This is a genomic window from Variovorax ginsengisoli (genome assembly GCF_030811835.1).
In the GTDB taxonomy this organism is placed as follows: domain Bacteria; phylum Pseudomonadota; class Gammaproteobacteria; order Burkholderiales; family Burkholderiaceae_C; genus Variovorax; species Variovorax ginsengisoli_C.
On sequence record NZ_JAUSRO010000002.1, the window covers coordinates 392,495 to 435,903 of the forward strand.

The following is a 43,409-nucleotide window of genomic DNA, read 5'->3' on the forward strand; positions in this document are numbered from 1 at the left end:
GTACGAGGCGGCCATCCAGGACATCCGCGAATGCTACGAGCGCGGCCAGCCCGTGCTGGTGGGGACCTCGTCGATCGAGAACTCGGAGATCATCGACGCGCTGCTCACCAAGGCCGATCTGCCGCACCAGGTGCTCAACGCCAAGCAGCATGCCCGCGAAGCCGACATCGTGGCGCAGGCAGGTCGCGCCAAGATGATCACCATCGCCACCAACATGGCCGGTCGTGGTACCGACATCGTGCTGGGCGGCAACATCGAGAAGCTGATCGAAGCCGTCGAGCAGGACGAGACGCGCGACGAAGCGTCCAAGCAGGCCGAGGTCGCCCGCATCCGCTCCGAATGGATGAAGGACCACGAGGCCATCAAGGCGCTCGGCGGCCTGCGCATCATCGCCACCGAACGGCATGAATCGCGCCGCATCGACAACCAGTTGCGCGGGCGTTCGGGCCGCCAGGGCGATCCGGGTTCATCGCGCTTCTACCTGAGCCTGGACGATCCGCTGATGCGCATCTTCGCGGGCGACCGCGTCAAGGCGATCATGGACCGCCTGAAGATGCCCGACGGCGAAGCCATCGAAGCCGGCATCGTGACCCGCAGCATCGAGAGCGCGCAGCGCAAGGTCGAGGCGCGCAACTTCGACGTGCGCAAGCAGCTGCTCGAATACGACGACGTGTCCAACGATCAGCGCAAGGTGATCTACCAGCAGCGCAACGACATCCTCGATGCCAGCGAGCTCGAGCCGCAGATCGAGGCGCTGCGCGAAGGCTGTTTCACCGACCTGTCGCGCCAGTTCGTGCCGGCCGAATCGGTCGAAGAGCAGTGGGACCTGGCCGGCCTGGAGCGTACGCTGGGCAACGAGTGGGGTCTGGAGATTCCGCTGCGCAAGGACGTCGAGGCTGCCACCGCCATTTCAGACGAGGACGTGGTCGACAAAGTGGTGCAGGCGGCGCATGCGGCCTTCAACGCCAAGGTCGCGCAGATTGGTCGTGAAAACTTCATGCAGTTCGAACGCATGGTGCTGCTGCAGAGCATCGACACGCACTGGCGCGAACATCTGGCCTCGCTCGACTATCTGCGCCAGGGCATCCATCTGCGTGGCTATGCGCAAAAGCAACCCAAGCAGGAGTACAAGCGCGAAGCGTTCGAGCTCTTCGGCCAGCTGCTCGACTCGGTCAAGAACGAAGTCACCCGCCAGCTGATGACCGTGCGCGTGCAGTCGACCGAGCAGCTCGAGGAAGCGGCCGAAACGCTGGAGAGCCGCGCAGAGGCGATTGCCAACATCACCTACACCGCGCCGACCGAAACCGGCGATGTCGAAGTGCGCGTCGACGAAGAAAGCCAGCGCCGTGTCGCTGCCGGTGCGTTGAATGCCGAAGCTGCTGCGTTCGCCCGCGTCGGCCGCAACGACCCCTGCCCGTGCGGCAGCGGCAAGAAGTTCAAGCAGTGTCACGGTAAGTTGTCATGATCCGCTACCGGCCAGCGCGCATGTCGTGTCGCTGGGCCAAGCCCCTGCCAGGGGACAACGCCTGCGGCACGGCAAAGCCGGCCCGTGGTACTTCTGATGAAGAGAATGGAAGGGAAGCTCCGATGCCCGTGAACCTGTCTGCCCCTGATCCTGCCGCGCTGCACCCAGTGCCCGGCGTCCGCATTGGCGTCGCCGAAGCCGGCGTGCGCAAGGCCAACCGCAAGGACCTGACGGTGGTGCTGATCGACGAAGGCGCTGCCGTGGGCGGCGTGTTCACGCTCAACCGTTTCTGTGCCGCGCCGGTGCAGGTCTGCCGCGAACACCTGGCCAAGAACTACGGTATCCGGGCGATGCTGATCAACACCGGCAATGCCAACGCCGGCACCGGCCAGGACGGTCTGGCGCGGACGCACCAGAGTTGCGTGGCGCTGGCGCGCGAGCTGGACATCGCGCCCGAGCAGATCCTGCCGTTCTCCACCGGCGTGATCATGGAGCCGCTGCCCGTCGATCGCATCGAGGCTGGACTGCCGGCTGCGCTGGCTGATGCGGCGCCCGACCATTGGGCGCGTGCTGCCGAGGGCATCATGACCACCGACACAGTGCCCAAGGCCTTCAGCCAGCAGGTTCGGATTGGCGGCGCAACCGTGACCATCACCGGCATCAGCAAGGGCGCCGGCATGATCCGTCCGAACATGGCCACCATGCTCGGCTTCATGGCAACCGACGCGAAGATCGATCCGGCGCTGGTCCAGCCGCTGGCGCTGCAGCTGGCCGACGCCTCGTTCAACCGCGTGACGATCGACGGCGACACATCGACCAACGATTCATTCGTGGTCATCGCCACGCAGAAGGCCGACCACGCGACCATCACCGCGCTGGATTCGCCCGACGGCCGCGCGTTGGTCGATGCGATGCAGAACGTCGCGCGCCAGCTGGCGCAGGCCATCGTGCGCGACGGGGAAGGCGCGACCAAGTTCATCACGGTCCGCGTCGAGGGCGGCCGTGACACCGCCGAATGCCGGCAGGTGGCCTATGCCGTGGCCCATTCGCCGCTGGTCAAGACGGCGTTCTTCGCCAGCGATCCGAACCTGGGTCGCATCCTGGCGGCGGTCGGCTATGCGGGCATCGGCGACCTCGACCAGACCGGCATCGACCTGTACCTCGACGAGGTGCACGTGGCCGTCAAGGGCGGCCGCAACCCCGACTACCGCGAGGAAGACGGGCAACGCGTCATGAAGCAGAGCGAGATCACCGTGCGCATCGGCCTGGGTCGTGGCGACGCGGTCGACACGGTCTGGACCTGTGACCTGAGCCACGACTACGTGTCGATCAACGCCGATTACAGGTCCTGAGCCGCTGACGATGAATGAGAAGTTCGAGCACCTGATCGAGCGCGCCGAGCAGCTCATCGCCCGCATCGAGTCGATCCTGCCGCAGCCGTTGCAGGCGCCTGCCGACTGGAATGCCGCCATCGCGTGGCGCTACCGGCGGCGCAGCACGGGCTATGGGACACTGGAGCCGGTGCGCCACATGGGCGCGATGCCGCTGGACGCGCTCAAGGAAATCGACGTCCAGAAGGACAAGATCGAGCGCAACACGCGTCAGTTCGTCGAGGGCAAGCCGGCCAACAATGTGCTGCTGACCGGTGCGCGGGGCACCGGCAAGTCCTCCCTCATCCGCGCCTGCCTTCAGGCCTATGCGCCGCAGGGCCTGCGCCTGATCGAGGTCGACAAGTCCGACCTGACCGACCTTCCGGACATCATCGACGTGGTGTCCGCGCGCCCGGAGAAGTTCATCGTTTTCAGCGACGACCTGAGTTTTGACGAGGGCGAGCCCGGCTACAAGGCGCTCAAGTCGATCCTCGACGGTTCGGTGTCGGCGGCTTCGCCCAACGTGCTGATCTACGCGACCAGCAACCGGCGCCACCTGCTGCCCGAGTACATGAAGGATAACCTCAGCTACACGCATACCGACGATGGCGAAGTCCATCCGGGCGAGGTGATCGAGGAGAAGATTTCTCTGTCGGAACGCTTCGGCCTGTGGGTCAGCTTCTACCCGTTCGGGCAGAACGAATACCTGGCGATCGTCGCGCAGTGGCTCTCGTCGTTCGGTGTCGATGCGCCCGCGATCGAGGCCGCGCGTCCCGAAGCGCTGGTGTGGGCGCTGGAACGCGGTTCGCGCAGCGGCCGGGTGGCCTACCAGTTCGCCCGAGACTATGCAGGACGTGCGGCATGAACACCTCCCCCACCGGCACGCGCAAGCACACCGAGGTGGCCGTCGGTATCCTGATCCGCGCGCAGGACGACGCGCTGCTGCTTTCCACCCGACCGGAGGGCAAGCCTTACGCAGGCTACTGGGAGTTCCCGGGCGGCAAGCTCGAGGCCGGCGAGACGGTCGAGGCGGCGTTGCGGCGCGAACTTCACGAGGAACTGGGCATCACCATTGCGGATGCCGAGGTCTGGAAGGTCACCGAGCACGATTACCCGCATGCCCTGGTGCGTTTGCACTGGTGCCGCGTGCGCCAATGGGACGGCGAGTTCGAAATGCGTGAAGGCCAGGCGATGCGCTGGCAGCAACTGCCGCTGGACGTGCGCCCCGTGCTGCCGGGTGCACAACCGGTGCTGGTCTGGCTGGCCGAAGAACGCGGCCTTGCCGCCAGCGCGGCGTCCATCGACTGAGCCGGCATGCCTCAGCGCATGCTGGGGTCGCCAAAGGGCGTGTCGTCGGGCGGCGTCTCTGCGGGCATGCGGAAATCTTCATTGGCCCATGCGCCGAAGTCGACGCCCTTGCAGCGCGCGCTACAGAACGGCCGGTAGGGATTGCGCGTGGCATAAATGCAGTCATGCCTGCAGGCAGGGCAGCGCACGATGCGCTCACCGATGTCGGGTACGTCCTGGCTCATGCGCAGAGTGTCAGTTCAAACGGTGCGTCTTCCGCGCTCGCATGCAGGCGGTCGTCCGCGGCATGGCGCATCAGCCGCACCGACACCATCAGACGGTTGCCGCTGATTTCGGGTATCAGTCCGAGCGCCGGGTCGATGCGCAGGCGCAGCAGCTGGAAGCTGCGGCCCTGGGGCAGGTTCTGCAGGAACTGGCCGCCGGCGGCCATGACCTTGTAGGGCACGTCGGCATCGCGAAGAAGCTTCAGCAGCAGAAAGATGGCTGCCGCGAGCGGAGAAAGCGTGGACGACCAACGTTCGAGGTCGTTGCGGCGTACGCTGGAGGGGAGATGCTGCCAGGCGTGATAGGCCGGCAGGTCGAATTCACAGGTACCGCCCGGAATGCCCGCGCGGCTGCGGATGCTCATGAGCCACTCGTTGTCGGTCAGCGACTGCCCGGCCTTGCCCGACAGTGCATTGAGTGTGGCGAAGTGCCGCTCCAACTGCGTCACGATCTGGTCGAGGGCGACCTCCGAAATCGCGGGATTGCCGCGATAGCTGTTGAAGGCGCTCTTGTGTTTTTCAAGGTCGCGCAGCACGTCCGACTTGAGGTCTGCCCTTGCCGCCACGTCCATGATTTCGAAAATCGTCACGAGCGCGTAGTGGTGCGACAGGGCAGAGTCGGCCGGCACCAGCTCGCCGAGCCGGCGAAAGAGGTGCTCGAGTCGCAAATAGGTGCGAATGCGCTCGTTGAATGGGTACTCGTAAAGAATCACGCGTGTGGATTTCCTGTCGCGAAGATCATAGCCGCCGCAACGGTGCATGGGTGGGGCCGCACTACCTCAGGTAACGCCTGCAACATGTCGGTGCGACGTTTCGAGGGGCGGCGAGGCCAAAAAACCGGATGGGGCGTCAGGGTACGCCGCGTGCAGGCGAAGTCAGCCAGGTTGCACGTGCGAGCCCCAATGGTGCCAGAGACTGTCGACCTCGGTTGACAGTTCGTCAAGGGACAGATTCTCGTTGAAGATCACCGCATCGGCGGCGGCTCGGCGTGCATTTCTCGGTGCCTGCTGTGCCATCACGGCGCGCACGGCGTCGGCCGACCAGCCCGAGCGGGCCATCACGCGCCGTAGCTGCGTGGCCTCGGTGGCATCGACCACCAGCACACGGTCGACGATCGCGCGCCAGCGTTGCGACTCGACCAACAGCGGCACGTCGAACACGAGGGTGGCGGTGGGCTCGGCCGCCGCAGCCTGCTGCTCGCAGATTGCGCCGATCAGCGGATGCAGGATCGCTTCGAGGCGGCGCTTGGCACCGGTGTCGGCGAATACGATCTCGCGCATGCGGGCCCGGTCGAGGCCGCCGTCTGTGGCAATGACATCTGCCCCGAACGCGGCAGCAAGGGCCGGCATGGCCGCACCACCTGGCTGGGCGATGGCACGTGCGATGGCGTCGGTGTCGACCAGCACGGCGCCGCGTGCCACCAAGAGGGCGGCGACGGTGCTTTTGCCGCTGCCGATACCGCCAGTCAGTCCGATGCGCATGATGCCAATTCTCCTCAAAGCCCGGCAACGCGCAGGATCGCGTGCGGACCGAAGAGCATGGCCGCGAAGCCAGCGCCTGCCAGGAAAGGCCCGAACGGAATGTAGCCGCCTTCGCGCAGCCCGCCCACGGCCTTCATGCCCAGCCCGACCACGACACCGATGACTGATGCCATCAGGACCATCGGAATCAGCGCCTGCCAGCCGAACCAGGCGCCGAGCGCAGCGAAGAGCTTGAAGTCGCCGTAGCCCATGCCTTCCTTGCCGGTGACGAGTTTGAACAGCCAGTAGACGCTCCACAGCGACAGGTAGCCGGCGGCTGCGCCAAGCACGGCCTGCGCAATGTCGACCCCTGTGAAGCCTGCAAGGGCGCAAAGCAACCCCGCCCACAGCAGCGGCAGCGTGAGGTCGTCGGGCAGCAGCGTGGTGTCCCAGTCGATCAGTGCCAGCACCAGCAGGACCGCCGCGAAACCACACCAGGCCAGCGCGGCCCACTGGCCGGGCATGCGCCAGACGCACCATGCAAAAAGGGCCGCTGTCGTCAGCTCGACCAGCGGATGGCGAACGCCGATCGGCGCCCGGCAGGCCGCGCAGCGCCCGCGCAGCGCCACGTAGCTGAGCACCGGCAGGTTTTCGTACCAGCGGATGGCGTGCCCGCATGCCGCGCAGTGCGAAGGCGGCGTCATCAGGTTGTACGAGGGCAGGGCGGGCGCGTCACCAGCGGCCGTGTCGGCCGCCCACTGGTGTTCGAGCATCTTCGGCAGGCGATGCACGACCACGTTGAGAAAGCTGCCGATGAGCAGGCCGATGAGGCCGGCGAGTGCGGCATCGATGCTTGGGGACATCAGCATCAGACCACCTGGCCGATCTGGAAAATGGGAAGGTACATGGCCACGACGATAGCGCCGATCAGCACGCCAAGGAAAGCGATGATCGCCGGTTCCATCAGGCTCGAAAGACCGGCCAACCGGTTGTTGACCTCCGCTTCGTGGAAGTCCGCTGCCTTGTCCAGCAGGTGGTCCAGGGCACCCGAGGCTTCGCCGATGGCTGTCATCTGCAGCACCATCGGCGGGAAGAGCCCGGATGCCGTCATGGCCGAAGCCAGGCTCGCGCCGGTGGCGATGTCCTGCCGGATGCGCCGCGTACCGTCGACGAAGGCGGCGTTGCCCGTTGCACCACCGACAGGGTCCAGCGCTTCGAGCAGCGGCACGCCGGCCGCGAACAGCGTGGCGAGGGTGCGTGTCCAGCGCGCCACGCAGGCCTGGCGCACCAGCGTGCCGACCAGCGGCAGTCGCAGCAGCAGGTGGTCGGTGCCTTGCTGCAGGCGTTCGCTGCGCCGCCAGAAGTGCAGGATGAGCAGCGTGGCCGCGACCAGGCCGGCCAGCAGCAGCAAGCCGTGGTCGACGAGAAAGGCGCTCGCGGCCATGACGGCCAGCGTGGGTGCGGGCAGCGTGCTGCCGAAGGATCGGAAGACTTCGGCAAAGCTGGGAATGACGAAGACCATCACCAGCGTCAGCACCGCGGTGGCGAGTGCCAGCACCGCAGTCGGATAGACCAGCGCGGCACGCAGCCGGGACTTGAGCGCTTCGCGCTGCTCCATCCATGTGGCGAGACGGTCGAGCATTTCCTGCTGCTTGCCTGCCGTCTCACCGGCGGCGATCAGATTGCAGGCGAGCCGGTCGAACTGCAGCGGATGCTTGCGCAAGGCGGTCGACAGCGCGGTGCCGCTTTCGATGTCCAGCCGCAGCCCGGTGAGGAGCCGGGCGAGGCGCGGGTTGGCGTTGCTGCGCGCCAGGATGTCGAAGGCCTGCAGCAACGCGATGCCGGCTTGCAGCATCGTGGCAAGCTGACGAACGAACAGCGCGATGTCGCCCGCGCGGATGCTGCGCCCCGACGCCAGCCGGCGGCGTCGCAGCGTCAGCGCTTGCAGGCCCTGGCGGCGCAGGGCGGCCTGGGCCTGATGCGCGCCGGCTGCGTACAACTCGCCCTGCGCGGGCTTGCCGGTGCGGTCACGCCCTTGCCAGGCATAGAGGTGTTCCCTGGGCATTGCGTTCGCGTCCGGCCCCTCAGGCGTTGGTCAAGGCCATCACTTCTTCAAGTGAGGTCAGGCCTTGCCGCACCTTGCGCAGCCCCGATTGGCGCAGGGAGCGGACACCCTCCGCCTCGGCCTGCCGGGCGATATCGGTGGCACTGCGTTCAGCGAGGATGAGCGCCCGGATCGCGTCGCTGACAGGCATCACCTGATGGATGCCGATGCGTCCCCGATAGCCTTCGTGACAGGCATTGCAGCCGACCGGGCGGTAGGGTTGCCAGCTCCCGTCCAGCATGTCGTCGTCGAATCCGGCATCGTGCAGCGACTGGCGCGGCAGCGCACGCGGCGCGCGGCAGGCCGCACAGAGCCGACGGGCCAGCCGCTGCGCAGCGATCAGGATCACGCTCGACGCGATGTTGAACGGCGCCATGCCCATGTGCCGCAGCCGGGTGAGCGTGGACGGCGCGTCGTTTGTATGCAGTGTGGACAGCACGAGGTGGCCGGTCTGCGCGGCCTTGGTGGCGATGTCTGCCGTCTCCAGGTCGCGGATTTCGCCCACCATCAGCACGTCCGGGTCCTGCCGCAAGAAGGCGCGCAGCGCGGCTGCGAAGCTCAGTCCCGCCTTGTCGTTCACATTCACCTGATTCACGCCCGGCAGATGAATTTCGGCCGGATCCTCGGCGGTTGCGATGTTGACCCCTGGCGTATTGAGCCGGTGCAGGCAGGCGTAGAGCGATACGGTCTTGCCCGAGCCTGTCGGACCCGTGACCAGCACCATGCCATGGGGTCGGGAGATCGCGTCCAGCAGGCGCTGCTTCTCTTCGTCTTCGTAGCCGAGCGCGTCGACGTCCAGGCGGGCCGTGCCGGCATCAAGCAGCCGGATCACGATCTTTTCGCCGAACAGTGTCGGCAATGTGCTCACGCGGCAGTCGACGGCCTGTCCGGTGCCCAGTGCCAGGTTCATGCGCCCGTCTTGCGGCACGCGCTTCTCGGCGATGTCCAGCCGCGACAGCACCTTGATGCGTGACGCGAGCCGGTCCTTGATGAAGGGCGGCGGATGCGCGACTTCGCGCAGTTGCCCGTCGATGCGAAAACGCACGCGGTAGCTGTGCTCGTAAGGCTCGAAGTGGACATCCGACGCCTGCTTCTGACAGGCGTCGAGCAGCACGCCGTTCAGGAAGCGCACCACGGGCTTGTCGTCGATCGCGTTCGCTTCGACAGCGGTCAGTCCGGCGCCATCGGTGGGGTCGGTGTCGCTGAAATCGAATTGTGCAGGGTCGAAGGCAGGCGTGCGCCGTGCCGCCTCGTCGAACCAGCGAGAGAGTTGGTCATGGTCGGCCACCGCCCAGTCCACGCCCGCCTGCGAGGCAAACTTCACCTTGTCCAGCGTCTGCGCGTCGGTGGGGTCGGCCGTGGCCACGCGCAAGCGTCCGGCACGCTTGCCCAGTACAACGATGCGCAGTTCCCGGCACAGCTTCGGGTCGAGCAGATCGGCCGGGAGTTGAGCCGGATCCAGCGCCTCCAGGTCGACGTGGGGGATGCCGAGGAGGGTTGACAGCGTACGCGCTACATCGCTGGCATGGACGTCGCCGGCGGCACTCAGTTCAGCGATGAAGCTCACGCCATGGGCGGTGGCCTGGCGACTCAATGCCTCGGCGCTTGCGATCGAAAGCAGGCCGGAACTCACGAATGCACGGGCCAGGCCGTGCAGCGTAACGGCATTGCCGGGGGGGACAGGTGAGGGTTCGGTCATCCGCTGGGTGCATCCACGTGAAGAAGGCTTCACGATGATCACCGAGGACCGATTGGAATGGCTGCCGGCACGCGTCAATCGAACGAGCGCGGTGCGACTTAATTCCCATAAATTGGTCGGGGTGAGAGGATTCGAACCTCCGGCCTCTACGTCCCGAACGTAGCGCTCTACCAGGCTAAGCTACACCCCGATGGTGCGTCAGGACACGTCTGCGGTCATCTCCACTCACGTGGAAAGCCTAGGCGCGTCGCTCAAGCAGCTGAGCCGCCAATTGTAGCAAACCTGTTGCGTGCGGATTCGATGGCAGGCCACTCAAAGCGTCGATGGCACGCTGTGCTTCGGCAGCAGCGGCGTCGCGCGTGGCCTCCAGGGCGCCGGTCTCGCGCACGATGGCGACAATTTGCGTCAGTTGAGCGCTGTCGCCCGCCTCGATCGCGGCGCGAATCAGCGCGCTCTGCTCGGGGTTGCCGCGCTGCATGGCCAGAATCAGCGGCAGCGTGGTCTTGCCCTCGCGCAGGTCATCGCCGAGATTCTTGCCCGTTTCGCTGGCATCACCCGCGTAGTCGAGCACGTCGTCGATCACCTGAAAGGCCGTACCCAGCGCCTGCCCGTAGGTAGCGCAGGCTTCCTCGACTGCGGGCGATGCGCCGGAGATCACCGCAGCCAGCCGTGTGCTGGCCTCGAACAGCTTGGCCGTCTTGGAGCGTATGACGCGCAGGTACGCCGCTTCGTCGAGCGAGGCGTCATGCATGTTCATGAGCTGGAGTACTTCGCCTTCGGCAATGATGTTGGTCGCCTCGGCCAGGATGTCCATCACCCGCACGTTGTTGGCGTCGAGCATCATCTGGAAGGCCCGCGAATAGAGAAAGTCTCCCACCAGCACACTGGCCGGATTGCCGAATGATTCGTTGGCCGTGGGGCGTCCGCGTCGCAGGGTCGATTCGTCGACGACGTCGTCGTGCAACAGCGTGGCCGTGTGGATGAACTCCACCACCGCGGCAAGGTTGAAGTGCTGGTCGCCCTGATAGCCGAGCGCGCCCGCCATCAGCAGAAGCAGCGCCGGCCGAAGGCGCTTGCCTCCCGCAGAGATGATGTACTTGGACACCTCGCTGACCAGTGGAACGCCGGTGTCGAGGCGCCGAGCGATCACGCGGTCAACTTCGCGCATGTCGGCCGCGATCAGTTCGAGTGCGGCGGCGGCGTTGGGGGAGGTGTCGGCGGCGGGACTGGGCAAAGCGGGGGCGCTGGGCGCTGCGTTGATACAACAGGGGGAAAGGCGCCCGCGCGGGCGCCCGATTCCCGTGGATTATAGGGAGGAGCCTCGGTGCTGGCGGCTGGCCAACACAGTGACGTGACAGATTTAGCGACGCGTGCTAATATCGAAGGCTCTGCGGAATTCGCCGTGGAGCCATCTTCACAAAGAGGTCAAAATGTACGCGGTCATAAAAACCGGCGGCAAGCAGTATCGCGTTGCTTCCGGCGAAAAAATTAAAGTAGAACAGATTGCTGCGGACGTAGGCCAGGAAATCGTGATCGATCAGGTTCTCGCAGTCGGCAACGGCTCGGACATCAAGATCGGCACGCCCCTGGTGTCCGGCGCATCCGTCACGGTCACCGTGCTCTCGCACGGCTTGCACGACAAGGTGCACATCTTCAAGATGCGCCGTCGCAAGCACTATCAGAAACGTCAAGGCCATCGCCAGCAGTTCACCGAACTGCAAATCGGCGCGATCGCCGGTTAAGGAGTAGGCACCATGGCACAGAAAAAAGGCGGCGGCTCCACGCGAAACGGGCGCGATTCCAAGCCCAAGATGCTCGGCGTGAAAGCGTTCGGCGGCGAACTGATCAGCGCAGGCTCGATCATCGTGCGTCAGCGTGGCACGCAGTTCCACCCTGGCGACAATGTCGGCCTGGGCAAGGACCACACTTTGTTCGCTCTGGTCGACGGCCACGTGTCGTTCGGCCACAAGGGTGCTCTGAACAAGCACACGGTCAACGTGACCCCGGCTTAAGCCAGTCACTTCGACCCGATCGGAGCCCCGCTTGTCGGGGCTTCTTTGTTTTTGCCTGCGTTGCGGGCCCATTTTCCTGAACAGGACATCTCATGAAGTTCGTCGACGAAGCCTTCATCGACATCGCAGCCGGCGATGGCGGCAACGGCTGTGTGTCGTTTCGCCATGAGAAGTACAAGGAATTCGGCGGTCCCAATGGGGGGGATGGCGGACGCGGCGGCCATGTGTTTGCCGTGGCCGACCCCAACCTGAACACGCTGGTCGACTTTCGCTATTCGCGGCGCCACGATGCCAAGCGCGGCCAGCACGGCATGGGCTCCGACATGTTCGGCGCGGCCGGTGACGACATCACGCTGAAGATGCCGGTCGGCACCATCATCTCCGACGCCGAGACCGGCGAGGTGCTCTATGAACTGCTGGTGCCCGGCGAGGTGATCACCATCGCCAAGGGTGGCGACGGCGGCTTCGGCAACATGCGGTTCAAGAGCGCGATCAACCGTGCCCCCCGCCAGAAGACGCCCGGCTGGCCCGGCGAGAGCAAGAGCCTCAAGCTCGAACTGAAGGTGCTGGCCGACGTCGGCCTGCTGGGCATGCCCAACGCGGGCAAGTCGACTTTCATCAGCGCCATCTCGAACGCGCGACCACGCATTGCGGACTACCCTTTCACCACGCTGCACCCGAACCTGGGCGTCGTGCGCGTCGGCCCCGAACAGAGCTTCGTCGTGGCCGACCTGCCTGGCCTGATCGAGGGCGCGGCCGAGGGTGCGGGCCTGGGCCACTTGTTCTTGCGTCATCTGCAGCGCACCCGCCTGCTGTTGCACGTCGTGGACATGGCGCCTTTCGACGACACGGTCGATCCGGTGGCGCAGGCCAAGGCGATCGTGGGTGAGCTCAAGAAATACGATGCGGGCCTGTTCGACAAGCCACGCTGGCTGGTGCTCAACAAGCTCGACATGGTGCCCGGTGACGAGCGCGCGGCGCGCGTGAAGGATTTTGTCAAGCGGCTGCGCTTCAAGGGTCCGGTGTTCGAGATCTCTGCGCTGACGCGCGAGGGTTGCGAATCCTTGGTGCATGCGATCTACAAGCATGTGAAGGCCCAGCAGGTGGCCGAGCAGCCGCCGGTCGACGTCGATCCGCGTTTCATCGAGCCCCTCGCCAACGAAGACTGACGCCGCCATGAGTTCGATTCCCGGTTCCGCCGCCCTGCGCGAAGCGCGCCGCATCGTGGTCAAGGTCGGCTCCAGTCTTGTCACCAACGAGGGCCGTGGTCTCGATGACGAGGCCATCGGCGAATGGTGCCGGCAGCTGGCCGCATTGCTGCGCGACGGGCGCGAGGTGGTGATGGTCTCCAGCGGCGCGATCGCCGAAGGCATGAAACGCCTGGGCTGGCGCTCGCGGCCGCAGGAAATCAATGAACTGCAGGCCGCCGCAGCCGTCGGCCAGATGGGCCTGGCCCAGGTCTACGAGACCAAGCTGCGCGAGAACGGCGTCGGCAGCGCGCAGGTGCTGCTCACGCATGCCGACCTGGTGGACCGCGAGCGTTACCTCAACGCGCGTTCGACCCTGCTGACTCTGCTCAAGCTGGGTGTCGTGCCAGTCATCAATGAAAACGACACGGTCGTCACCGACGAAATCAAGTTCGGCGACAACGACACGCTGGGCGCGCTGGTCGCGAACCTGGTCGAGGCCGATGCGCTGGTCATCCTGACCGACCAGAAGGGCCTGTTCACGGCCGATCCGCGCAAGGACCCTCAGGCGCGTTTCGTCCATGAGGCGCTGGCTGGTGACCCGGCGCTGGAGGTGATGGCCGGTGGCGCAGGCTCCAGCCTGGGGCGCGGCGGCATGATCACGAAGATTCTGGCGGCCAAGCGTGCGGCGGGCTCCGGCGCCTCCACCGTGATCGCCTGGGGCCGCGAGCCCGATGCGCTGCTGCGACTCACACGTGGCGAGCCGATCGGCACCCTGTTGATTGCACAGACGGCCAAGCACCAGGCCCGCAAGCGCTGGATGGCCGACCACCTGCAGATGCGCGGCGCGGTGACCGTCGACGCCGGTGCGGCGGCCAAGGTCCGCACCGAAGGCAAGAGCCTGCTGCCTATCGGCATGACGGGCGTGGACGGAGAGTTTTCGCGCGGCGACGTGATCGCAGTGCGTGACCCGCAGGGGGTCGAACTCGCGCGCGGACTCGCGAACTATTCGAGCGCTGAAGCGCGGATGCTGTGCCGCAAGCCGTCGTCGGACTTCGAGCGCCTGCTCGGCTACGTGGCGGAGCCGGAAATGGTCCACCGCGACAACATGGTGCTGATGCCCGTCAGCCTTCGCTGAGCGGCCAGGGCGTGTGGACGCACGCCTGTGGCCAGCACCCCGCCCCGGGGGGGGGGGGCTGGTCTTGCCTATTCGACTTCGCGAATCGGGTTACGCAGATGGCCCACCATGTCCTTGACCGAATCACGTGGCGCGCTACCGCGGCAGATCGCCTGTGAAGCGAGGGCCGCCGTGTGCGTCGAGCTTTGAAGCTTGAATATCTTCCACTCGGGTTGGCTGGCCACTTCCCAGGCGCCGCCGTTCGAGCGCGCGTAGGTCTTCATTTCGCCCGTCGCGCAACGGATACCTTCATAGAACGCATTGGTCGCACCGCCGGCCTTGTTGCTGGCGACAACCACGTAACGCACCACGCCATCGCCGGTGATGACGATCGTGGCCGGATCGATGCCGAACCGCAGGCTCAGGTAGGTCGGCATCTCGATGGGGATCAGCCGGCTTGCATCGAAGGCTGGCGCGGGAGGCGCCGGTGACTCGACCCAGTCCTTGTTCTCGAAGAGTTGGGCAGAGGCACTGCCCGCCAAAGCCATGCAGGCAGCTGCCACAAGCATGCCGGCGGCGCGGACGGCAGGGCGACTAGCGCGGTACGCCGCCGAAGGCATCGGGTGCGGGGGGGGTGGGGTCGTTCGCGGAGTGGGCATTGGGATCCGGGTCGAAGCTGGCGCCCGGAGGAAGTTCGAAGTGGGCTTCCTGACCATGAGCCAGCGGATGACGCTCGAACTCACGTGCACGCACATTGCTGCGCAGGAAGCGATTGCGGAAATCCTGCCGGGGCAGGTAGCGAGCAAGCTCGGTCAGCGCCATCTCATAGACGCCGCGCTTGAATTCGACGACCACATCGAGCGGAACCCAGTAGTCGTGCCAGCGCCATGCGTCGAACTCCGGATGGTCCGTGGCGCGCAGATTCAGATCCCAGTCATGGCCGACCAGCTGAAGCAGATACCAGATCTGTTTCTGGCCCTTGTAATGGCCGCGTGCGTCACGGCGGATGAACCGATCCGGCACCTCGTAGCGCAACCAGTCACGGGTCCGGGCCACGATACGCACATGCTCTGGATAGAGTCCCACTTCCTCATGCAGTTCCCGGAACATGGCCTGTTCGGGACTTTCGCCACGATCGATGCCGCCTTGCGGGAATTGCCAGGAATGCGTGCGGATGCGTTTGCCCCAGAAAACCTCGTTTCTCTGGTTGAGCAGGATGATGCCGACGTTGGGCCTGAAGCCGTCCCGGTCGAGCATAATCAAACCCCAAATTTTGAACTGAGTCGATTATGCATGCCGGGTTGCACTCGGCAAGCGACTGGTTCCTCGGCAGCCTGCCGAAATCCCTTCTGTTATCCCTTTCGAGCGCGACCGATGAAAGCTTCCCGTTTCTTTGTTTCCACCCTGAAAGAAGCACCGGCCGACGCCGAAGTCGCCAGCCACCGTCTCATGACGCGCGCCGGCATGATCAAGAAACTGGGCACCGGCATCTACACGTACATGCCGATGGGCCTGCGGGTGATCCGCAAGGTCGAGGCGATCGTGCGCGAGGAAATGGACCGCGCGGGCGCCGTCGAACTCACCATGCCGGTGGTCCAGCCCGCCGAGCTCTGGCAGGAAACCGGCCGCTTCGAGAAGATGGGTCCCGAACTGCTGCGCATCCAGGACCGCCACGAGCGCGATTTCGTGATCCAGCCGACCAGCGAGGAGGTCGTGACCGACATCGCGCGCCAGGAGTTCCGCAGCTACAAGCAGCTGCCCAAGAACTTCTATCAGATCCAGACCAAGTTTCGTGACGAACGCCGCCCACGTTTCGGACTGATGCGCGGGCGTGAATTCATCATGAAGGACGCCTACAGCTTCGACCGCAACCTCGAGGGCGCCAAGGCGAGCTACCAGAACATGGCGCAGGCCTACCGCCGCATCTTCGATCGTTTCGGGTTGACCTACCGCGCCGTGGCGGCCGACAGCGGTGCCATCGGCGGCGACCTGAGCGAGGAGTTCCAGGTGATCGCCGCGACCGGCGAAGACGCGATCGTCTACTGCGCCGACAGCGACTACGCGGCCAACATGGAAAAGGCCGAAGCGCTGGCGCCGACGGCGGCCCGTCCGGCGCCGGCAAAAGCGTTGGAAAAGACGCCGACGCCGGGCAAGAGCACCTGCGCCGACGTGGCGGAACTGCTCGGCATGCCGCTGTCGAGCACCGTCAAGTCGCTGGTGCTGGCCACCGACAAGCTCGATGCCAAGGGCGAAATCGTGGGCTCGCAGGTCTGGCTGCTCCTGCTGCGCGGCGACCACGACATGAACGAGATCAAGGTGAGCAAGCTGCCGGGCCTGGACCAGGGCTTTCGCTTCGCTACCACGGCCGAGATCGACGATCACTTCGGCTGCAAGCCTGGCTACCTCGGCCCGTTGAACCTGAAGAAGCCGGTGAAGCTGGTGGCTGACCGCGAGGTTGCCGTGATGGCCGACTGGACCACCGGCGCCAACGAAGTCGACTTCCACATGACCGGCGTGAACTGGAGCCGTGACCTGCCCGAGCCCGAACTCGTCGCCGACATCCGCAACGTGGTTGCGGGCGACCTGTCTCCTGACGGCAAGGGCACGCTGGCGATCGAGCGCGGCATCGAGGTCGGCCACGTGTTCGTGCTGGGCACCAAGTACAGCAAGGACATGAACGCCACCTTCCTCGACGAAGGCGGCAAGCCACAGTTCCTGGAGATGGGCTGCTACGGCATCGGCATCACGCGCCTGCCGGCCGCCGCCATCGAACAGAACCATGACGAGCGCGGCATCATCTGGCCTGAAGCCATTGCGCCGTTCGTCGTGGTGGTCTGCCCGATCGGCATGGACCGCAGCGCGGACGTCAAGACGGCGGCCGAGGCGCTGTACGACCAGCTCAAGGCCGCTGGCGTCGACGTGCTGCTCGACGACCGCGGTGAGCGCCCCGGCGCGATGTTCGCAGACTGGGAACTGATCGGCGTGCCGCACCGCATCGTCATCTCCGACCGGGGTCTCAAGGAAGGGCAACTGGAGTACCAGCACCGCCGCGATACCGAGGCGACGAAGGTCCCCGCGGGCGCCGCCGCCGAATTCATCCTCTCTCGGCTCGGCCAATGAGCCTGCTGTCGCGCCGCCTCTGGCTGGGCGGTGCGGCGGCATCGGCAGGCGCCTGGTGCCTGCCGGCGATGGCAGGGGCCCAGGTCGAGGAACCCTTGATGGACGCGGTGCGCAATGCGCTGCGTGCCGCCGTGCTCCAAAGCGCGCCGCCCGTCCCCGACGAATTCCCGAGCACCGAGGCGCGGCTGGGTTACCTGCGCTGGCTGACCGCGATGAGCCGGCGACTGCACAGGAAACTGCCCGACGACGCCACGCGCATCGAGTTTCTTCAGACCGTCTGGTACGAAAGCAAGCGCGCCGGGCTCGACGTGAGTCTGGTGCTCGGCCTGATCCAGGTCGAGAGCAATTTTCGCAAGTTCGCGGTGTCCAGCGCAGGCGCACGCGGCTACATGCAGGTGATGCCCTTCTGGACCCGCGCCATCGGCGACGGTGACCCTGCCACGCTGTTCCACATGCAGACCAACCTGCGCTTTGGCTGCGTCATCCTGCGTCATTACCTCGACCGCGAGCGCGGCGATCTGTTCATGACGCTCGGCCGCTACAACGGCAGCCGCGGGCGCGCGCCGTACCCGGATGCCGTGTTCGCCAACCAGCGGCTCTGGGCATTCGAGGACCGCGCGGCCGGTTGACCCGTCCGGTGCGCGCCCGGCTGGCAAGCGGGTTATCACGGGGCGCCGCATTCGGCGGAGCCCCTATGCTGCGTCGTGGCCCTGTCTAGACAAGTTGGTGCGCTTCTTGCTCGCCTGCTGGCAGCGCGCCCTGCGTCTTGCCCCACGAACCGTTTTGGAGATCTCCTGCCCATGCGAGCCAACCTGTCCTGCCCTTCGGTCCGTCAATCGCTGTGGACCCTCACGGTGTGCAGTGCCGCGATCTTCGCTGGCCAGGCCAGCGCGCGCGATCTGGTCGTCGCCCTGAAGACCGAGCCCACCTCGATGGACCCGCAGTACCATGCGCTCACGCCCAACATTCAGCTGTCGCAGACGCTGTTCGATCCGCTGGTGTGCGGCGATGCCGAGCTCAAGGTCGAGCCCTGCCTGGCCGAATCGTGGAAGGCCGAAGGCAATGTGTGGACCTTCAAGCTGCGGCCGAACGTCAAGTTCTCCGATGGCTCGCCCATGACCTCGGCCGACGTGCTCTTCACCATGGACCGCGTGGCCAAGGTGCCGAACAGCCCCTCGTCCTTCAAGGTGTACCTGCAGAAGGTCGAGAAGATCGAGGCGCCCGATGCACTGACGGTGCGCATCACCACCTCGGAGCCGTACCCGCTGCTGGCGATTAACATGGTGGGCCTGCCCATCATGTCGGCCAAGGCCGCCGCCGGCACGGCGCCCGAAGGCAAGACCACCACCGAACTCAACGCCGGCAACGGTCTGGTGGGCACCGGCCCGTACCGCTTCGTGTCGTGGAAGCGCGGCTCGGAAATCATCTTCGAGCGCAATCCCAACTACTGGGGCAAGGCGCCTGCGTGGGACAAGGTCATCTACCGCCCGATCAGCAACCCGGCCGCCCGCGTGGCCGCGCTGCTCGCCGGTGACGTCGACCTGGTGGAAGACCCGCCGACCGATGACCTCGAGCGCCTGAAGAAAGACCCGAAGCTCACGGTCGAGACCAAGGCCTCGAACCGCATCATCTATGTCGCGCTCGACCAGAACGGCGAGACCACCCCGGGCATCACCGACACCAACGGCAAGAACCCGCTGCTCGACAAGCGCGTGCGCGAGGCGCTGTCGCTGGCCATTGACCGTTCGGCGCTCGTCTCGCGCACCATGGGCGGCGTCGCGACGCCGGCCGCGCAACTGCTGCCGTACCCGATGTTCGGCGCCAGCAAGAACTTGGTGACCCCAGCCAAGCCGAACCCCGAGAAGGCCAAGGCGCTGCTGAAGGAGGCCGGCTATCCGAACGGCTTCACGCTGGTGCTGGGCACGCCCAACGGCCGCTACATCAACGACAGCAAGGTCGCGCAGACGCTCGCCGCCATGTGGACGCGCATCGGCGTGAAGACCACGATCGACGCCAATGCGCCGGCCGTCTTCTTCAAGAACCGCGACAGCTACGCCTACAGCGCCTACCTGGCGGGCTGGGGCACCTCGACCGGCGAGATGTCGAACACCCTGAACGCGCTGCTGGTCACACCCAACAAGGACAAGGGCGTGGGCACCACCAACCGCAGCCGTTACTCAAACCCGGCGATGGACAAGCTGGTGGCCGAGTCGGCCACGCAGATGGACGATGCCGCGCGCGCCGCCACGCTGGCCAAGGCGAGCGAGGTTGCGATGGCCGACTTCGCGATGCTGCCGATCCACTTCGAGCATTCGGTGTGGGCAATGAAGAAGGATGTGAGCTTCAAGGGCCGCGCGGACCAGCAGACGATGGTCCAGTACGCCGTGCCTGCCAAGAAGTAGGCCGGTGCTGGCCTTCATCATCCGCCGCCTGCTGCAGGCGGTGCTCGTCATGGCCGTGATGTCGGGCCTGGTCTTCGTCGGCCTCTACGTCGTCGGCGACCCGGTGTCGATGATGGCAAGCGCCGAGGCGACCGACCTCGAACGCGACGAAATCCGCGCGAACTTCGGGCTCGACAAGCCGCTGTGGCAGCAGTACGGCATCTTCATGTCGCACGCGCTGCAGCTGGACTTCGGCAAGAGCTTCCTCACCGGCCAGTCCGCCATGGGGCTCATTCTGGAGCGGATGCCCGCCACGCTGGAACTCGCCGTCGTGTCGATGGGCCTGTCGATGCTCATCGGCGTGCCGCTGGGCATCTGGGCCGGGCTGCGGCCGAACGCGATCAGCACGCGCGGCATCATGACCGGATCGATCCTCGGCTTCTCGCTGCCGAACTTCTGGGTCGGCCTGATGCTGATCATGGTGTTCGCCGTGTACCTGGGCTGGCTGCCGGCCAGCGGACGTGGCGCGACGCGGCACATCGGCCCGCTCGACCTGAGCGTGCTCACGCTGGACGGCTGGTCGCGCCTGGTGCTGCCCGCCATCACCATCGCGCTGGCCAAGGGTGCGCTCATCATCCGCGTCACGCGCGCCGCCACGCGCGAGGCGCTGCCGACGGACTACATCAAGTTCGCGCGCGCCAAGGGCCTGGGCTGGAGCCGCATTCTGCGGGTGCACCTGCTCAAGATCATCATGATCCCGATCATCACGGTGGGCGGGCTGGAGTTCGGCCAGGTGGTGGCCTTCGCGGTGGTCACCGAAACCATCTTCGCGTGGCCGGGCATGGGCAAGCTGCTGCTCGACTCCATCATCACGCTCGACCGTCCGGTGGTGGTGGCCTATCTCATCCTCATCGTGTTCTTCCTCGTGATGCTCAATCTCGCGGTGGACATCCTCTATTCGGTGCTCGACCCGCGCGTGCGGCTGCAGGGAGCCAAGGCATGAACGACACGACCCTTCCTGCGTCCACCCACGTGGCTCAGCTTCCCGAAGTCGTACCGGCCATCGTGGCCGAAGGGCCGGTGGCCAAGCTGCCGCCGCCCGAGACGCCATGGCAGCGCTTCCGCCGCGAGTTCCTGGCGAACAAGCTGGCGGTGTTCGGCCTGGTGCTGCTCGCGCTGGCGGTGTTCGTTGCGGTGTTCGCGCCGTGGATCTCGCCGCAAGACCCGTACGACATCGGCAAGCTCGACATCTTCGATTCCAAGCTGCCACCGGGCAGCCGGGATGCGGCCGACACCATGACCTATTGGCTGGGCACCGATGGTCAGGCGCGCGACCTGCTCTCGGCCATCTTCTACGGCCTGCGCACCAGCCTCATGGTGGGCGGGATCTCGGTGGCCGCAGCACTTGCCATCGGCAGCGTGGTCGGGCTGGCCGCCGCCTACTTCGGCGGCTGGATCGACGCGCTGCTGATGCGCATCGTCGACATCCAGCTCTCGTTCCCGGCCATCCTCGTCGCGCTGATCCTGCTGGCCATCCTGGGCAAGGGCGTCGACAAGGTGATCATTGCGCTCGTCATCGTGCAGTGGGCCTACTTCGCGCGGGCCGCGCGCGGTGCGGCACTGGTGGAGCGCGCCAAGGAATACGTCGAGGCCGCGCAGTGCATGTCGCTCGGCTGGCCACGCGTGCTGCTGCGCCACATGCTGCCCAACTGCATGCCGCCGCTGATCGTGATCGCGACCATCGATCTGGCGCACGCCATCGCGTTGGAATCGACGCTGTCTTTCCTGGGCGTGGGCGTGCCGGTGACCGAGCCCTCGCTCGGTATGCTGATCGCCAACGGCTTCGAGTTTTTGCTGTCGGGCAACTACTGGATATCGTTCTTCCCGGGCATCGCATTGGCGCTGTCGATCGTCGGCATCAACCTGGTGGGCGACCACCTGCGCGACATCCTCAACCCGCACAACTCGAAATGAAGCCCGACCACTCGACACCCGTGCTCGACGTGCAGGGCCTGCAGACCCACTTCTTCACCCACGGCGGCGTGGTGAAAGCGGTCGATGGCGTCGACCTGCGCGTGCATGCCGGCGAGATCCTCGGCCTGGTCGGCGAATCGGGCTCGGGCAAGAGCATCACCGGCTTCTCCGTCATCGGCCTGATCGATGCGCCGGGCCGCATCGCCGGCGGCCACATCCGCTACCTTGGCGAAGAGCTGGTGGGCGCCACGGAGCAGCGCTTGCAGAAGCTGCGCGGCAAGGAGATCGCGATGATCTTCCAGGACCCGATGATGACGCTCAACCCCGTGCTGCGCGTCGACACGCAGATGGTCGAGGCGATCCACGCGCATGAGAAGGTCAGCGCCAAGGCCGCGCTGGCGCGGGCGCACGATGCGCTTGCGATGGTCGGCATCCCGTCGCCAGAGGAGCGGCTGCAGACCTATCCGCATCAACTCTCGGGCGGCATGCGCCAGCGCGTGGCCATCGCCATCGCGCTGCTCAACCGGCCCAAGCTGATCATCGCGGACGAGCCGACCACGGCGCTCGACGTGACCATCCAGGCGCAGATCCTCTACGAGGTGCAGAAGCTGTGCCGCGAGACCGGCACCGCGATGATCTGGATCACGCACGACCTGGCCGTGGTGTCGGGTCTGGCCGATCGCATCGCCGTGATGTATGCCGGCCGCATCGTCGAGAGCGGTGCGACCGCCGACGTGATCCGCGCGCCGTCGCATCCGTACACGCGCGGGCTGATCGATTCCATCCCCACGCGCGCCACCCATGGCACGCTGCTGCGGCAGATCCCGGGCATGACGCCATCGCTGCTGCACCTGCCGCAGGGCTGCGCCTTCCGCCCGCGCTGCAGCCACGCGACCGACACCTGCCTGGCGGTGCCGCAGCCCGAACCCGCACCAGCGGGCAAGACGGTGCGCTGCTGGCACATGCTCACCCCCGAGATGGCCTGAACGCGCATGGAAACCCTTCTCGAATCGACCCCTGCAAGCCCAGTGAGCACCGGCACGCCGCTGCTGCAGCTCCAGGGCATCTCCAAGCGCTTCGTGCAGGACATCGACCTGGCCGGGCGCATCGCGAACCTGATGGGCGCGGACAACCGCGCGTCCGTCGTGCATGCGGTGGCCGATGTCGACCTCGAGATCCGGCCCGGCGAGGTGATCGGCGTGGTCGGCGAATCGGGCTGCGGCAAGTCGACGCTGGGCCGCGTCATCGCCGGCATCAACCCGCCGACCGAAGGCACCGTCAGCTACCTCGGCAAGCCGATCGGCGAGATGAACGCGACCGAGCGCCGTGCCTGGGGCCTGGGCGTGCAGATGATCTTCCAGAACCCGATGGCCTCGCTCAACCCGCGCATGCGGGTGATGGACATCGTGGGCGAAGCGCCGGTGGTGCACGGCCTGGTCAAGGCCAAGGACAAGGCCGAGTACGTCGGCGCGCTGATGCGCCAGGTGGGCCTCGACCCCGACTACGCGCAGCGCTACCCGCACCAGTTCTCGGGCGGCCAGCGGCAGCGCATCGGCATCGCGCGAGCGCTGGCGCTCAAGCCGCGGCTGATCGTCTGCGACGAGGCCGTGGCGGCGCTCGACGTGTCGATCCAGGCGCAGGTGCTCAACCTGTTCCTGGCGCTGCGCCGCGAGTTCGACCTGACCTATCTTTTCATCAGCCACAACCTCGGCGTGGTGGGGCATGTGTCGGACCGCGTGGTCATCATGTACCTCGGCCGCATCGTCGAGGTGGCGCCGACCGAGACCATATTCAGCGCGCCGAACCATCCGTACACGCAGGCACTGTTGTCCGAGCTGCCGACGCTCGAGACGACGCGCCGCGCCTACCAGCCCATCAAGGGCGAACTGCCATCCCCGCTGGCGCCGCCCCCCGGCTGCGCCTTTCATCCGCGCTGCCCGCACGCCATGCCGCGCTGCCAGGTCGAGGCGCCGCTGCTGCGCACCCTGCAGCCCGGCCACACCAGCGCGTGCCATCTCAACGATCTCTCTGCATGACCGCTACGACACCTGTTCTCCCGAGCGTCCCGACGCCGTTCCCGCCCTTCACGCTGCGCCTGCCCGAGGGCGATCCGCTGCCGCTGATCTGCGACTCGCCGCACAGCGGCACGAAGTACCCCGAGGACTTCGGCTACGCCGTGCCTTTCGACCTGCTGCGCGCCGGCGAAGACACCGACGTGCATGTGCTGTGGGACGCGCTGCCTTCCGTCGGCGCCACGCTGCTAGCGGCTGAATTCCCGCGCGCCTACATCGACCCGAACCGCGACATCGAGGACATCGACGCGGGCATGCTCGCCGAACCCTGGCCCACGCCGCTCAGCCCCAGCGAGAAGACGCGCCTGGGCATCGGCCTGATCTGGCGCGATGCGAAGAAGAACGGCAAGGGTGCCATCTACGACCGCAAGTTGCCCGTGGCCGAGGTGCAGAGCCGCATCGCGACGTATCACGCGCCGTACCACGCGGCCATGCGCGAGCACATCGAGGCGGCCTACGCGCGCTTCGGCGCCGTGTGGCACCTCAACCTGCACTCCATGCCCGCCGACTCGTACGAGGGGCTGCAGATCCAGAGCGACCACCCGCTCGCCGACTTCGTGCTGGGCGACCGCGACGGCACCACCGCCGCGCCCGAGTTCACCGTCATGGTCGCCGAGGCGCTGAAGAAGCGCGGCTTCAACGTCGCAATCAACGACCCTTTCAAGGGCGTGGCGCTGATCGCCCGCCTGGGCTGGCCGGCGGAACGTCGGCACAGCCTGCAGATCGAGGTGCATCGCGGCCTCTACATGAACGAAATCACCCGCGAGCGCAGTGCAGGCTTTGATGCGCTGCAAGATGCGCTTGCAGGCGTCTCCCAAGACATCGCCCACTACGTCAAGGACCAACTGAAATGACCGTCATCGCCGACATCGAAGACAAGCACGCGGAGTTCACCGCGCTGCGCCGCGACATCCACGCGCACCCCGAACTCGCCTTCAAGGAAACCCGCACCTCCGACCTGGTGGCCGAGCGCCTCGCGGCGTGGGGCATCGAAGTGCACCGCGGCCTGGGCACCACGGGTGTCGTCGGCGTGCTGCACGGCACGCGCGGCGCAGGCGAACGCGCCATCGGCCTGCGCGCCGACATGGACGCGCTGCCCATGCCCGAGCACAACCGCTTCCTGCACGCCTCGAAGAACCCCGGTCGCATGCACGGCTGCGGCCACGATGGCCACACGGCGATGCTGCTGGGCGCGGCGCACTACCTGTCGACGCACCGCGACTTCGATGGCACCGTCAACTTCATCTTCCAGCCGGCGGAAGAGGGCGGCAACGCCGGCGCCAAGGCCATGATGGACGACGGCCTGTTCGACCGCTTTCCCTGCGAAGAGATCTACGGTATCCACAACATGCCCGGCTTCGAGGCCGGCCACTTCGCCTTCCGCAAGGGCCCGACGATGGCGTCGAGCAACCGCTTCGACATCATCGTGCGTGGCACCGGTGGCCACGCGGCGCAGCCGCACAAGGCGGTCGACACCATCGTCATCGCCGCGCAGATGGTCGGCGCGCTGCAGACATTGATCTCGCGCCACAAGAACCCGATCGACGTTGCGGTGGTGAGCGTCACGCAGATCCATGCGGGCGATGCCTACAACGTGCTGCCCGGCGAAGCCGTGATCAAGGGCACTGTGCGCACCTTCAGCACCGAGGTGCTGGACGACATCGAGGCCAACATGCGCCGCATTGCCGAAATGCTGCCGCAGGCGCACGGCGGCACGGGTGAGCTCAAGTTCCACCGCGCCTACCCGCCGCTGGTCAACTGGGACGCCCAGACCGACTTCGCCATGCAGGTCGCCAAGGACACCTTCGGCGCGGACAAGGTCGACGGCAACACGCCGCAGCACGGCGGCGCCGAGGACTTCTCGTTCTACCTGCAGAAGGTGCCGGGCTGCTACCTTTTCGTTGGCAACGGCGGCGGCGGCCACCGCGAAGAGACTTACCACGGCATGGGCCCGTGCGAGCTGCACAACCCGAACTACGACTTCAACGACGCGCTGCTGCCGGTGGGCTCGACCTACTGGGTGCGGTTGGTCGAGGCGTTCTTCGCACGGGAGTGAGGCTTCACGCGGACGCCGTCGCGCGGGTGACCATCACTTGGTCGATGCGGTGGCTGTCCACGTCCATCACCTCGAAGGTGTAGCCCATCGAACTCACGCAGTCGGTCTTCTTGGGCACGCGGCGCAGCATGACCATCAGGAAGCCGGCCAACGTCTCGTACTGGTCGCCATGCGGCAGGCCGTCGATGTCCAGGGCGCGCAGCACATCCTGGATGGGCGTCACGCCGTCCATCAGCCAGGAATTCTCGTCGCGCTGCACGATCTGCTGCTCCTCGTCCTGCGGGCCGACCAGGTCGCCCATCACGGTGCTCATGACGTCGTTGAGCGTGATCACGCCGACCACCAGGCTGTATTCGTTGACCACGATGGCAAAGTCTTCCTTGGCCTGGCGGAACTGTTCGAGCACTTCGGTGAGCGACAGCCGGTCGAACACCACCAGCGCCTTGTGCAGCGGCACGCCCTGGTCAAGTGCCAGCGGCTGGCTGCTGAGCACGCGCTGGAACATGTCCTTGGCGTCGACATAGCCCAGCACATGGTCGATGTCGCCGTCGCAGATCGGGTAGGCTGAAAAGGGCTCGGCCACGATGCGCGCCCGCAGCACCACTTCGGGGTCGTCCTTCTGGAACCAGGCGATGCGGTCGCGCGAGGTCATCACGCTGTTGACCAGCCGCGTGTCGAGTTCGAACACATTCGCGATCACCTGCTGTTCGCGCGCGGCCAGCACGCCGGCCCTGGCACCGGCCTCCGTCATGGCCAGGATGTCGGCCGAAGTGATGGTTTCGGCACGGTGCGCTGGAATGCCCAGCAACTTGAACAGCAGGTCGGTGCTGCGGGTGAACAGCCAGACCATCGGCTTGAAGGTGGTGATGAGCACTTGCATCGGCCCGACCATGCGCACGGCGATGCGCTCCGGGTCGTTCATGCCCAGGCGCTTGGGGAACAGGTCGGCGAACACCAGGAAGACCGCGATGATGGTTACAAAGGAGGCCGCAAAAGCGGCACCTTGGGCGGTTTCGGGGCTGAACCACAACACGAAGATGCGCGCGAAGTAGGGGCTGAGCGAGCCTTCGCCGACCACGCCGCCGAGGATGGCCACCGCATTCAGGCCGATCTGCACCACGGTGAAGTAGTGGCCGGGCTGCTCCTGAACGCGCAGCACGCGTTCGGCGCGCAGGTCGCCCTCGTCGGCCATCTGGCGCAGGCGCAGGCGGCGCGAAGCGGCCAGGCAGATTTCGGCAAGAGAGAAGAAGGCGCTCGTCGCGATCAGCAAGACGATGACGAGCAGGCTTTGAGTGAGTGTCATGGGTCGATCAGGAAGACCGACATGGTGCCAGACGAAAGCCCGGTCGCGCCGAAAAGGCGGCGCGCCGGCCTGCGTTCCCGTGCGTTCGGTCGCAGCAACGCCTATTGCATGAAGCCGATCCGGCTCTTGGCGATGCCCTGGCGCGGCAGGTCGTCGACCCGCACGGTATCGCGCTGCGCGAGGCGCGCGTTGCCAAAGCCGGTCATGAGCGCGCGCCGCATCTCGCGCGGCGCGAGCGCGGCCAGCGCGTCGAGCACATCATCGGACGGCTCGGGCGCCAGCAGCCGACCCCAATCGTGCTCAGCCCGGATCGACGCATACAGGTTGCGCGCGATCTGCCGTGCCGCCTCGGGCGAGGGCGCCTCGATCTCGAACACATTCATGCGGTTCATGATGGGCTCGGGGATGTGACGCCCATCGTTGGCGGTGGTGATCCAGATCACCTGGCTCGCATCGATCGGCACTTCGGCGAACTCGTCGACGAAAGCGTGCGCGGTGTCATGCTCCAGAAGGTTGTAGAGCGCGCCGAGCGGGTCGTACTGGGTGTCGGCCCCGGCCTTGTCGATCTCGTCGATGACCATCACCGGATTCGCATACTGGCCGTCGACCAGCGCCTCGAACACCTTGCCGGGCTTGGCGCCCTTCCATTGGGACGAGGAGCCCGACAGCAGCCAGCCGGCCGTCATGGAATTCATCGGCACCAGCGACATGCCAGTGCCCAGCAGTTCGGCCAGCTTGCGTGCGAAGTGCGTCTTGCCGATGCCCGGTGGGCCGAGCAGCAGCATGGGCGTGACTTCGAGCCCGTCGCGGCTGTCCTGCGCCAGCGCGACGTGGCGACGCACGTCGTCCAGCACGTCAGTGAAATTAGGGAGCTGCGCGTAGAGCGATGCCATTTCGGGCACCCCGCTGGGCTTGACCTGGAAGCGGTCGGGACCGCGTTCGAGCATGCGCTCGTAGGTGCTGCGCAGGTGGTCGTGCTCTTTGTCGTGGAGCTTGGCCAGCTTGCGTTCGACGTCCTGTGTCTGGAACACGCTGCGCAGGTTGGCAACCGGCAGCTGGAACGACGGCGTGGCGGGGACGAGACTGCGGGAATCCATGGACACCTCCTGTTTCGAACACTGTGCCTCAGCATAAGCCATGCCAGAAGGCCATGTGTGGCGCCGGTGTGTCGAATGCCGCGCCGCGGGCCGGTGCAGTGCCCAACGGAAGGGTCGGTTGCGGCGTGGCGCGGCCGCGCAGGCGGATCAGGCTGCGGCGCTGCCGCCGACGACCTGCTGGAGTTCGCCCGACTCGTACATCTCCATCATGATGTCCGAGCCGCCGATGAATTCGCCCTTGACGTAGAGCTGTGGGATGGTGGGCCAGCTGCTGTATTCCTTGATGCCCTGGCGGATCTCGGCGTCGTCGAGCACGTTCACTGTCTTGAGCGCGCGGGTGTCGACACCCACGGCCTTGAGGATCTGGATGGCGCGGCCGGAAAAACCGCACATCGGGAAGCTCGCGTTGCCCTTCATGAAGAGCACGAGTTCGTTGGACTTGACGAGGTCGTCGATGCGTTGCTGTGCGTCGGACATGGTGGGTAACTCCTGAAAAAAGTTCGTTGACGGATTATTTCACTGTGCGGGCGGATGTGCCGGACGTGCCGTTCCAAACACCGCCCGTGCAGCGGGCGATGCCCGCCAGGTCGTTGCGGCTGTGCGCCTGGTCGAAGCCGCGTGCCTGGAGCAGCGCCTTCACGGCAGCGCTCTGGTCGTGTCCGTGCTCCAGCAGCAGCCAGCCGCCCGGGCGCAGGTGCGCGGGTGCCGCGTCGACGATGCGGCGCAGGTCGTCCAGGCCATCGGTCCCGGAGACCAGGGCTGACACTGGCTCGTGCGCCAGCGCCGGCAGATGCGGGTCGCCTGCGGCGATGTAGGGCGGGTTGGAGGCGATCAGGTCGAGCCCCGCCGGCGCGCCGTCCAGCCAGTCGGCCTGGCGGAACTGTACCGGCAGGCCCAGGCGCCGCGCGTTGGCACTGGCCACGGCCAGCGCGTCGGCGCTGGCGTCGACCGCCACCACCCGGGCATCGGGGCGTGCCTGTTGCAAGGCAAGGGCAATCGCACCGCTGCCGGTGCCCAGGTCGAGCACATGGGGCGCCGACTGGCCTTCGAGCACGGCCAAGGCCCAGTCGACCAGCGTTTCGGTGTCGGGGCGCGGCACCAGCACGCGCGCGTCCACCTTCAGCGTCAGGCCGTGGAATTCCTTCTCGCCGACCAGGTAGGCGACCGGTTCGCCAGCCCGCCGGCGCGCACAACCGGCTGCAAAGTGCAGCCATGCCGCCTCGGGCAACGCGTCGGTGTCGTGCGCCAGCAGCCAGGCCCGGTCGTGCGGCGCGCGGCCCAGCGCATGCAGCAGCAGCAACTGTGCATCAAGTCGGTCGATGCCGAGTGCCCCCGGCGCGGTGGCCGCTCGCAATGCCTGCGCGACGGTGGAGGGCGTCGCCACGTCGATGCGTTCGCCGGTCATGCGGGCAGGCTCGATTCGAGCTCGGCAAGCTGCTCGGCCTCGCGGAAGGCCTGGAGTGCGTCGAGCACGTCGCCCAGGTCGCCCTCCATGATTGACAGCAGCTTGTAGAGCGTGAGGTTGATGCGGTGGTCGGTGAGCCGGCCCTGCGGGAAGTTGTAGGTGCGGATGCGGTCGGAACGGTCGCCGGTGCCGATCAGTCCCTTGCGCTCGGCCGCGTCCTTGGCCGCGCGTTCACTGCGGTCCTTTTCCTGGATGCGTGCAGACAAGACCTGCAGGGCCTTGGCCTTGTTGCGATGCTGGCTGCGGTCGTCCTGGCATTCGGCGACGATGCCGGTCGGGATATGGGTGATGCGCACGGCCGAGTCGGTCTTGTTGATGTGCTGGCCGCCTGCACCGCTCGCGCGGTAGGTGTCGATGCGCAGGTCGGCCGGATTGATCTGCACGGCCACCGTCTCGTCGGGCTCGGCCAGCACGGCCACGGTGCAGGCACTGGTGTGGATGCGGCCCTGCGTTTCGGTGGCGGGCACGCGCTGCACGCGGTGGCCACCCGACTCGAAGCGCAGCCGGCCAAACACATCGTCTCCCACCACGCGGATCACGACTTCCTTGTAGCCGCCGAGCTCGCTGGTGCTTTCGCTGACGATCTCGCAGCGCCAGCCCACGCGCTCTGCATGGCGCGTGTACATGCGCAGCAGATCGCCCGCGAACAGCGCCGATTCGTCGCCGCCTGTGCCTGCGCGGATTTCGAGGAATGCGTTGCGCGCGTCGTCCGGGTCCTTGGGCAGCAGCAGGCGCTGCAGCTCGTCTTCGAGCTTGGTGAGTTCTTCCTCGGCCGAAGCGATTTCTTCCCGCGCCATCTCGGCCATGTCGGCGTCGCCGAGCATCTCGCGCGCGCCGGCCAGGTCGGCCTCGCGCTGAACGTAGCGTGTGTAGCGGCCGGCGATCTGCGTGACCTCGGCATGTTCGCGCGAAATGGTGCGGTACTGCGTCATGTCGGACATGATGTCTTCGCGCGACAGCAGGAAGTCGAGTTCACCCAGGCGTTGGGCGTAGCGTTCGAGTTGGTGACGGAGGAATGGCTTCATGGATTCGGGAACGGGAGCACAGACGGCACGCAGAGCGCGTGGAGGTTTCGCAGAAGGCGCAAAAGGAAGACAAAGAGAAGACAAAGCGCTGGATGGTTTCCTTGCGTCGTGCGCGCAACTTTCACATCCTCTGCGTTTGGAAGCCCGCATCGAGCGGACCGAGACGCGGGCCAGTGCCGCTAACGCTCTTTGCGCAGGAACAGGCGCGAGACGGTGGCGGCAGTCTGCTCGCGCGTGGGCGCGTCGCCCGCATGCAGCTCGGCCAGTGCGCCATGCATCATCTTCTGGGTGAGGCCACGCGACAGGGCCTCGAGCACCGCCTCGATCGGCTCACCCTTGGCGAGCAGCTTGCGCGCACGCGCCATCTCGGCCGCGCGCCAGACCTCGGCCTGGGCATGCAGTTGCTGGATCAGCGGCACGGTGCCGCGCTGGTCGAGCCACTGCATGAAGTTCTGCACGCCGTTGTCGATGATGACCTCGGCCTGCGCCACGGCGGCCTGGCGGCTGGCCTGGCCTTCCTGCACCACCTGGGCGAGGTCGTCGACCGTGTACAGGTAAACGTCTTCCAGATCCTTGACCTCGGGCTCGATGTCGCGCGGCACGGCCAGGTCGACCATGAACATGGGCCGGTGCTTGCGTTGCTTGAGCGCGCGTTCGACTGCGCCCAGGCCGATCAATGGCAGGGTGCTCGCGGTGCAGCTCACGACGATGTCGAATTCGGCCATGCGCGCGGGCAGGTCGGCCAGGCGAATGGCTTCCGCACCGAAGCGCGCAGCCAGCTTTTCGCCGCGTGCCATGGTGCGGTTGGCGATGGTGATCGACTTCGGATCGCGGGCGGCGAAATGGGTCACGGCCAGATCGATCATCTCGCCGGCGCCCACGAAAAGCAGGCGCGTCTCGCGCAGATCTTCGAACAGCTGGCCGGCCAGACGCACCGCCGCTGCCGCCATGCTGATGGAATGCGCGCCGATCTCGGTGGCGGTGCGCACCTCCTTGGCGACCGCAAAGGAACGCTGGAAGAGCTGGTTGAGCGTGCTGCCGAGTGCGCCGGCGGTCTCCGCGGCACGGACAGCGTCTTTCATCTGGCCGAGGATCTGGGCTTCGCCCAGCACCATCGAATCGAGCCCGCTGGCCACGCGAAAGGCATGGCGTGCGGCCTCGTCATCGTGCAGCGCATAGGCGTGCGAGCGCAGAAGAGCGGGCGCCACGCCCCCGCTCTGGGCCAGCCAGCCGAGTGTGTGGTCCAGCGCCATGTGGTCGGCCGCGCAGTAGATCTCGGTGCGGTTGCAGGTGGAGATGATCGCCGCTTCGACGTGCGGATGGCGTGAACTGCCAAAGGAACTGCGCAGGCTCTGCAGCGTGGGCGCCATCTGATCGAGTGCGAATGCGAACCGTCCGCGCAGATCGAGCGGCGCGGTGGTGTGGTTCAACCCGAGGGCCCAGACTGACATAACTTGAGATTATAAAATTTGTGGATGCCATTTGTCCGTTTGGGCGGCATGACCGAGACTATCGCTGCGATATGCGGGAAGCCGGGGCGTTTTTTTCACCTGCCGCACTGCCTTCATGTCCGCCTTCTCCTTCGTCGATCACCTGCTCAATTTCGCCTTGCCCGCCCTCTTTGTGGCACTGGTGGTGGCCTTCGTCTCGCGCTTCACGCTGCCGCGCCGCCCGTCGGCGCCTGCGTTCTGGCGCCAGGTGGCGCTGAATTCCGCCGTTGGGCTGCTGGCCCTGGAAGCGGGCCTGCTCCTCTTCGGGCGCGACGGCAAGATGCTCACCTACGCCGCGCTGGTCGTGGGCTGCGGCACCTGCCAGTGGTGGATGTCGCGCGCTTTCCGGCGTTGAGGCGGCGCTCAAGCTGCCGTCGGTGGCGCAGTCGTTGGTGCAGCCGTCGGTGGGGTGGGCGCCACGCCGGGCAGTGGTTCCGGCGCGGGTGACGACGCCAGCGTGGGTGCCGGCGGCGCGGCATAGGCCACCAGTGGAAGGGCCGCGCTCTTCAGGCCGTCCAGAATGGTGAACAGCAGGTCGCTGCGCACGCCGCCGGCCACGCGTGGGCTCTGCACGTAGGCGATCACCTGGAAGATCAGGAACCCGCTCTCGATGCCGTCGAGGGTCACCGAGGGTTCCGGGGTGAGCAGCACGCCCGTGTGGTCGCGACAGGCCGCCAGCATGACGTCGCGTGCGCGCGCGGCATCGGTCGTCAGCGGCATCGGCAGGCGGATCAGCACGCGACCCTCGGCGTTGGTCAACGTCATGTTGCGCACGGTCTTGGTGATGAACTCGGAGTTCGGCACGATCAGGGTGGAGCGGTCGCCCAGCTGGATCTCGGTGGCACGCACGTTGATGCGGCGCACGTCGCCCTCCGACGTGCCCAGCACCACCCAGTCGCCCACCTTGACCGGGCGCTCGGCCAGCAAAATCAAGCCGGAGATGAAGTTCTGCACGATCGCCTGCAGGCCGAAGCCGATGCCCACTGAAAGCGCACTCGCGACCCAGGCGATGCGATTGATGCCGATGCCCAGTGCCGACAGCGCAAAAGCGACCACCAGCACGCCGCCCACGTAGCCCAGCAGCGTGGTGAGCGAGCTCTGCATGCCGGGCTCGAGCGTGGTGTTCGGCAGGTAGTGGTCTTCCAGCCAGCGCTTGAGCACGCGCAGGGCGATGAAGCCGCCCAGCGCCACCGCGAGGGCGCTGAAGATGGCACCCGGCACGAGTTCGAACTCGCCGATCTTGAAGCCCGCACCCAGCGCGCCGCTGCGCTGGAACACTTCGCTCGGGCCGGTGCCCAGCGGCAGCACCAGCGCCACCACCATGTAGAAAAAGAGCGCGATGCGACTGATGCCCGACAGCACCACGGCCGCCTGATCGAGCGTCTGTGGCGCCAGGCCGAAGCTCTTTTGCATGCGTGCACCGAAGCTGCTGCGGGAAGACACCAGCGCCGTGAACACGTCGTCGGCAAACTTGAAGAGCACATAGAACGCCGGCACCACGATGGCGGTCCAGGTCAGCTGGCTCGCCAGGAAACTGGCCATGGCCACATAGCCGACCACCACCAGCACCCAGATCACGACCACGGCCACCAGCACGGCGCTCAGCAGCAGGCCGACCCAGACGGGGCGCTCGGTGGGTGGCGCTGCGTCGGCCGAAGCGTGGCCGGGCAGCGGCGGGGGCGCCGCGTTCGAGATGCCCAGGCGCAGCACGATGGCCGTGATCAGTGCGGTCAGGCACAGTGCGGTGAATACGTGCGTGGCGATGACCGCGGCAAAGCTGGCATCGACGATGGCGTTGACCTGGCTCGGCGTCCAGACCAGTGTGGCGACCGCTGCAATCAGCCAGGGATAGGGGGCCAGCTGCGCGGCGCGGTCGTTCTGGATGGGCGGCAGGCGCCAGGAAGGACGCGGAATCGACAGCAGCGCACGCCCCAGCCCGACGACGAAGGCGATGAAGATGCTCGACTGCACCGCACCCATGGCCAGCTTGCGCGTCTGCTCGCCCAGCACGCCATGGGCGTCGAGCGTTGCGTGCAGCCACTGCGCGGCCAGGCCGACCAGCGCGACGTTGGTCCCGACGATGGCAATCACCAGCAGCGATCGCCGCAACCGGCCGGCCGGCAGTACGCGCACCGCCAGCTTGACCAGGGCGCGTTCAGCCAGCCAGTTGCCCAGCAACGCGACCAGTACCGCACCCAGCACGCTCAGGAGCACGGCAGTGCGATGCGTTGGCGCGCGCGCGACGGCGATGCCGCTGCGCACTTCGTCGGCCAGGGCCTTCAGTTGCGAGACATCGTCCGGCCAGGCTTGGGCGATGTCCTTCCAGAATTCGCTGCCCAGTGGCGACGGTGCGCGCTCGGTCAACTGCGCCTCGAACAGCTTGCGACGCTGGTTGACCAGATCGGAAGCCCGCTGCTGCGTGTCGATGGCCAGCAGCTTGGCCAGGCGCACGTCGGCGTCGAGCGAATTGCGCTGCTTGATCAATGTGTTGCGCTGGCGCGTGATGTCGGGGTCTTCGCTGCTGCCGGGCGCGGTCGGCGCATTGCCCAGTTCGCCCAGCCGTGCGTTCAGGTCGGCCAACTGGGTGCTCTGCGCAGCGATGAAGGCGTCGGTCTGGGCCGCGATCGCATTGATGTCGCTCAGCAGGCCTCGCAGTTCGCCGTTGTTGTCCACCTTGGTGGGCAGGCGGTCGAAGCGCGCGCGCAGTTCGGCCACGCCGAGTTCCTGGGCCGTCGCGCTGCTGCCCGATGCAGGCGTGGGTGCACTGCCGCCCTGCGCAAAGACCGGGACATGCAACGCCAGGAAGAAAAGCAGCAGCAGCGCGCCGCAGCGGTGGATCAGGTTCATCGGCGCATCATAGAAGCGTGGCGGCTTCCGCAGCGACAGGACGGACCTTCAGCGGCCCGGGGCGAACAGATCGACCCGGTCGGTGATGATGCCGTCCGTTCCGAGGGCAATCAGCCGCTCCGCCGCGGTGGCTTCGTTGACGGTGTAGCTCAGCGTGCGCAGGCCGGCGGCCTGCACCTGGGCCACGGTGTCGCGTGTCCACAGGGTCTGGTTGCAGACGATCGCCACGCAGCCCAGTTGGAGGGCCACATCGAGCCAGCCATGCCACAGCGTGTCGAGCAGCAGCGCCCGGGGCAGTGCGGGCGCAGTGGCACGCGCGCCTTCGAGCGACTCGGGCTTGAAGGAGCTGAGCAGCGGCGGCACGGGGGCACCGGCCCACCATTGGGCGGCTTCGCTGGCCACCACCTCGCCAGTGCGGCGTTCCACGCCGGGCGTTGGCTTGATCTCGATGTTGAGAAAGTAGCCGTTGGCCAGGCAGAAGCGCGCTACGTTGGCGAGGGTGGGCAGCGGCTCGCCGGCGAAGGCGTGCGAATGCCAGCCGCCTGCGTCGAGCTGTGAGAGCACCGACCAGGGGTGTTCGCCCCCGGTACCGGTGCCGCTCGTCGTACGTTCGAGTGCCGCATCGTGCATCAGGAAGGCCACGCCGTCGGCACTGAGCTTGGCGTCGCACTCGAACATGCGGTAGCCGTGGGCGGCGCCCGCGCGGAACGCGGCCAGCGTGTTCTCGGGCACCAGCTTGCCGGCACCGCGGTGTGCGATCCAGCGTGGGTAGGGCCAGGCCGCCGTGCTCACACGCGCTTGCCGGAGCCGGCGTCGAACCAGTGGAGCTTGTCTTGCTGCGCGGCGATGGTCACGGTATCGCCGGCCGACGGGGGCAGCACGGCTGCGTCGGTGCGCATGATCACCTGCTCGTCGCCGATGCGCGCGTAGACCAGCCGCTCGGCGCCGAGCAGCTCGACGTGCTCGATCTGCGCGCTCCACCCTTCGGTGGCCAGCGACAGGTGCTCGGGCCGGATGCCCAGGATCTGGCCGGCGCGCACGCCCGGCGCCTGCTTGAGCAGGTTCATCGGCGGCGAGCCCATGAAGCTCGCGACGAAGGTGGTGGCAGGGCGGGAATAGACCTCTTCGGGCGTGCCGAACTGGTCCATCATGCCGCCGTTCATCACGATGATGCGCTGCGCCAGCGTCATCGCCTCGACCTGGTCGTGGGTGACGAACAGCGAGGTGATGCCCAGTTCGCGGTGCAGTTTCTGGATCTCGATGCGGGTCTGCGCCCGCAGCTTGGCGTCCAGGTTGGACAGCGGCTCGTCGAACAGGAAGACCTGCGGCTGGCGCACGATGGCGCGGCCCATGGCCACACGCTGGCGCTGGCCGCCCGACAGTTCGCGCGGCTTGCGTTCGAGCAGGTGGCCCAGTTCGAGGATCTTCGCGGCCTTGTCGACCCGCGTCTTGATCTCGGGCACCGGCACCTTGGCGATCTTCAGGCCATAGGCCATGTTGTCGAACACGCTCATGTGCGGGTACAGCGCGTAGTTCTGGAACACCATGGCGATGTCGCGCTCGGACGGCTCGAGGTCGTTGACCACGCGGCCCTTGATCGCGATCTCGCCAGCGGAGATTTCCTCCAGGCCCGCGACCATGCGCAGCAGGGTCGACTTGCCGCAGCCCGAGGGGCCGACGATGACCACGAACTCGCCGGCCTCGATTTCGGCGCTGACGCCGTGGATGACCTGATTGGCCTTGGGGCCGTGGCCGTAGCGTTTGATGACGTTGCGAAGCGAAAGAGCTGCCATTTTATTTTTCAGTGTCCACGAGGCCCTTGACGAACCATTTTTGCATCAGGACCACCACCAGCGCGGGTGGCAGCATGGCGAGGATGGCGGTGGCCATCACCACGTTCCATTCGTTCTGGCCGTCGCCGCCAGCGATCATTCGCTTGATGCCGACGACCACCGGGTACATGTCTTCGCTCGTGGTCGCCAGCAGCGGCCAGAGGTATTGGTTCCAGCCGTAGATGAACTGGATCACGAACAACGCGGCGATGGAGGTCTTCGACAACGGCAGCAGCACGTCGAAGAAGAAGCGCATCGGGCTCGCGCCGTCCATCCGCGAGGCCTCGGTCAGCTCTTCGGGCACCGTCAGGAAGAACTGGCGGAACAGGAAGGTGGCCGTGGCTGAAGCGATCAGCGGCACCGTCAGGCCGGCGTAGGAATTGAGCATGCTCAGGTCCGACAGCACCTGGTAGGTGGGCAGGATGCGCACTTCCACCGGCAGCATCAGCGTCACGAAGATGGCCCAGAAGCAAAGCTTCTGGAACGGGAAGCGGAAATACACGATGGCAAAGGCCGACAGCAGCGAGATCGTGATCTTGCCGATCGAGATGACCAGCGCCGTCACCAGGCTGACCCACATCATGTGCAGCACCGGCGCGTTGGAGCCGGCAGCGTTCTCGCGTCCGAAGAGGGCCGCCTTGTAGGTTTCCCACATGTGGGTGCCCGGCAGCAGCGGCATCGGTGCCTGTACGATCTCCTGCGCCGTGTGGGTGGACGCCACGAACGCCAGGTACAGCGGGAACGCGACGACGATCACGCCCAGCACCATCACGACGTGGGCCAGGATGCCCAGGGTTCCACGACGTTCAACCATGGGTGCGTGCTCCCGGTCGGCCGCGTCGTTGTTCTTGTTGGGTTTGCATCAGTAGTTGACTTTCTTTTCGACGTAGCGGAACTGCACCACGGTGAGCGCGACCACGATGAGCATCAGCACCACCGACTGCGCAGCCGAGCCGCCCAGGTCCATGGCCTTGAAGCCGTCGTAGTAGACCTTGTAGACCAGGATCGCGGTGTCCTTGCCGGGGCCACCCTGCGTGGCGGCGTCGACGATCGCGAAGGTGTCGAAGAAGGCGTAGACCACGTTGATCACCAGCAGGAAAAAGGTGGTGGGCGACAGCAGCGGGAACTGCACCGTCCAGAAGCGCCGCCACGGTCGCGCACCGTCAATGGACGCGGCCTCGATCAGCGACTTCGGGATCGACTGCAGGCCGGCCAGGAAGAACAGGAAGTTGTAGGAGATCTGCTTCCAGACCGAGGCCATCACGATCAGCGTCATGGCATGGCCCGAGTCGAGCAGGTGGTTCCAGTTGATGCCGATCTTGCCCAGCGCATAGGCCACCACGCCCAGCGAGGGCGAGAACATGAAGACCCACAGCACCGCGGCAACGGCCGGGGCCACCGCGTACGGCAGGATCAGCATGGTCTTGTAGAACATCGCGCCGCGCACGATGCGGTCAGCGAACACCGCCAGCATCAGCGACAGCGTGATGCCGATGCCGGCCACCAGCACCGAGAACAGCGCCGTGGTCTTGAACGACTCGACATAGCTCGGGTCGGAGATGATCTGGCGGAAGTTGTCGAGGCCCACGAAGCTCACCGACGTGCCGAAGGGGTCCTGCTGCTGCAGCGACTGCAGCACGGCCTGGGCCGCCGGCCAGAAGAAGAACACCAGGATGACGATCATCTGAGGTGCCAGCAGCAGCCACGGCAGCCAGCCGGAGCGAAAGAAAACGCGTTTTTCCATGGAGCCTCGTACGTAAAAATCCCGCCCGCTCCGCGATGCGGAGGGGGCGGGCGATGTTAGCCGGACTGCGGGGCCCGGTCAGGTCACGCTCAGGACTTGTTGGCCTTCTGGAATCGTTCGAGTTGCTCATCGCCACGTTTGACGATGGCGTCGAGGGCTTCCTTGGGCGTCTTCTTGCCGCCCCAGACCTGTTCGAGCTCTTCATCCTCGATGGCGCGAATCTGCACGTAGTTGCCCAGGCGGATGCCGCGGCTCTTGTCGGTGACCTTGCGGATCATCTGCGTGACGGCAACGTCGGTGCCCGGATTCTGCTTGTAGAAGCCCGAGTCCTCGGTCAGCTTGTACGAGGCGAGCGTGACGGGCAGGTAGCCCGTACGCTTGTGGCTGGCGGACTGCACTTCAGGTTGCGAGATGAAGCTGAAGAACTTGGCCACACCCTTGTATTCGGCCGGCTTCTTGCCCGACATCACCCACAGGCTGGCACCACCGATCACGGTGTTTTGCGGCGCGTTGGGCACGTCCTGGTAGTAAGGCAGCGGTGCCACGGCGTAGGCGAACTTGGCGTTCTTGGCCACGTTGCCGTAGAAGCCCGAGGAGGTGTTGATCATCGCGCATTCACCCGAGACGAACGAGGCTTCAGGCACGTTGCCGCGGCCCTTGTAGACGAACAGGCCCTGCTTGGCCATGTTCGAGAGGTTCTCGATGTGGCGCAGGTGCAGCGGCGAATTGACCTTCAGGCGTGCGTCCAGGCCGGCCAGGCCGTTGCTCTTGGTCGCGTACTCGACGTTGTGCCAGGCCGAGAAGCTCTCGAGCTGGGTCCAGCCCTGCCAGGCGGTGGTGAAGGGGCACTTGTGGCCGCTGGCCTTGAGCTTGGCCGCGGCGGCGGTGACTTCAGGCCAGGTCGTAGGCAGCTTGTCGGTAGGGATGCCGGCGGCCTTGAAGGCGTCCTTGTTGATGTAGAACACCGTCGTGGAGCTGTTGAACGGGAAGCTCAGCATCTGCCCGTTGGGCGCGGTGTAGTAGCCGGCGACAGCCGGAATGTAGGCGGCGGGGTCGAACTTCTCGCCCGCGTCCTTCATCACCTGACCGACCGGGACGATCGCGCCCTTGCTGGCCATCATGGTGGCGGTGCCTACTTCGAACACCTGCAGGATGTGCGGCGCGTTGCCGGCACGGAAGGCCGCGATCGATGCCGTCATCGATTCGTCATACGTGCCCTTGAAGGTCGGCACGATCTTGTATTCCTTCTGGCTTTCATTGAACTGCTTGGCCAGATCGTTGACCCATTCGTTGTTGACTGCCGTCATCGAGTGCCACCACTGGATCTCGGTTTGAGCGTGCGCCGGGGCGAACATCGTGGCGGCCAGCGCCGATGCCAGGGCGAGCGTGTTGAATCGCATGAAAACTCCTGAATGGGGAAGAGAACGCAAAGCGTGGATGCTAGGGCGTGTGTGTGACACCGCCGCGTCACAGTTGTCGCACAGCTGTCATGTGACAGCCAAGCGGGGAAACCCTTTTGGTGCAATGGCACCGACTGGCGCTCCGTTGGTGCTGCAGTGCACCATGCTAGCATTTCCGTCCAACTTTTCAGGCCCGCCGCCGGGGCACACATGCGCAAGACCTCTCTCGACAAAAGCAAGATCAAGTTCCTTCTTCTCGAGGGCGTTCATCCTTCGGCGATCGAGGTGCTCAAGGGCGCCGGCTATACCCAGATCGAGACGCTGCCCAAGGCATTGCAGGGCGAAGAACTCAAGGCCAAGCTCGCCGATGTGCATTTCCTGGGCATCCGCTCGCAGAGCAAGCTGACGGCCGACGTGCTGGCCGCTGCCCCCAAGCTGGTGGCCGTCGGATGCTTCTGCATCGGCACGAACCAGGTCGACCTGAATGCGGCACGTGAGCGTGGCGTGGCGGTGTTCAATGCGCCGTACTCCAACACGCGATCGGTCGCCGAACTGGTGCTGGCCGAAGCCATCCTGCTGCTGCGCGGCATTCCCGCCAAGAATGCGCTGGTGCACCGCGGCGGCTGGATGAAGTCCGCCGCCAACTCGCACGAGATCCGCGGCAAGACACTGGGCATCGTGGGCTATGGCTCGATCGGCACCCAGCTGTCGGTGCTGGCCGAGTCGATGGGCATGCATGTGGCGTTCTACGACGTGGTGAGCAAGCTGCCGTTGGGCAATGCGCGCCAGGTGCCGCAGTTGCATGCCTTGCTCGCGCAGAGCGACATCGTGAGCCTGCACGTGCCCGAGTTGCCGTCGACGAAGTGGATGATCGGCCCGGCCGAGATTGCCGCCATGAAGCCGGGCGGCATCCTGATCAATGCCGCACGCGGCACCGTGGTCGACATCGACGCGCTGACCGAAGGCGTCAAGAGCGGCAAGCTCTGGGGCGCGGCCATCGACGTGTTCCCGGTCGAACCGGGCAGCAACAACGAGGAATTCCAATCGCCCCTGCGCGGCCTGGACAACGTCATCCTCACGCCGCACATCGGCGGCTCCACGATGGAGGCGCAGGCCAACATCGGCGGCGAGGTGGCCGAAAAGCTGGTGAAGTACAGCGACAACGGCACGTCGATCTCGTCGGTGAACTTTCCGGAGGTCGCGCTGCCCGCGCACCCGGGCAAGCATCGTGTGCTGCACATCCACGAGAACGTGCCGGGCGTGCTGACGGCGATCAACCGGATTTTCTCCGAGCATCACATCAACATCGCTTCGCAGTACCTGCAGACCAACGAAAAGGTCGGCTACGTGGTGACCGACATCGATGCTGCGTCGTCCGACCTGGCGCTGGAGAAGCTCGCACAGGTGTCGGGCACGATCCGCAGCCGCGTGTTGTTCTAGGGGTAAAAGGGAGGAGGGTGTCCCTTGATCATGGCGCAAGCCATGGTGCCCGGGGCCGGAATCGAACCGGCACGCCTTGCGGCGGGGGATTTTGAGTCCCCTGCGTCTACCAATTTCACCACCCGGGCAGGGAAGAGTGCAGCCCGAAATTATGGCACAGTGCACGACATGACTTCCAGCGGCAATGACCCCATGACTTATCCCACCATCGAAGACGCGATCGGCAAGACGCCGCTGGTCGCACTGCAGCGCATCGATGCAGCCGAAAACGCCCGGCGCGGCAACGTCATTCTCGGCAAGCTCGAGGGCAACAATCCGGCCGGTTCGGTCAAGGACCGGCCCGCGCTGTCGATGATCCAGCGCGCGGAGGAGCGCGGCGAGATCAAGCCCGGCGACACGCTGATCGAGGCGACCTCCGGCAACACCGGCATCGCGCTGGCCATGGCGGCGGCGATCAAGGGCTACCGCATGGTGTTGATCATGCCGGAGGACCTGTCGATCGAACGTGCCCAGACCATGAAGGCGTTCGGCGCCGAACTCATGCTCACGCCCAAGAGTGGCGGCATGGAGTACGCGCGCGATCTGGCCGAACAGATGGTGGCGCAGGGCAAGGGCCGCGTGCTCGACCAGTTCGCCAACCCGGACAACCCGCGCATCCATTACGAGACGACCGGCCCGGAGATCTGGGCCGACACCCGGGGCCGCGTCACGCACTTCGTGAGCGCGATGGGCACCACTGGCACCATCACCGGCGTGTCGCGTTTCCTGAAGGAAAAGAACCCCGCCGTGCAGATCGTCGGTGCGCAGCCCGACGAGGGCTCGCGCATTCCCGGCATCCGCAAGTGGCCCGAGGCGTACATGCCCAAGATCTACGACGCGTCCCGCATCGACCGCGTGGTCAATGTCAGCCAGGAGAACGCCGAGGAGCTGTGCCGCCGCCTGGCGCGCGAAGAAGGCATCTTCGGCGGCATCTCGGCAGCCGGCGCGCTCTGGGTGGCACTTGAAGTCGCCAAGACGGTCGAGAATGCGACCATCGTCTTCATCGTCTGCGACCGGGGCGATCGGTACCTGTCGACTGGCGTGTTCCCAGCCTGATACGGCGCAGCCGAGCGACCCCTCCCAAAAAAAGACAACCACAGGCTCCGAGCCCCTCGCCATGCCCCACCCCAAGTTCTGCCAGGTTTGTGCCACCCCGCTCGAATGGATCGAGCAACTGGAAGACGGTGGACCGAAAGCGCGCCTGCGCTGCCCCGCCTGCGGCCACACGCACTGGAACAACCCGACGCCCGTGCTGGCTGCCATCGTCGAATACCATGGGCAGGTGCTGCTGGCGCGCAACGCGGCTTGGCCCACCAAGATGTATGCGCTGATCACCGGCTTCATGGAGGCTGGCGAAACGCCCGAGGAAGGCATCGCGCGCGAGGTGAAGGAAGAAACCAACCTGGATGTGAGTGCGACCCGGCTGGTGGGCGTCTACGACTTCCAGCGCATGAACCAGGTCATCATCGCCTACCACGTGGTCGCCGACGGTGAGGTGCGGTTGTCGCCTGAGCTGGTGGACTATCGGCTGTACGACCTGCCCGATCTGAAGTGCTGGCCCGCAGGCACCGGCTATGCACTGGCTGACTGGCTGCGTACGCGTGGGCACGAACCCGTGTTCTTCACGCCCGCCGAAAACGAGGCGCGCCGCCGCGGTCTCGACCTGCCGCCCGAGGAGCCGCGCCATGGAAATTGACCGCGAAATCGACACGCGTGGGCTGAACTGCCCCTTGCCGATCCTCAAGGCGAAGAAATCGCTCAACGACATGGCGAGTGGCCAGCTGTTGAAGGTGGTGTCGACGGACCCGGGCTCGATGCGCGATTTCCAGGCGTTCGCGCGCCAGACCGGCAATGAATTGGTGGATCAGCAGATGCTGGGCAGCGACTTCATCCACGTGCTGCGCCGACGCTGAGAGCGTGCGGCGAAAGCGTGCGCGCTGGAGCGGCAGCATCGGGGCGCGACAGCCCCTTTGACGCGCTGTTGACTGACGTTCAGAGAGCGAGCGTCTTCAGATACTCACGGAACTGCGCGCCCACTTCGGGGTGCGCCAGCGCCAGTTCGACGGTGGCCTGCAGAAAACCTTCCTTGGCGCCGCAGTCGTAGCGCGTGCCCTTGTATGCGTAGGCGTACACGGCTTC

43 protein-coding genes, 2 tRNA genes and 1 pseudogene (1 of these 46 cut by a window edge) are annotated in these 43,409 nt (G+C 66.1%); 22 read left to right on the forward strand and 24 right to left on the reverse strand.

Going from position 1 to position 43,409, the window contains the following annotated elements:
- The 4 genes from secA to J2W36_RS04070 all read left to right on the forward strand — a co-directional run.
- On the forward strand, positions 1-1,465 hold the 3' portion of the coding sequence (gene secA / locus J2W36_RS04055; protein ID WP_307688379.1) for a preprotein translocase subunit SecA. Its footprint begins 1,313 nt before the window's first position; 1,465 of the gene's 2,778 nt are visible here — the last part of the coding sequence; the start codon falls outside the window, past its left edge; its stop codon occupies positions 1,463-1,465.
- 122 nt (positions 1,466-1,587) lie between these two features.
- The gene (gene argJ / locus J2W36_RS04060; protein WP_307688380.1) at positions 1,588-2,817 is read left to right on the forward strand and encodes a bifunctional glutamate N-acetyltransferase/amino-acid acetyltransferase ArgJ; all 1,230 of its coding nucleotides are present in this window, start codon (positions 1,588-1,590) and stop codon (positions 2,815-2,817) included.
- Positions 2,818-2,827: 10 nt separating this feature from the next.
- A complete protein-coding gene (locus J2W36_RS04065; RefSeq protein ID WP_307688381.1) occupies positions 2,828-3,700 on the forward strand; it encodes an ATP-binding protein in 873 nt (290 codons plus the stop codon).
- The gene (locus J2W36_RS04070) at positions 3,697-4,143 is read left to right on the forward strand and encodes an NUDIX domain-containing protein (RefSeq protein WP_307688382.1); all 447 of its coding nucleotides are present in this window, start codon (positions 3,697-3,699) and stop codon (positions 4,141-4,143) included. Before J2W36_RS04065 ends, J2W36_RS04070 begins: the two co-directional genes overlap by 4 nt.
- Positions 4,144-4,154: 11 nt before the next feature.
- On the opposite strand, the gene J2W36_RS04075 is transcribed toward J2W36_RS04070, so the two are convergent.
- The 8 genes from J2W36_RS04075 to J2W36_RS04110 form a co-directional block, all read right to left on the reverse strand.
- Positions 4,155-4,367, reverse strand: coding sequence for a DNA gyrase inhibitor YacG (locus J2W36_RS04075; protein WP_307688383.1), 213 nt, complete (start codon positions 4,365-4,367; stop codon positions 4,155-4,157).
- A complete protein-coding gene (gene zapD, locus J2W36_RS04080; RefSeq protein WP_307688384.1) occupies positions 4,364-5,119 on the reverse strand; it encodes a cell division protein ZapD in 756 nt (251 codons plus the stop codon). The genes J2W36_RS04075 and zapD overlap by 4 nt, the downstream gene beginning before the upstream one ends.
- 162 nt (positions 5,120-5,281) lie before the next feature.
- Positions 5,282-5,887 (reverse strand): dephospho-CoA kinase, encoded by a 606-nt coding sequence (coaE, locus tag J2W36_RS04085; protein ID WP_307688385.1) that lies wholly within the window; start codon positions 5,885-5,887, stop codon positions 5,282-5,284.
- A gap of 14 nt (positions 5,888-5,901) precedes the next feature.
- Positions 5,902-6,735 carry a prepilin peptidase gene (locus J2W36_RS04090; RefSeq protein ID WP_307688386.1) on the reverse strand — a complete coding sequence of 278 codons (834 nt, stop codon included), beginning with the start codon at positions 6,733-6,735 and terminating at the stop codon, positions 5,902-5,904.
- The gene (locus J2W36_RS04095) at positions 6,735-7,931 is read right to left on the reverse strand and encodes a type II secretion system F family protein (RefSeq protein WP_307688387.1); all 1,197 of its coding nucleotides are present in this window, start codon (positions 7,929-7,931) and stop codon (positions 6,735-6,737) included. Before J2W36_RS04095 ends, J2W36_RS04090 begins: the two co-directional genes overlap by 1 nt.
- A gap of 19 nt (positions 7,932-7,950) precedes the next feature.
- Entirely contained in the window at positions 7,951-9,669 is a 1,719-nt protein-coding gene (gene pilB / locus J2W36_RS04100; RefSeq protein WP_307688388.1) for a type IV-A pilus assembly ATPase PilB, read from the reverse strand.
- Positions 9,670-9,782: 113 nt separating this feature from the next.
- A tRNA-Pro gene (locus tag J2W36_RS04105) sits at positions 9,783-9,859 on the reverse strand.
- Between the two features lie 48 nt (positions 9,860-9,907).
- Entirely contained in the window at positions 9,908-10,903 is a 996-nt protein-coding gene (locus J2W36_RS04110; protein ID WP_307688389.1) for a polyprenyl synthetase family protein, read from the reverse strand.
- Between the two features lie 196 nt (positions 10,904-11,099).
- Here J2W36_RS04110 and rplU point away from each other — a divergent pair, with 196 nt between their 5' ends.
- The 4 genes from rplU (at position 11,100) to proB (ending at position 14,006) form a co-directional block, all read left to right on the forward strand.
- Positions 11,100-11,411 carry a 50S ribosomal protein L21 gene (rplU, locus tag J2W36_RS04115; RefSeq protein WP_262075052.1) on the forward strand — a complete coding sequence of 104 codons (312 nt, stop codon included), beginning with the start codon at positions 11,100-11,102 and terminating at the stop codon, positions 11,409-11,411.
- 12 nt (positions 11,412-11,423) lie between these two features.
- Positions 11,424-11,681, forward strand: coding sequence for a 50S ribosomal protein L27 (gene rpmA / locus J2W36_RS04120; protein ID WP_307688390.1), 258 nt, complete (start codon positions 11,424-11,426; stop codon positions 11,679-11,681).
- Positions 11,682-11,773: 92 nt separating this feature from the next.
- On the forward strand, positions 11,774-12,850 hold the full coding sequence (gene cgtA / locus J2W36_RS04125; protein WP_307688391.1) for an Obg family GTPase CgtA: 1,077 nt from the start codon (positions 11,774-11,776) through the stop codon (positions 12,848-12,850).
- Positions 12,851-12,857: 7 nt separating this feature from the next.
- Complete coding sequence (gene proB / locus J2W36_RS04130) at positions 12,858-14,006, forward strand: glutamate 5-kinase (protein ID WP_307688392.1); 1,149 nt, start codon at positions 12,858-12,860, stop codon at positions 14,004-14,006.
- A gap of 68 nt (positions 14,007-14,074) precedes the next feature.
- On the opposite strand, the gene J2W36_RS04135 is transcribed toward proB, so the two are convergent.
- Positions 14,075-14,554 (reverse strand): CNP1-like family protein, encoded by a 480-nt coding sequence (locus tag J2W36_RS04135; RefSeq protein WP_307688393.1) that lies wholly within the window; start codon positions 14,552-14,554, stop codon positions 14,075-14,077.
- A 25-nt stretch (positions 14,555-14,579) separates the two neighbouring features.
- Positions 14,580-15,242, reverse strand: coding sequence for an RNA pyrophosphohydrolase (locus tag J2W36_RS04140; protein ID WP_307688439.1), 663 nt, complete (start codon positions 15,240-15,242; stop codon positions 14,580-14,582).
- A 117-nt stretch (positions 15,243-15,359) separates the two neighbouring features.
- Between J2W36_RS04140 and J2W36_RS04145 the strand changes: the two genes are divergently transcribed.
- The 9 genes from J2W36_RS04145 (at position 15,360) to J2W36_RS04185 (ending at position 25,588) form a co-directional block, all read left to right on the forward strand.
- A complete protein-coding gene (locus J2W36_RS04145; protein WP_307688394.1) occupies positions 15,360-17,105 on the forward strand; it encodes a proline--tRNA ligase in 1,746 nt (581 codons plus the stop codon).
- Entirely contained in the window at positions 17,102-17,734 is a 633-nt protein-coding gene (locus tag J2W36_RS04150; protein ID WP_307688395.1) for a lytic transglycosylase domain-containing protein, read from the forward strand. Before J2W36_RS04145 ends, J2W36_RS04150 begins: the two co-directional genes overlap by 4 nt.
- Positions 17,735-17,905: 171 nt before the next feature.
- Positions 17,906-19,507, forward strand: a complete 1,602-nt coding sequence (locus J2W36_RS04155) for an ABC transporter substrate-binding protein (protein WP_370869250.1) — start codon at positions 17,906-17,908, stop codon at positions 19,505-19,507.
- Between the two features lie 4 nt (positions 19,508-19,511).
- Positions 19,512-20,489, forward strand: a complete 978-nt coding sequence (locus tag J2W36_RS04160; RefSeq protein WP_307688396.1) for an ABC transporter permease — start codon at positions 19,512-19,514, stop codon at positions 20,487-20,489.
- A 59-nt stretch (positions 20,490-20,548) separates the two neighbouring features.
- Positions 20,549-21,460 carry an ABC transporter permease gene (locus tag J2W36_RS04165; protein WP_370869253.1) on the forward strand — a complete coding sequence of 304 codons (912 nt, stop codon included), beginning with the start codon at positions 20,549-20,551 and terminating at the stop codon, positions 21,458-21,460.
- Complete coding sequence (locus tag J2W36_RS04170; protein ID WP_307688398.1) at positions 21,457-22,446, forward strand: ABC transporter ATP-binding protein; 990 nt, start codon at positions 21,457-21,459, stop codon at positions 22,444-22,446. The genes J2W36_RS04165 and J2W36_RS04170 overlap by 4 nt, the downstream gene beginning before the upstream one ends.
- 6 nt (positions 22,447-22,452) lie before the next feature.
- Complete coding sequence (locus J2W36_RS04175) at positions 22,453-23,496, forward strand: ABC transporter ATP-binding protein (protein ID WP_307688399.1); 1,044 nt, start codon at positions 22,453-22,455, stop codon at positions 23,494-23,496.
- Positions 23,493-24,386 (forward strand): N-formylglutamate amidohydrolase, encoded by an 894-nt coding sequence (locus J2W36_RS04180; RefSeq protein ID WP_307688400.1) that lies wholly within the window; start codon positions 23,493-23,495, stop codon positions 24,384-24,386. Before J2W36_RS04175 ends, J2W36_RS04180 begins: the two co-directional genes overlap by 4 nt.
- Entirely contained in the window at positions 24,383-25,588 is a 1,206-nt protein-coding gene (locus J2W36_RS04185) for a M20 aminoacylase family protein (RefSeq protein ID WP_307688401.1), read from the forward strand. Before J2W36_RS04180 ends, J2W36_RS04185 begins: the two co-directional genes overlap by 4 nt.
- Before the next feature lie 4 nt (positions 25,589-25,592).
- On the opposite strand, the gene paeA is transcribed toward J2W36_RS04185, so the two are convergent.
- The 6 genes from paeA to hemA all read right to left on the reverse strand — a co-directional run bounded on the left by paeA (position 25,593) and on the right by hemA (position 31,929).
- The gene (gene paeA / locus J2W36_RS04190) at positions 25,593-26,891 is read right to left on the reverse strand and encodes a polyamine export protein PaeA (RefSeq protein WP_307688402.1); all 1,299 of its coding nucleotides are present in this window, start codon (positions 26,889-26,891) and stop codon (positions 25,593-25,595) included.
- Positions 26,892-26,992: 101 nt separating this feature from the next.
- Positions 26,993-27,988 (reverse strand): AAA family ATPase, encoded by a 996-nt coding sequence (locus J2W36_RS04195; RefSeq protein ID WP_307688403.1) that lies wholly within the window; start codon positions 27,986-27,988, stop codon positions 26,993-26,995.
- A 147-nt stretch (positions 27,989-28,135) separates the two neighbouring features.
- Positions 28,136-28,465: a Grx4 family monothiol glutaredoxin gene (gene grxD, locus J2W36_RS04200; RefSeq protein WP_307688404.1), complete on the reverse strand. Its 330-nt coding sequence runs from the start codon at positions 28,463-28,465 to the stop codon at positions 28,136-28,138.
- Between the two features lie 34 nt (positions 28,466-28,499).
- A complete protein-coding gene (prmC, locus tag J2W36_RS04205; RefSeq protein WP_307688405.1) occupies positions 28,500-29,393 on the reverse strand; it encodes a peptide chain release factor N(5)-glutamine methyltransferase in 894 nt (297 codons plus the stop codon).
- Entirely contained in the window at positions 29,390-30,478 is a 1,089-nt protein-coding gene (gene prfA, locus J2W36_RS04210) for a peptide chain release factor 1 (protein ID WP_307688406.1), read from the reverse strand. The genes prmC and prfA overlap by 4 nt, the downstream gene beginning before the upstream one ends.
- A gap of 179 nt (positions 30,479-30,657) precedes the next feature.
- Positions 30,658-31,929 (reverse strand): glutamyl-tRNA reductase, encoded by a 1,272-nt coding sequence (hemA, locus tag J2W36_RS04215; RefSeq protein WP_307688407.1) that lies wholly within the window; start codon positions 31,927-31,929, stop codon positions 30,658-30,660.
- 115 nt (positions 31,930-32,044) lie between these two features.
- Here hemA and J2W36_RS04220 point away from each other — a divergent pair, with 115 nt between their 5' ends.
- Positions 32,045-32,323: a hypothetical protein gene (locus J2W36_RS04220; RefSeq protein ID WP_307688408.1), complete on the forward strand. Its 279-nt coding sequence runs from the start codon at positions 32,045-32,047 to the stop codon at positions 32,321-32,323.
- Positions 32,324-32,331: 8 nt separating this feature from the next.
- On the opposite strand, the gene J2W36_RS04225 is transcribed toward J2W36_RS04220, so the two are convergent.
- From J2W36_RS04225 to ugpB, 6 genes are all read right to left on the reverse strand, one after another.
- Positions 32,332-34,815 (reverse strand): DUF3772 domain-containing protein, encoded by a 2,484-nt coding sequence (locus tag J2W36_RS04225; RefSeq protein WP_307688409.1) that lies wholly within the window; start codon positions 34,813-34,815, stop codon positions 32,332-32,334.
- A gap of 48 nt (positions 34,816-34,863) precedes the next feature.
- Positions 34,864-35,607, reverse strand: a complete 744-nt coding sequence (ugpQ, locus tag J2W36_RS04230) for a glycerophosphodiester phosphodiesterase (protein ID WP_307688410.1) — start codon at positions 35,605-35,607, stop codon at positions 34,864-34,866.
- Positions 35,604-36,608, reverse strand: coding sequence for a sn-glycerol-3-phosphate ABC transporter ATP-binding protein UgpC (gene ugpC / locus J2W36_RS04235; protein WP_307688411.1), 1,005 nt, complete (start codon positions 36,606-36,608; stop codon positions 35,604-35,606). The genes ugpQ and ugpC overlap by 4 nt, the downstream gene beginning before the upstream one ends.
- A 1-nt stretch (position 36,609) precedes the next feature.
- Positions 36,610-37,461 carry a sn-glycerol-3-phosphate ABC transporter permease UgpE gene (ugpE, locus tag J2W36_RS04240; RefSeq protein WP_307688412.1) on the reverse strand — a complete coding sequence of 284 codons (852 nt, stop codon included), beginning with the start codon at positions 37,459-37,461 and terminating at the stop codon, positions 36,610-36,612.
- Positions 37,462-37,509: 48 nt separating this feature from the next.
- A complete protein-coding gene (ugpA, locus tag J2W36_RS04245; protein WP_307688413.1) occupies positions 37,510-38,391 on the reverse strand; it encodes a sn-glycerol-3-phosphate ABC transporter permease UgpA in 882 nt (293 codons plus the stop codon).
- An 89-nt stretch (positions 38,392-38,480) separates the two neighbouring features.
- The gene (ugpB, locus tag J2W36_RS04250) at positions 38,481-39,791 is read right to left on the reverse strand and encodes a sn-glycerol-3-phosphate ABC transporter substrate-binding protein UgpB (protein ID WP_307688414.1); all 1,311 of its coding nucleotides are present in this window, start codon (positions 39,789-39,791) and stop codon (positions 38,481-38,483) included.
- Positions 39,792-40,001: 210 nt separating this feature from the next.
- On the opposite strand from ugpB, the gene serA reads away from it, so the two are divergent.
- The gene (gene serA / locus J2W36_RS04255; RefSeq protein ID WP_307688415.1) at positions 40,002-41,231 is read left to right on the forward strand and encodes a phosphoglycerate dehydrogenase; all 1,230 of its coding nucleotides are present in this window, start codon (positions 40,002-40,004) and stop codon (positions 41,229-41,231) included.
- Positions 41,232-41,274: 43 nt separating this feature from the next.
- Here the strand turns inward: serA and J2W36_RS04260 are convergent.
- Positions 41,275-41,359 (reverse strand) — tRNA-Leu (locus J2W36_RS04260).
- A 64-nt stretch (positions 41,360-41,423) separates the two neighbouring features.
- On the opposite strand from J2W36_RS04260, the gene cysM reads away from it, so the two are divergent.
- The 3 genes from cysM (at position 41,424) to J2W36_RS04275 (ending at position 43,183) form a co-directional block, all read left to right on the forward strand.
- On the forward strand, positions 41,424-42,326 hold the full coding sequence (cysM, locus tag J2W36_RS04265) for a cysteine synthase CysM (RefSeq protein ID WP_307688416.1): 903 nt from the start codon (positions 41,424-41,426) through the stop codon (positions 42,324-42,326).
- Between the two features lie 61 nt (positions 42,327-42,387).
- On the forward strand, positions 42,388-42,966 hold the full coding sequence (locus J2W36_RS04270) for an NUDIX hydrolase (RefSeq protein WP_307688417.1): 579 nt from the start codon (positions 42,388-42,390) through the stop codon (positions 42,964-42,966).
- Positions 42,956-43,183, forward strand: coding sequence for a sulfurtransferase TusA family protein (locus J2W36_RS04275; protein ID WP_307688418.1), 228 nt, complete (start codon positions 42,956-42,958; stop codon positions 43,181-43,183). The genes J2W36_RS04270 and J2W36_RS04275 overlap by 11 nt, the downstream gene beginning before the upstream one ends.
- Before the next feature lie 79 nt (positions 43,184-43,262).
- Here J2W36_RS04275 and J2W36_RS04280 read toward each other — a convergent pair.
- Positions 43,263-43,409, reverse strand: a pseudogene (locus J2W36_RS04280) (UTP--glucose-1-phosphate uridylyltransferase); the annotation flags it as partial.

What these genes read in the sequence shown, in the direction of transcription:
- J2W36_RS04065 (WP_307688381.1), top strand. Translation starts at nt 2,828, where the DNA reads ATGAATGAGAAGTTCGAGCACCTGATCGAGCGCGCCGAGCAGCTCATC.
- J2W36_RS04155 (WP_370869250.1), top strand. Translation starts at nt 17,906, where the DNA reads ATGCGAGCCAACCTGTCCTGCCCTTCGGTCCGTCAATCGCTGTGGACC.
- ugpB (WP_307688414.1), bottom strand. Translation starts at nt 39,791, where the DNA reads ATGCGATTCAACACGCTCGCCCTGGCATCGGCGCTGGCCGCCACGATG.
- proB (WP_307688392.1), top strand. Translation starts at nt 12,858, where the DNA reads ATGAGTTCGATTCCCGGTTCCGCCGCCCTGCGCGAAGCGCGCCGCATC.
- prmC (WP_307688405.1), bottom strand. Translation starts at nt 29,393, where the DNA reads ATGACCGGCGAACGCATCGACGTGGCGACGCCCTCCACCGTCGCGCAG.
- J2W36_RS04090 (WP_307688386.1), bottom strand. Translation starts at nt 6,735, where the DNA reads ATGCTGATGTCCCCAAGCATCGATGCCGCACTCGCCGGCCTCATCGGC.
- J2W36_RS04150 (WP_307688395.1), top strand. Translation starts at nt 17,102, where the DNA reads ATGAGCCTGCTGTCGCGCCGCCTCTGGCTGGGCGGTGCGGCGGCATCG.
- paeA (WP_307688402.1), bottom strand. Translation starts at nt 26,891, where the DNA reads ATGACACTCACTCAAAGCCTGCTCGTCATCGTCTTGCTGATCGCGACG.
- ugpE (WP_307688412.1), bottom strand. Translation starts at nt 37,461, where the DNA reads ATGGTTGAACGTCGTGGAACCCTGGGCATCCTGGCCCACGTCGTGATG.
- J2W36_RS04185 (WP_307688401.1), top strand. Translation starts at nt 24,383, where the DNA reads ATGACCGTCATCGCCGACATCGAAGACAAGCACGCGGAGTTCACCGCG.
- pilB (WP_307688388.1), bottom strand. Translation starts at nt 9,669, where the DNA reads ATGACCGAACCCTCACCTGTCCCCCCCGGCAATGCCGTTACGCTGCAC.
- coaE (WP_307688385.1), bottom strand. Translation starts at nt 5,887, where the DNA reads ATGCGCATCGGACTGACTGGCGGTATCGGCAGCGGCAAAAGCACCGTC.
- J2W36_RS04270 (WP_307688417.1), top strand. Translation starts at nt 42,388, where the DNA reads ATGCCCCACCCCAAGTTCTGCCAGGTTTGTGCCACCCCGCTCGAATGG.
- J2W36_RS04170 (WP_307688398.1), top strand. Translation starts at nt 21,457, where the DNA reads ATGAAGCCCGACCACTCGACACCCGTGCTCGACGTGCAGGGCCTGCAG.
- cgtA (WP_307688391.1), top strand. Translation starts at nt 11,774, where the DNA reads ATGAAGTTCGTCGACGAAGCCTTCATCGACATCGCAGCCGGCGATGGC.
- J2W36_RS04180 (WP_307688400.1), top strand. Translation starts at nt 23,493, where the DNA reads ATGACCGCTACGACACCTGTTCTCCCGAGCGTCCCGACGCCGTTCCCG.
- prfA (WP_307688406.1), bottom strand. Translation starts at nt 30,478, where the DNA reads ATGAAGCCATTCCTCCGTCACCAACTCGAACGCTACGCCCAACGCCTG.
- argJ (WP_307688380.1), top strand. Translation starts at nt 1,588, where the DNA reads ATGCCCGTGAACCTGTCTGCCCCTGATCCTGCCGCGCTGCACCCAGTG.
- J2W36_RS04220 (WP_307688408.1), top strand. Translation starts at nt 32,045, where the DNA reads ATGTCCGCCTTCTCCTTCGTCGATCACCTGCTCAATTTCGCCTTGCCC.
- J2W36_RS04140 (WP_307688439.1), bottom strand. Translation starts at nt 15,242, where the DNA reads ATGCTCGACCGGGACGGCTTCAGGCCCAACGTCGGCATCATCCTGCTC.
- ugpC (WP_307688411.1), bottom strand. Translation starts at nt 36,608, where the DNA reads ATGGCAGCTCTTTCGCTTCGCAACGTCATCAAACGCTACGGCCACGGC.
- J2W36_RS04135 (WP_307688393.1), bottom strand. Translation starts at nt 14,554, where the DNA reads ATGCTTGTGGCAGCTGCCTGCATGGCTTTGGCGGGCAGTGCCTCTGCC.
- J2W36_RS04275 (WP_307688418.1), top strand. Translation starts at nt 42,956, where the DNA reads ATGGAAATTGACCGCGAAATCGACACGCGTGGGCTGAACTGCCCCTTG.
- rplU (WP_262075052.1), top strand. Translation starts at nt 11,100, where the DNA reads ATGTACGCGGTCATAAAAACCGGCGGCAAGCAGTATCGCGTTGCTTCC.
- ugpA (WP_307688413.1), bottom strand. Translation starts at nt 38,391, where the DNA reads ATGGAAAAACGCGTTTTCTTTCGCTCCGGCTGGCTGCCGTGGCTGCTG.
- cysM (WP_307688416.1), top strand. Translation starts at nt 41,424, where the DNA reads ATGACTTATCCCACCATCGAAGACGCGATCGGCAAGACGCCGCTGGTC.
- J2W36_RS04175 (WP_307688399.1), top strand. Translation starts at nt 22,453, where the DNA reads ATGGAAACCCTTCTCGAATCGACCCCTGCAAGCCCAGTGAGCACCGGC.
- hemA (WP_307688407.1), bottom strand. Translation starts at nt 31,929, where the DNA reads ATGTCAGTCTGGGCCCTCGGGTTGAACCACACCACCGCGCCGCTCGAT.
- J2W36_RS04075 (WP_307688383.1), bottom strand. Translation starts at nt 4,367, where the DNA reads ATGAGCCAGGACGTACCCGACATCGGTGAGCGCATCGTGCGCTGCCCT.
- grxD (WP_307688404.1), bottom strand. Translation starts at nt 28,465, where the DNA reads ATGTCCGACGCACAGCAACGCATCGACGACCTCGTCAAGTCCAACGAA.
- J2W36_RS04070 (WP_307688382.1), top strand. Translation starts at nt 3,697, where the DNA reads ATGAACACCTCCCCCACCGGCACGCGCAAGCACACCGAGGTGGCCGTC.
- serA (WP_307688415.1), top strand. Translation starts at nt 40,002, where the DNA reads ATGCGCAAGACCTCTCTCGACAAAAGCAAGATCAAGTTCCTTCTTCTC.
- J2W36_RS04095 (WP_307688387.1), bottom strand. Translation starts at nt 7,931, where the DNA reads ATGCCCAGGGAACACCTCTATGCCTGGCAAGGGCGTGACCGCACCGGC.
- J2W36_RS04145 (WP_307688394.1), top strand. Translation starts at nt 15,360, where the DNA reads ATGAAAGCTTCCCGTTTCTTTGTTTCCACCCTGAAAGAAGCACCGGCC.
- rpmA (WP_307688390.1), top strand. Translation starts at nt 11,424, where the DNA reads ATGGCACAGAAAAAAGGCGGCGGCTCCACGCGAAACGGGCGCGATTCC.
- J2W36_RS04195 (WP_307688403.1), bottom strand. Translation starts at nt 27,988, where the DNA reads ATGGATTCCCGCAGTCTCGTCCCCGCCACGCCGTCGTTCCAGCTGCCG.
- J2W36_RS04225 (WP_307688409.1), bottom strand. Translation starts at nt 34,815, where the DNA reads ATGAACCTGATCCACCGCTGCGGCGCGCTGCTGCTGCTTTTCTTCCTG.